The sequence below is a fragment of the Acidovorax sp. Q11 genome (assembly GCF_054950075.1).
In genome coordinates this window covers 56,383-113,310 of sequence record NZ_JBUDZG010000012.1, presented here as the reverse complement: position 1 = coordinate 113,310, position 56,928 = coordinate 56,383, and the positions used below count along the sequence as shown (strand labels likewise).

Genomic DNA, 56,928 nt, shown 5'->3' with positions numbered 1-56,928 from the left:
GAAGCGGCTGGCCACTGAGGCCACGGGCGCCACAGGCGCGGCGCCCGGCACCGACGGCTGGGCGCCCAGCAAACGCGCCAGGGCCTGGGCATCGGGCACCACGGGGACTGGCGCCACCGCCGGGCCCACCGCCACTGCCGAGGGCGCCGACAGGCGCAGCCCCCAGAACACCACACTGGCACCGGCCGCGGCCCAGAGCACCAGCGTGCCCAGACGGACGCCCCATTTGCTGTACGAATTGGTCACCATGCGGCGATTATGATTCACGCGATTCGACCCACCGAGAGAACGCCTGCAGTGAACACATCCCTTCCCCTCCTCGTGCGCTCCGCCCCCCGCCGCCTGGCCCGTACCGTGGCCCGGGGCTTCACCCTCATCGAGCTGATGGTGGTGCTCGTCATCATCGGCGTGCTGGCCGCCCTCATCGTGCCCAACGTGCTGGAACGTGCCGACGACGCCCGCGTCACGGCTGCCCGCACCGACATCACCAACATCATGCAGGCGCTCAAGCTCTACCGCCTGGACAACCAGCGCTACCCCACGGCCGAGCAGGGCCTGCAGTCGCTGGTCATCAAGCCCAGCGCCGCCCCGGTGCCCGGCAACTGGAAGCTGTACCTGGAGAAGCTGCCCAACGACCCCTGGGGCCGCCCCTACCAGTACCTGAACCCCGGCATCAAGGGCGAGATCGACGTGATGTCGTTCGGTGCCGACGGCCAATCGGGCGGCGAAGGCAAGGACGCCGACATCGGCAGCTGGCAGTGATGCCCCATTCTTTGCCACGCCCTACAACCCTATGAAACTGGCACGCCCCAGGCGAGGGATGCCGTGGAGCTGGCTTGGCCAGGCCACCGGCATCGTCCCCCCGGGGGGAAGCCGCGCAGCGGCTCAGGGGGGGTTCACACTCTTAGAGCTGCTGGTGGTCCTCAGCATCGTCGCGCTGGCCACCGCCGGTGCGGGCCTGGCCATGCGCGACAGCGGGCAGACGCAGCTGGAGCGCGAGGCCGCGCGGCTGGCGGCGCTGCTCGAATCCGCGCGTGCGCAGTCGCGGGCCGGTGGCCTGCCCGTGCGCTGGCGCGCCGTGCCCGAGGGGTTCCGGTTTGAAGGCCTGCCGCCCAGCGCACAGGCGGCGCTGCCCAACCAGTGGCTGGACAACGGCACCACCGTGCGCGGCCCGGCCGTGCTGCAGCTGGGCCCCGAGCCCCTCATCGGCCCGCAGCAGGTGCTGATCACCCACCAGGCGCACCCCGAGCGGGTCTTGCGCATCGCCACCGATGGCGTGCGCCCGTTTTCTGTGGACGCGGTGCAGTGAGAAAAAACCTCGCCGCGCCAGCACCCCAACAGCACGGCTTCACGCTGGTGGAAGTGCTGGTGGCACTGGCCATCGTGGCCATTGCGCTCATGGCGGGCCTGCAGGCCACCTCGGCGCTCACGCGCAATGCGCTGCGGCAGTCCGACATCGTGCTGGCCCAGCTCTGTGCCGAAAACGAGCTGGTGCGCGCCCGGCTCTCGCGCCAGATGCCCAGCGTGGGCGACAGCACCCAGCCCTGCGAGCAGGCCGGGCGCCAGCTGCAGGTGCTGACCGTCGTGCGCCCCACGCCCAACCCGAGCTTTAGGCGCATCGACGCGCAGGTGCTGGATGGTGAGAACTCCATCCTGCGCATCTCCACCATCATCGGCAGGTATTGATGTCGGAGAAGCATTCACACAAGGCCCCGCGCGGCTTCACCCTGGTCGAGCTGCTGCTGGCGATTGCCGTGATGAGCCTGCTGGCCATCCTGAGCTGGCGCGGGCTGGATGGCATGGTGCGGGCGCAGGAGATCACGCGCCAGCGGGCCGATGAGATGCTGGTGCTGCAGGCCGCGCTGGGCCAGTGGGGCACCGACCTGGATGCGCTGATGCCGATTGCCAACACCACGCCGCTGGACTGGGACGGCCAGGTGCTGCGCCTCACGCGCCGCAGCAGTGCCGTGCCCGACGAGGGCGCGCTGGTGGTGGCCTGGACGCGCCGCAACACCAACACGGGCGGCCAGTGGCTGCGCTGGCAGTCGCCCCCGGTGCGCACCCGCGCAGACTGGCAGCAGGCCTGGCAGCAGGCGGCCCAATGGGCGCGCACGCCGGGTGATGCCGAGCGGCGCAACGAAGTGGCACTGCTACCACTCGAAAGCTGGCAAATCTTCTATTACCGGGGCGGCGCCTGGTCCAACCCGCTGTCCAGCACCGGCACCACGCCGGGCGACAGCTCGGCCGCCGTCCCCGATGGCGTGCGCCTGCAGATCACGCTGCCGCCCGGCCAGGCGCTGGCGGGCCAGCTTACGCGCGACTGGGTCAACCCGGTGCTGGGTGGAGGCAGATCGTGAGTACCCCCCTGATCGGCTGCGCCGCATCCCCCCAGGGGGACGCCACCCGTGGCCTGGCAAAGCCAGCTCCACGGTGGCACCCGCTGTTGCAGCGCCCATTGCACAGGCACAGGGCGCGCGGTGCCGCCCTGCTCGCCGCCATGCTCACCGTCACCCTGGTGGCCACGTTCGCCGCTGCCGCCATGTGGCAGCAGTGGCGCGCGGTGGAGGTCGAGACGGCCGAGCGGGGCCGGGTGCAGTCCACCTGGATCCTGATCGGCGCACTCGACTGGTCGCGCCTGATCCTGCGCGAAGACGGGCGCTCGGGCGGCGCAGACCACCTGGCCGAGCCCTGGGCCGTGCCGCTGGAGGAAGCCCGGCTGTCCACCTTTCTGGCCGCCGAAAACAACGTGAGCCAGGTCGATGACGCCAGCACCGACACCACCGAGGCGTTTCTGTCAGGCCAGATCACCGACATGCAGGGCCGCCTGAACATCACCAACCTGGCCGAAGGCGGGCAGGTGCAGGCCGTGGCGCTGCGGCAGTTCACCCGCCTGTTCGAACGCCTGGGCCTGCCCCCGCAGCAGCTCACGCGGCTGCTGGATGGGCTGCGCCGGGCGCAGGCGGGCGTGGGCAGCGACGGCAATACCGCGCCGCTGCTGCCCCCCACCATCAGCCAGCTGACATGGCTGGGCCTGAGCCCGGCCACCGTGGCCACCCTGGCCCCCCAAGTCACGCTGCTACCGGTGCGTACGCCGGTCAACCTGAACACCGCCGGCATCGACGTGCTGATGGCCGCCATCGACGGGATGGACAGCGCCACTGCGCAGAAGATGGTGCAGGCGCGCGAGGCCCGGCATTTCCGCACCCTCAGCGAGGTGCGCGACCTGGTGGGCGCGAGCATCGACATCAACGAAAGCGCCCACGCTGTGGCCTCGTCCTACTTTGAAGTGCGGGGCCGCCTGCGCCTGGGCGATGCGATGGTGGACGAACGCTCGCTGGTGCGCAAACAGGGCATCGACGTGACCACGCTGTGGCGCGAGCGGGGCGCGTTTGACCGCGAAAACGCCCTGGCCACAGCGCCACTCCCGCGATGAGCTGCAGCACATTGGCGACACCCGCGCAGCGACTGGCTGCCAGTGTCAAGTCCGCCCCCTAAAATGGTCCGCAAAACCTGCCCATGAGCACCCTCATCCTTTTCCTGCCGCCGGTCCGTCCGGGCCCCACCACCGAGTACAGCTACACGCTGACGGCAGACGGCCACACCGCCCTTCGCCACGCCACTGCGCCCGCCGCCCTGCTGCCCGAGCCCACCCGCCCCGGGGGCGAGGTGGTGGCCGTGGTGCCCGCCCGCTCGCTGTCGTGGCAGCGGGTGCAGATGCCCGCCGGTGTGCCCCTGGGCGCAGGCCAGCAGACACCCCGGCTGCGCTCGGTGCTCGAAGGCCTGCTCGAAGACCGCCTGCTGGACGACGCCACCCAGCTGCACTTTGCATTGCAGCCTGGCGCCCACGGCGTGGCCCAGGGCGGCGAGCCTGTGTGGGTGGCCGTGTGCGACCGCACCTGGCTGCGCGAGAACCTGCAGGCGCTGGAAACCGCTGGCCGCCGCGTGTCCCGCGTGGTGCCTGAATTTGCCCCCGGCCCCACAGCCAGCGGCGGCCCTGAACTCTGCGCGCTGGGCACACCGGAAGAAGCCTTTGTCGTGCTCACCGGCCAGGGCGCCGAGCAGGGCGTGGCCGTGTTGCCCCTGACGCCCATGGCCCTGGCGCTGGCCCGTGCAGGCGCTCCCGTGGGCGATGCAGTGGCCGCACAAGACAACAGCAACGCCCTGCCGGTGCGTGCTGAGCCCGCCGTGGCCGCTTTGGCCGAACGCACGCTGGGCCAGCAAGGCCAACGCATTGCGCTGCACACCGCCAGTCAGCGCGCCCTGGATGCTGCCCGGGGCGACTGGGACCTGGCCCAGTTCGACCTGGCCAGCACCGGCCGCACCCGGGCCCTGCGCAAGGTGGGCAGTGCACTGAGCGCGCTGCTGAACGCGCCCCAATGGCGCGCCGCGCGCTGGGGCGTAGGGCTGCTGGTGGTGGCCCACCTGGTGGGCCTCAACGCCTGGGCCTGGCAAGAGCGCCAGGCGCTGGCCGCCAAGCAGGTTGCCGTGCGCACTGCGCTCACCCAGACCTTCCCCAAGGTGCAGGTGGTGGTTGATGCCCCCGTGCAGATGGAGCGCGAACTGGCCCAGCTGCGGCAGGCTGCGGGCAGCGCGTCGGCCCGCGACCTGGAGCCCCTGCTTGCCGCCGCCGGGGCGGCACTGCCCAGCCTGGAGCAACAGGGCCGCCAGCCCACCAGCATCGAATACACCCCCGGCGAGCTGCGCCTGCGCGGCGTGACGCTGGCCCCTGACGAAGAAGCCGCGCTCTCGGCCCGCCTGCAGGCTGCGGGCTACCGGGCCCGGCTGGACGATGGCAGCCTGCTGCTGCGCACCGAGGTGAGCCCATGACCCCCCCCATCCCTGAGTCGGCACTGAAAGCCCGCTGGCACGCGCTGGCCCCCCGTGAACAGAACCTTGTGCTGGCCGCCGCCGCCCTGGTGGGCCTGGCCTTACTGTGGTGGGTGGCCGTGGCCCCGGCGCTGGCCACCCTGCGTGCCGCCCCCGCGCGCCATGCGGCGCTAGACGCCCAGTTGCAGCGCATGCTCAGCCTGCAGGCCGAAGCCCAGCAGCTTCAGGCCGCACCCGCCACCAGCCCCGGCGATGCCGTCGGCGCCTTGCGCGCCGCCCTCACGCAGCGCCTGGGCACCACGGCCCAGCTCAATGTGGTGGGTGACCGCGCCACCATCACCCTCAAAGGTGCATCGGCCGATGCGCTGGCGCAGTGGCTGGCCCAGGCACGCAGCAATGCCCGCGCCACCCCCGTCGAGGCCCGCCTGACCCGCAGTGCCACCGCCGCCGCACCCGCAGGCCCCACCCCGGTCACACTGGGCCGCCCCGTGGTGGCCATGCCCCGCTGGGACGGCACCCTGGTGCTGGCCCTGCCCACGGCACCCAACCGGTGAACCCGGTGAGCCCCTTGAATCGCCCCGCCACTGTGAACCGATCCCCACGCACGCACCGCAACCCCCGAGGCCGCACGGCCACGGCCGCCGCCCCCCGCCCCGCCTGGGGCTGGGCCCTGGTGGGCGCCGTGGCCGGTGTGCTGCCCGCCGTGGTCACGTTTGCGCCCGCGCACTGGCTTGCCAGCGGCGTGGCACGCGCCACCCAGGGACAGGTGCAGCTGCTGCAGGCACGGGGCACGGTCTGGACCGGCTCGGCCCAGCTGGTGCTGACCGGCGGCGCCGCCAGCCGCGACAGCGCCGCCCTGCCCGGCCGCGTGGACTGGCAGCTGCGCCCCAACTTCGATGGCCTGCGCGTGCAGCTGCACGCCGCCTGTTGCACCCCCGCCCCCTTGCAGGCCCGGGTGCAGGCAAGCTGGGCGGGCATGACCCTGAAGGTGGCCGACGGCCAGAGCCAGTGGCCGGCCGCGCTGCTGGCGGGCCTGGGCACCCCCTGGAACACGCTGCAGCCCCAGGGCCAGCTGGCCCTACAGACCCAGGCGCTTGCCATGCGCTGGGCAGCGGGCCGCATGGTGCTGTCCGGCCAGGCGCAGCTGGATGCACGCGCCATGTCGTCGCGCCTGTCCACCCTGCGGCCCATGGGCAGCTACCGGCTGGCCCTGCAAGGCGGCGAAACGCCGACCCTCACACTCAGCACCCTGGACGGCGCGCTGCAGCTCAGCGGCACCGGCCAGTGGGTGGGCCAACGCCTTCGGTTTGCGGGCGAGGCCAGCGCCGCCCCCGAGCGCGAAGCCGCCCTGTCGAATCTCCTGAACATCATCGGACGGCGCAACGGCGCGCGCTCCATCATTACCGTGGGTTGAATCTATGACCTCCTTGTTGTCTCCACGCCTGCGTTTTGCTCTCAAAACAATAGCTGCAAGTGCTTTACTAGCAGGCGGTAGCGGCCAAATTTTTGCCCAAACCGCGATCGACACCCGCACCGGCAGCGTGCGCCCGAGCGAACCCGTCACACTGAACTTCGCCAACGCCGAGATCGAGGCCGTGGCGCGCACCATGGCCACCATCACCGGCCGCAACGTGGTGGTGGACCCGCGCGTGAAAGGCCAGCTCAACCTGGTGACCGAACGCGCCGTCACCCCCGCCGCCGCGTTCCAGCAGTTTCTGGCCGCGCTGCGCTTGCAGGGCTTCACGGTGGTCGAGGCCGCAGGCCTGTACAAGGTGGTGCCCGAGGCCGACGCCAAGCTGCAAGGCGGCAACGTGAGCGTGGTGCAGGGGAGCAGCGGCAACGCACCCAGCGGCGGGCAGATCGTCACGCAGATCTTCAAGCTCAACTTCGAGAACGCGGCCAACCTGGTGCCGGTGCTGCGCCCACTCATCAGCCCCAACAACACCATCAACGTGAACCCCGGCAACAACTCGCTGGTGATCACCGACTACGCCGACAACCTGCAGCGCCTGGCGCGCATCGTGGCGGCCATGGATGTCTCCAACGCGAGCGACGTGGAAGTGATCCCGCTGCGCAACGCCATCGCTGCCGACATGGCACCTCTGGTGGCCCGCCTGATCGATGGCGGCAGTGCGCCCGCGGCCACGCCCGGCCAGGCCGACACCTCGTTCAAGACCACGCTGATTGCCGAGCCGCGCAGCAACTCGCTCATCCTGCGCGCGGCCAACCCGGCCCGCGTGGCCCAGGTGCGCGCCCTGGTGGACCGGCTGGACCAGCCGCCCGCCCCCGGCAGCAGCGCCGCCAGCGGCAACATCCACGTGGTCTACCTCAAGAACGCCGACGCCACCAAGCTGGCCACCACCTTGCGCGCGGCCATGGCGGCCATGGGCACAGGCAGCCCCACCGGGGCCGGTGGTGGCGCCAGCCCGGCAGCAGCCCCCAGCACAGGGCTGAGCGGCGGTGGCAGCAGCGGCAACATGCTGTCCACCGGCAGCGGCCTGTCGGGCACCGGCAGCAGCAGCGGGCTCGGGTCGGGCAACAACGCCATGGGCACCAGCGCCACCAACAACAACCAGCCCTCCACCGGTGGGCAGATCCAGGCCGACCCCACCACCAACTCGCTCATCATCACCGCGCCCGAGCCGCTGTACCGCCAGCTGCGCGCCGTGATCGACAAGCTCGACGGCCGCCGCGCACAGGTGCTGGTGGAGAGCCTGATCGTCGAGGTCGCGGCCAACAAGGTGGCACAGTTCGGCATCCAGTGGCAGGGCATCCTGGGCAAGCAGGGCGATGGCACCGTGGGCGTGATCGGCACCAACTCTGGTGTGGCGGGCTCCAACATCATTGGGCTGACAGCCGCACTGGCGTCGGGCAGCACCACCAGCATCGCCACCGCTGCGACAGGCCTGGGCGCGGGCATGAACCTGGCGCTGGCGCCGCGCATCAACGGCCAGTACTACCTGGGCGCGCTGGCCAACTTCCTGCAGAACAGCGGCGATGCCAACGTGCTGTCCACCCCCAACCTGATGACGCTGGACAACGAGGAAGCGCGCATCCTCATCGGCGACAACGTGCCCTTCGTCACGGGCTCGTATGCGAACACCGGCAACAACGGCACCGTCAACCCGTTCAACACCGTGGAGCGCAAGGACGTGGGCCTGATGCTCAAGGTGCGCCCGCAGATCGGCGAGAACGGTACGGTGAAAATGGCGATCTACCAGGAGATCTCCAAGATCGACCGCTCCACCCTGTCCAACGCCACCGGCCCCACCACCAGCAAACGTGCGGTCGAATCCAACGTGGTGGTGGACGACGGCAGCATCATCGTGATTGGCGGCCTGCTGGAGGACACCTACTCGCAGGGCGAGGACAAAGTGCCCCTGATGGGTGATTTGCCTGTGGTGGGCAATCTGTTCAAGAGCGAGAACCGCTCGCGCCGCAAGACCAACCTGATGATCTTTCTGCGCCCCATTGTGGTGCGCGACAACGCTACCAACGACGCATTGGTGGTGGACCGCTACGACGCCATCCGCGCGCTGCAGCAGAACACCCAGCCCGCACCCAGCCTGATGATGGGCACCGTGTCGGGCGCCCCCGTGTTGCCTCCGCTGCCCGCACCTGCCGCCAAGCCCGCCACCCCGGCGGCGCTCCAGCCGCAGCAATAAGCAGGCAGGCTGACGACCATGCGCCACCCCCTGCCCTACGCCTTTGCCCGCACGGCCCAGCTGCTGCTGGAGGATGACGGCCACCAGCTCGTGCTGTGGCATGGCCCCAGCCCCGACGCGGGTGCGCTGTCCGAGGTGCTGCGCAAGCACCCCGTGCAGCAGCTGCTGCCACTCGATGCGCCTGGCCTGGCCCAGCGCATCAGCGCGGCCTATTCGCACAGCGAATCGAGCGCCGCCACGGTGGTCAGCGAGGTCGAAAGCGACGCCGACCTCTCGCGCATGATGCAGGAGCTGCCCGCCGTAGAGGACTTGCTGGAATCGGCGGGCGATGCGCCCATCATCCGCATGCTCAACGCCCTGCTCACGCAGGCCGCGCGCGACGGCGCGAGCGATATCCACATCGAGCCCTACGAGCGGCATTCGAGCGTGCGCTTTCGGGTAGACGGCACGCTGCGCGAAGTGGTGCAGCCCAACCGAGCGCTGCACGCGGCCCTGATCTCGCGCCTGAAGATCATGGCCGACCTGGACATCTCCGAGAAGCGCCTGCCGCAGGACGGCCGCATCAGCCTGCGCCTGGGCACCCGCGCCATCGACGTGCGCGTGTCCACCCTGCCCAGCGCCCATGGCGAACGCGCGGTGCTGCGCCTGCTGGACAAGAGCGAAAGCAAGCTCAGCCTGGAATCCGTGGGCATGCAGGGCGACACGCTGCGACGTTTTGAGGGCCTGATCAGCCAGCCACACGGCATCATCCTGGTGACCGGGCCCACGGGTTCGGGCAAGACGACCACGCTGTATGCGGGCCTGGGGCGCCTGGACGCTACGCGCAACAACATCATGACGGTGGAAGACCCCATCGAATACGAGCTGCCGGGCGTGGGCCAGACCCAGGTCAACAGCAAGATCGACCTGACCTTCGCCAAGGCCCTGCGCGCCATCCTGCGCCAGGACCCGGACATCATCATGATCGGCGAAATCCGCGACTTCGAGACCGCGCAGATCGCCATCCAGGCCTCGCTCACGGGCCACTTGGTGCTGGCCACGCTGCACACCAACGACGCGGCCAGCGCCGTCACGCGCCTGACCGACATGGGCGTGGAGCCCTTCCTGCTGTCGTCTTCATTGCTCGGCGTGCTGGCCCAGCGGCTGGTGCGCAAATACTGCAGCCACTGCCACGGTGCGGGCTGCGATGCCTGCGGCCACACGGGCTACGCGGGCCGCACGGGCGTGTTCGAGCTGCTGGTGACCACGGACGCGATCCGCGCGCAGATCCACAACCAGGCGTCCGAAGCCGACATTCGCACTGCGGCCATGGCCGACGGCATGGCGCTGATGCGCGAGGATGGCGAGCGCCTGATTGCAGCAGACATCACCAGCCGCGAAGAAGTGCTGCGGGTGACGCGGGATTGAAGTGAAACACCCCCTGAGTCGCTTCGCGCCTTCCCCCTCTCTCGCCTTGCTGCGCAAGTCGGGAGGGGGACGCCCCCCGTGCGGCGGGGCGGCCCTTGCACGGGGGCGCTGGCCTGGGCCGCGCCGGTTTCACCAGCCATGCGCCCTTCGCTATCGCTTTGATAGCTGCTAGCGCTTGATGGATAAGCGCTAGTGGCTTGAATACCTCAAACCCAAAAACTACCGGATCTGCAGCGCAGGCCGGTGCCCCACCGGAGCCGCTGGGGCTGCGGCCATTTCGAACGCCACAGAGGCGCCATCCTGCAGCTTGAACTGGCTGACCGCATTGGTCAGGTGGTGCGCCTGCTCCCTGAGGGATTCGGACGCCGCTGTGGACTCTTCCACCAATGCGGCGTTCTGCTGCGTCATCTGGTCAAGCTGGGTGACCGACTGGCTGATCTGGCCGATGTTGTCGCTCTGCTCGGCCGACGAGGCGGTGATCTCCGCAATGATGTCGGACACGCGGCGCACGCTGCTCACGATCTCGGTCATGGTCTGGCCGGCCTGGCTCACCAGGCGCGAGCCGTCTTCCACCCGCTCCACCGACGAACCGATCAGGCCCTTGATCTCCTTGGCCGCCTCGGCGCTGCGCTGCGCGAGGTTGCGCACCTCGCTGGCCACCACCGCAAAACCCCGACCCTGCTCGCCGGCACGCGCGGCCTCCACGGCTGCATTGAGCGCGAGGATGTTGGTCTGGAACGCGATGGAGTCGATCACGCCGGTGATGTCGGCGATCTTGCGCGAGCTGGTGGTGATCTGGTCCATGGTGGTCACCACCTGCGACACCACGGCACCGCCGCGTGCGGCCACTTCGGCGGCCGACGAGGCAAAGTCGCTGGCCTGGCGCGATGACTGGGCGCTTTGCTGCACCGTACTGGTCAGCACTTCCATCGACGAAGCGGTTTCTTCGAGGTTGGCCGCCGTCTGCTCGGTGCGGTGGCTCAGGTCATGGTTGCCGCTGGCAATCTCGGAGCTGGCGGTGGAGATGTTGCCCGCCGCGTCCTGCACCTGGCGCACCAGGCCGCGCAGCGCGTCCTGCATGCGGCCCATGGCCGACACCAGCTGGCCCACTTCGTCCTGGTTCATGGCTGCCACATCGCGCGAAAGATCTCCGCTGGCGATGCGTTCGGCCAGCTCTTGCGCCTGGCCCAGCGACTTGGTGATGGAGCGCACGCTGAAGAAAGTGAGAGGGATCAGCACCGCCAGCCCCAGCACGAGCCCGATGCCAATCAGCGCCGACATGGTGGAGGTGCGCGACTCGACGCCCGCGCGGGCTTCGTCCATCTGCGTGCGGGCCGAGCTGGCCAGACTGGAGAACAGCTTGTCGGTGGCCTCCATGTGCACCTTGAGGCGATCGGCGTAGGCACCACCGCCCGCGCCGTCCAGCTGCGCACCCTCGATCTTCTCGAAGATGGGGGAAATGCCGGTTTCGTACTGCTTGATCTCGTCCAGGGACTTGTCGATGGATGCGATGAACGCAGCATCACCCGACTGCACCTGGCGCACCTCGGCCAGGTTCTTGCGCAGCGAAGCCAGGGTCTTGGCCCAGGACTCGCGCAGGGCAGACACCTCGACCGAGTTATTGAAATTGATGATGATGTCTTTTTCGGTCCGGCGCAGGTCACCCAGGGTGGTGCGCAGCTCGGACATGTCGGTCAGCGTCTGCACCCGCTCGGAGAACAGCACTTGCAGCGTGCCACGCGTGCGGTCGAGGGCCACATAACCCATCGCGCCAATGACGACTAGAAGAATCAGGGAAAAGACGGTTCCGAAATAGAGACGCGTGCGGATGGAGAAGCGGCCGAGAGCATTCATGGCTCTTCCTTACAATTTTTAACAGACTACCCAGCACAGCAAATTTGGTGCCACACCCACCAACCGGCCTTCTGGGCCGGACGTTGGGGGAAATATAGGCCCAGCCGCTGCCCCTGCCGCACAGGGTAAGCACGGCCCCATGGCCCTTTTGTAGGGAAACCACGGGGCCAGTAGCCGTTCTTATCCAGCTGCTCAGACGGGCTTGAGGGGGATGTAGAGTTCGCCGCCGCCGCGCTGGAACTCCGCCGCCTTGGACTCCATGCCCTGGGCCAGGGCGTCGGCCTCGGCCACGCCCTTCTGCTTGGCGAAGTCGCGCACTTCCTGCGTGATCTTCATGGAGCAGAACTTGGGGCCACACATCGAGCAGAAATGCGCCACCTTGGCCGAGTCCTTGGGCAGGGTTTCGTCGTGGTATTCCTTGGCCGTCTCGGGGTCCAGGCCCAGGTTGAACTGGTCCTGCCAGCGGAAGTCGAAGCGCGCCTGGCTGAGCGCATCGTCGCGCGAGCGAGCGCCGGGGTGGCCCTTGGCCACGTCGGCCGCGTGGGCGGCAATCTTGTAGGCAATGATCCCCTGCTTCACGTCGTCGCGGTCAGGCAGGCCCAGGTGTTCCTTGGGCGTCACGTAGCACAGCATGGCCGTGCCCATCCAGCCGATCATGGCCGCGCCGATGGCGGACGCAATGTGGTCGTAGCCCGGGGCGATGTCGATGGTCAGCGGGCCCAGGGTGTAGAACGGCGCTTCGTGGCAGGTCTTGAGCTGCTCGGTCATGTTGGCCTGGATCATGTGCATGGGCACATGGCCGGGGCCTTCGATCATGGTCTGCACGTCGTGCTTCCAGGCCACTTGCGTGAGTTCGCCCAGCGTGTGCAGCTCGGCGAATTGCGCTTCGTCATTGGCGTCGGACGCGCAGCCGGGACGCAGGCCATCGCCCAGGCTGAACGACACGTCGTACGCCTTCATGATGTCGCAGATGTCCTCGAAGTGCTCGTACAGGAAGCTCTCGCGGTGGTGTGCCATGCACCACTTGGCCATGATGGAGCCGCCGCGCGAGACGATGCCCGTGCGCCGCTGCGCCGTGAGGTGGATGTAGGCTAGGCGCACACCGGCGTGGATGGTGAAGTAGTCCACGCCCTGCTCGGCCTGCTCGATCAGCGTGTCGCGGAAGATCTCCCAGGTCAGGTCTTCAGCCACGCCGCCCACCTTTTCCAGCGCCTGGTAGATCGGCACCGTGCCAATCGGCACGGGCGAGCTGCGCACGATCCAGTCGCGCGTGGTGTGGATGTTCTTGCCGGTGGACAGGTCCATCACGTTGTCGGCACCCCAGCGGATCGCCCACACGAGCTTTTCCACTTCTTCTTCGATGCTCGACGTGACAGCCGAGTTGCCAATGTTGGCGTTGATCTTGACCAGGAAGTTGCGGCCAATCGCCATCGGCTCCACCTCGGGGTGGTTGATGTTGGCGGGGATGATGGCGCGGCCCCGGGCCACTTCGTCGCGCACGAATTCGGGGGTGATGATGCGCGGGATGCTCGCACCCAGGGGGTTGCCCATCAGGCGCTTCTCGCGGCCTGCGTCGGCCATGTATTGCTCCATCCATTCGCGCTTGCCGTTTTCGCGGATGGCCACGTATTCCATCTCGGGCGTGATGATGCCCTTCTTGGCGTAGTGCATCTGCGTGACGTTGGCACCGGCCTTGGCGCGCAGGGGCTTGCGTTGCAGGGCTGCGGCCTCGGCACGCAGCTGGGCCAGGCGCGTGGCGTCTTCGCTCTTTTGGCCATCGTCCAGCGCCACGGGAGCACGGCCTTCGTAGTGCTCCACATCACCACGGCCAGTGATCCAGCCGCCGCGCACGCTGGCCAGGCCTTGGCGCACGTCGATCACGGCTTCAGGGTCGGTGTAAGGGCCGGAGGTGTCGTACACGCTGACCAGCTCGCCGTTGGTGAGCGCGATGTCGCGCACCGGCACGCGCAGGTCGGCGTGCAGCTGGCCGGGGATACAGGCCTTGCGGGATGCGGGGAAGGGTTCGCGTGTGCGTGCCAGCAGCTCGGCAAACTTTTCAGGGGCGGCGAGCTTGGCGTGGGGATCGGGGGCGTTCATGGGCAGGTCTCCTGGTTCCGGTGGCGGTGGGGTCTGCTCCGGAATGGACCTGTGCGCCCCCCCAGGTACGGCAGCGCCTGGGGCATGGCGTGCCAGCAAAAACTGCGGGCACGGGGACAAGGAGGTCGGCTCTTCTTCCGCCGGTATGAACCGGATCAAGTTCGTCGGGTTCGCAAGCTCGCCTGAATTCCTTCAGGACCCTTGCATCTCAGCGCATCAGCACACCCCGGAGCAGGCGCGAGTATAGGGCAGAGGAAAAACGGGGCGGCAGAGCACCCGCATCAGGGCGTCAAGCCAGGCGACCAATAAAGATCACCGCAAAGAAGAAGACGGTCGCAATCACCGTCCATTTGAGGATGACCAAACCGAGGCGCTTGTAGCGCGCCTGCCCGGTACCGGCATAAAACGCAAACGACACGGCCGCCGCCAGAAGCAGCAGCATGGCCAGCCAGCGGAAGATCAGCATCGCAGCACTACCAGGCGCGCACGGGCTGCGCAAAACCGGTGGGCGCCTGGCGCTCGTCCTCGAAGGTGACCACCTCCCAGGCATCGCGCTGGGCCAGCAGCTCGCGCAGCAACAGGTTGTTCATGGCGTGACCGGAACGGAACGCGCTGTAGGCCGCCAGCAGGGGCTTGCCGATCAGGTAGAGGTCGCCCATGGCGTCCAGGATCTTGTGCTTCACGAACTCGTCGTCGTAGCGCAGGCCGTCGCTGTTGAGCACCTTGTAGTCGTCCATCACGATGGCGTTGTCCAGCCCCCCGCCCAACGCCAGGCCGTTGGAGCGCATCATTTCCACATCGCGCGTGAAGCCAAAGGTGCGGGCGCGGGCGATGTCGCGGCTGTAGTTGCCTTGCCCCAGGTCAAACTCGACGCGCTGGCCGGTGGAGTCCACGGCGGGGTGGTCAAAGTCGATTTCGAAACTGAGCTTGTAGCCGTGGTAAGGCGTGAGGCGCGCCCACTTGACGTTGGCGCCTTCGCCCTCGCGCACCTCCACGGGCCGCGTGACGCGGATGAAACGCTTGGGCGCGTTCTGCAGTTCCACCCCGGCGCTTTGCAGCAGGAACACAAACGAAGCCGAAGACCCGTCGAGGATAGGGACCTCTTCGGCTGTGATGTCCACATAGAGATTGTCGATGCCCAGCCCCGCACAGGCCGACATCAGGTGCTCCACCGTGTGCACCTTGGCGTTGCCCACCGCGATGGTGGAGGCCAGCCGCGTGTCCGTCACGGCCTCGGCCCGGATCGGAATATCCACGGGCTGGGGCAGGTCCACCCGGCGGAAGACGATGCCGGTGTCGGGCTGGGCGGGCCGGAGCGTCAGTTCGACCCTCTGGCCGCTGTGCAGTCCAACGCCAACGGCGCGGGTCAAAGTCTTGAGGGTGCGTTGCTGAAGCATCTGAGCATTTTAGTTTCTGGGCCCCTGCCCCGCACACCCTGAGGTTTTGCGCGCCCGCGCATGCCGTGCTGGAAGAGCGAACGCCGCGTTTTCACCTACTGCGCCCCGCCCGGCCTTCGCCGCACAATCCTCAGGCGGCAGCGCCCCGGCGCACCCTGCAAATACAAAGTGACAGCCTACAGAGACCGACAGACGCCGCCCCACCGGAGAAAGCACCATGAGCAAGCTCAGCTTCAAAATGAAAATCATGCTCATGATCGGCACCGCACTTGCTGCGCTGTTGATCATGGCCATCATGTCCCTGCTGCAGGAGCGTCGGCTCATCAGTGAATCGCGCAAAGACCTGCTGACCACGGCCGTCCAGTCCGCCCACAGCATCGTGGCGGCCTACCAGGCCAAGGCGGCCAGCGGCGCCATGTCGCAGGAAGAAGCACAGAAAGCCGCCAAGGACGCCCTGCGCCTGGCGCGCTACGGCGGCCCCGAGGGCAAGACCGAATACTTCTACATCTGGACCACCGAAGGCGTGGGGGTGATGCACCCCTTCAAGCCCGAATGGGATGGGCAGGACATGCAGGGCAAGGTCAAGGACGGCTCGGGCGTGGACATCATCGGCCTGCTCGTGAACGGCCTGCGCAGCAGCAAGGATGGCAAGGCGTTTGTGCCCACCATGTTTCCCCGCCCCGGCCAGACCACCGCAGTGCCCAAACTGCAGTACATCGTGCGGGTGGATGGCTGGAACTGGATGGTGGGCTCAGGCCTGTATACCGATGACGTGGGTGCGCTGCTGCAAAAGGCCCTGTGGTCCAGCCTAGCGCTGGTGGTGGTGGTGTTCCTTGTGGTGGGGGCCATCGGCATGATCGTGTCGCGCTCTGTGCTGCGCCAGATCGGCGGCGAGCCCACCGAAGCCATCGCCATCATGCAGGAAGTGGCCGATGGCAACCTCGACGCGCAGATCCCGAACGCCCATCCGGGCTCGATGCTGGACGGCCTCGCCCACATGGTCACCTCGCTGCGCAAGCTGGTCACCGAGGTGCGCTCGGCCACCGACAGCATTGCCACGGCATCGGGCGAAATTGCCCAGGGCAACAACGACCTGGCCCACCGCACCGAAGACACGGCCAGCAACCTGCAGACCACGGCCAGCAGCATGGAGGAGCTAACCAGCACCGTCAAGCAGACCTCGGACTCGGCGCAGACCGCCAACCAGATGGCGACATCCGCTGCGGCTGTGGCGGCGCGCGGGGGCGAGGTGGTGTCCCGCGTGGTGTCCACCATGCAGGACATCAACGCCAGCAGCAACAAGATCAGCGACATCATCGGCGTGATCGACGGTATTGCGTTCCAGACCAACATCCTGGCGCTCAACGCCGCCGTCGAAGCCGCCCGCGCGGGCGAACAGGGGCGCGGTTTTGCGGTGGTCGCCAGCGAGGTGCGCAGCCTGGCCCAGCGCAGTGCCGCAGCCGCCAAGGAGATCAAGACGCTGATCGATGCCTCCGTGGAAAAAGTGGCATCGGGCACGCAACTGGTGGGCAATGCGGGCGCCACCATGACCGAGATCGTGGACAGCGTTCAGCGCGTGACGGACATCATCGGAGAGATCCGCTCGGCCACCTCGGAGCAGAGCCAGGGCATTGCCCAGGTCAACACGGCCGTGAACCAGCTCGACCAGATGACCCAGCAGAACTCGGCGCTGGTGGAACAGTCTGCCGCTGCCGCCGACAGCCTGCGCGAGCAGGCCATGAAGCTCACCCAGGTGGTTGCACTGTTCCGCGTGAATGGCAGCCACACGGCACCCTCCGTGCCCGCCAGCCGCCCCGCCCCCCGGCCCCCAGCAGCAGCCCCCGCCGTGCGTGCCGCCGCGCCCCGCCCGGCCCTGGCCAAAACCCCGGCAGCGCGCCCCGCAGCTTCGGCGACCAAACCCGCAGCGGCCCTGCCGCCCAAGGCCAGCAGCCTCAAGCCTGCGGCAGGCAACAACGACGACTGGGAATCCTTTTGAAGGCCTGAAGCAGTGACTTCACCGCGCAGGTGCCCCGCACCTGCGAAGCCAGCCACCGCATCCACCCCGGCGCCCCCAAAAGAAAACCCCTGCCAGCTCCCGCTGGCAGGGGTTTTTTGATGGCGGCTTGCTCAGCCCCGGGAACACCGGGGCCCCAGCCCACCAATCAGTCGGCTTGCTTGCGCAGGAAGGCCGGGATTTCCAGGTCGTCCATGCCACCCGACGACAGGGCGTCCACGCGGGCCGCTGCCTGCGTGCGGTTGGTGCGCCAGACGCTGGGCACCGACATGCTGCCGTAATCGGCCTGCGAGCTGCCAGCATGGCCGCCCTGCACACCCACGGCACCACCCATCGTGCCCACGCCCGCCACGGGCATCTGGTAGGCCATGTTGTCCGTGCCCGTGCGCAGGCCGCCCTGCACCACCGAGATCGGCTGGCGGCGTGCGTTGGCGCGCGACAGGCCCGTGGCCACCACGGTCACGCGGATCTCGTCGCCCAGGGTTTCGTCGTAGGCCGCACCGAAGATCACATGCGCGTCGGTCGATGCGTAGGCGTTGATGGTGTTCATGGCCTGGCGCGACTCGGACAGCTTGAGGCTGCCCTTGCTCGCCGTGACCAGCACCAGCACGCCCTTGGCGCCCGACAGGTCGATGCCTTCGAGCAGCGGGCAGGCGATGGCCTGCTCGGCGGCGATGCGCGCGCGGTCCGGGCCGCTGGCCGTGGCCGTGCCCATCATGGCCTTACCGGGCTCGCCCATCACGGTGCGCACGTCTTCAAAGTCCACGTTCACCTGGCCGTACTCGTTGATGATTTCGGCAATGCCGCCCACGGCGTTCTTGAGCACGTCGTTGGCATGGGCAAAGGCCTCGTCCTGGGTGATGTCGTCGCCCAGCACATCGAGCAGCTTCTCGTTGAGCACCACGATCAGCGAGTCCACATTGGCTTCGAGTTCGGCCAGGCCGTCGTCGGCATTCTTCATGCGGCGGCCACCTTCCCAATCGAAAGGCTTGGTCACCACACCCACGGTCAGGATGCCCATCTCCTTGGCAATGCGCGCGATCACGGGGGCCGCCCCCGTGCCCGTGCCACCGCCCATGCCGGCGGTGATGAACAGCATGTGCGCGCCATGGATGGCGTCGCGGATGTCGTCCACGGCGGCTTCGGCGGCGTCGCGGGCCTTTTCAGGTTTGCCGCCTGCGCCCAGGCCGCTGCCACCCAGCTGGATGACACGGTGGGCAGAGCTGCGCGTCAGCGCCTGTGCATCGGTGTTGGCGCTGACAAACTCCACGCCCTGCACACTGCGAGCAATCATGTGCTCGACGGCATTGCTGCCGCCGCCGCCCACACCGATCACCTTGATCTGGGTGCCCTGGTTGAATTCTTCGGCTTCGATCATTTCGATGGTCATCTTGGAGCTCCTGTTTCTAAATTCGTATGCAATTGCCAAATGGGGGTTGGGGTACCGGGTACGGGAGAGCGTGGCGGTCCTGTACATCGCCATCGCTCACGCGGCGTTTGATGGGGACTCCCTCGCGCCAGCCAGAGTGGGTATTTCATGGTCAGAAATTCCCCACGATGAAATCTTTGAAGCGCCCGAATGCGGTCTTCATGGACCCGCTCTTCTGCGCGACCTTGAAGCCGCGCAGGCGGGCCAGCCGGGCCTCTTCCAGGAGACCCATGACCGTGGCCGCACGGGGCTGGGCCACCATGTCTGCCAGCGCGCTGGAATACTTGGGAATGCCACGCCGCACGGGCTTGAGGAAGATGTCCTCGCCCAGCTCGATCATCCCGGGCATCACCGAGCTGCCGCCCGTGAGCACGATGCCCGACGACAGCACTTCTTCATAGCCCGACTCGCGCACCACCTGCTGCACGAGCGAGAAGATTTCTTCCACGCGCGGCTCGATCACACCGGCCAGCGCCTGCTTGCTCAGCATGCGGGGGCTGCGGTCGCCCAGGCCGGGCACTTCGACCTGCGCCTCGGGGTCGGCCAGCAGCTGCTTGGCGTAGCCACTTTCGACCTTGATGTCTTCAGCGTCCTTGGTGGGGGTGCGCAGCGCCATGGCGATGTCGCTGGTGATGAGGTCGCCCGCAATTGGGATCACGGCCGTGTGGCGGATGGCACCGCCAGTGAAGATGGCCACGTCGGTCGTGCCCGCACCGATGTCCACCACCACCACGCCCAGCTCGCGCTCGTCATCCGTCAGCACCGCCTGGCTGCTGGCCAGCGGGTTGAGCATGAGCTGCTCGACCTCCAGGCCGCAGCGGCGCACGCACTTGATGATGTTCTCGGCCGCGCTCTGCGCGCCGGTCACGATGTGGATCTTGGCCTCCAGGCGGATGCCGCTCATGCCGATGGGCTCCTTCACGTCCTGCCCATCGATCACAAATTCCTGCGGCTCCACCAGCAAAAGGCGCTGGTCGCTGCTGATGTTGATGGCCTTGGCCGTCTCCACCACACGCGCCACATCGGCCGAGGTGACCTCCTTGTCTTTCACAGCCACCATGCCGCTGGAGTTGAGGCCGCGGATGTGGCTGCCGGTGATGCCGGTGTACACGCGCTGGATCTTGCAGTCGGCCATCAGCTCGGCCTCTTTCAGTGCCTGCTGGATGCTCTGCACGGTGGCGTCGATGTTCACCACCACGCCACGCTTGAGGCCGTTGCTGGGCGCCACGCCCAGGCCGGCCAGTTTCAGCTCGCCGCCGGGCAGCACCTCGGCCACCACGGCCATGACCTTGGCCGTGCCGATGTCGAGCCCCACCACCACGTCTTTGTACTCTCTTGCCATATCAGCCTCTGCCCTTTTCTGTTCTGTCCCGCCGACCATCCCACCGCTTGCTCAGCCGCCCGATGGCGATGGCCTGCCCCGCACCTTGTGTTGCCTTGCCACCCTGCATCGCGTCACCTCCTGCGCACGCCGCCGGTGGCACCGGCCACCGCACCTGCCGCATCGGGGATCACCGTGGTGACCCCCCGCAGCCGCAGCGCATAGCCCCCGGCATGACGCAAGTCGGCCGACTCCAGCGCATCTACACGCCGCCCGTACTGCGCCGCCACCTGGGTCAGCGTGCGCGCAAACCGCTGCGTGCGCTGCACCACCTCTTCGGGGGTGCCGCCGCCCAGCTCGACCACGGCATCGCTGTCCAGCCGCGCGCGCCAGCCACCCCGGCCGGTCAGCTCCAGCTCTTCCACCTCCAGCCCCAGCGGCCGGAACACGGGCTGCAACAGCCCCACCATCTGCAGTGCCTCGGCCGACGAGCCCTGGGGGCCCAGCAGGCGCGGCAGACCCTCCTGTTCCACATCGCCCACGTTGGCCTCGAACACCTCGCCGTGGCTGTTGACCATGGCCGAGCCGGATTCCGGCCCCCAGAACGCCACCGCGTCATGCTCCTGCAGCTCCACCCGCAGGCTGGCCGGGTACACACGGCGCACCTCGGCGCTGCGCACCCAGGGCACCTGCTCGAAGGCCTCGCGGGCGGCTCGAAGGTCCACCGTGAAGAAGTTGCCCACCAGGTGCGGCCCCACATTGGCCCGCAGCGTCACGGCGTTGTTGTGCACCAGCTCGCCCTGCACCACGATGCGCGCAATCGCAAAGCCCGGGTAGCGCAGCACCCACCCGACCCCCGCTGCCAGCACGGCCAGGGCGCAGCCCACGAACAGGACCGACGCGGTCAGGTTCATGAGCTTGACGTCCAGGGGTGCGGGCAGGGTGTTGGTCATCAGACAGCCTTTGGCCTTGCGGGCGTGTCCAATGCCGCGCTCGCCAGGATGCGCAAGCACAGTTCCTCGTAGCTGATGCCCGAGGCCCGCGCCGACATGGGCACCAGCGAATGGCCCGTCATGCCCGGCGAGGTATTCATCTCCAGCAGGAAGGGCTTGCGGTCGCTCGCGCGGATCATCAGATCGGCCCGGCCCCAGCCCCGGCAGCCCAGCGTGCGGTAGGCCTCCAGCACGATGCGCTGGATCTCGCGCTCCTCGGCTTCGGGCAGGCCGCTCGGGCACTGGTACTTCACGTCGTCGGTGAAGTATTTGTTCTGGTAGTCGTAGGCACCATCAGGCGCCACGATGCGGATCACGGGCAGTGCGCGGGCATCAGCGCCCTGGCCCAGCACGGGGCAGGTCACTTCTTCGCCGTCAATGAACTCTTCGCACAGCACGTCGGGGTCGTACTGGGCCGACAGCTGCACAGCTTCCTGCATGTCAGAGTAGCCCCGCACCTTGGTCACGCCAATCGACGAGCCCTCGCGCGGGGGCTTCACGATGAGCGGCAGGCCCAGTTCGTCCGGCACGGTGCGCACCACTTCGCGCTGCTGGCGGTCGGGGGCCAGCCACACATAGCGCGGCGTGGGCAACCCCTCGGCCAGCCACACCCGCTTGGTCATGACCTTGTCCATGGCGATGCTGGACGCCATCACGCCCGGGCCGGTATACGGGATGCCCAGCAGCTCCAGTGCGCCCTGCACCGTGCCGTCTTCGCCATGGCGGCCATGCAGTGCGATGAAGCAGCGCGCATAACCGTCGCGCTTCAGGTCGCCCAGCGCGTTCTGCGCAGGGTCGAAGGCATGGGCATCCACCCCACGCGAGCGCAGCGCCTGCAGCACGCCGCTGCCCGACATGAGCGAGACCTCGCGCTCGGCCGAGTCACCGCCCATGAGCACGGCCACCTTGCCCAGGGATTTCACATCAATATTGGAATCAAAAGAGGTCATACCGCGCTCCCCTTCAGCGCTTTAAGCTCACTATTTTGTAGCAAATCCACCACCTTACCCGGCACCGCGCCGATGGAGCCCGCGCCCATGCACATCACCACGTCGCCATCCTTGGCGTTGTCGGCAATGGCCTGGGGCAGGTCGGCCACGTTGTCGATGAACACGGGCTCCACCCGGCCCGCCACGCGCAGCGCGCGCGCCAGTGAACGGCCGTCGGCCGCGACCACCGGCGCCTCGCCCGCCGCATACACCTCGGTCAGCAGCACGGCGTCGGCGTTGCCGATGACCTTCACGAAATCTTCGAAGCAGTCGCGCGTGCGGCTGTAACGGTGCGGCTGGAAGGCCAGCACCAGGCGGCGGCCCGGAAACGCACCGCGCGCAGCCGCCAGCGTGGCGGCCATCTCCACCGGGTGGTGGCCATAGTCGTCGATCACGGTGAACGTGCCGCCGTCCTTCGCGGGCAGTTCGCCATAGCTCTGGAAGCGCCGCCCCACGCCCTTGAAGCCTGCCAGCGCGCGCTGCACGGCTTCGTCGGGGATGTTCAGCTCCACCGCCACGGCAATCGCCGACAGCGCATTGAGCACGTTGTGCTCGCCCGCGAGGTTGAGCACGATCTCCATGTCGGGCAGCGTCACGCCGTTGCGCCGCTGCACGGTGAAGCGCATCTGCCCCGCCTCCGCGCGCACGTTGATGGCGCGCACCTGAGCGTCTTCCGAGAAGCCGTAGCTGGTGATCGGGCAGGTCACGCTTTGCAGGATGTCGCGCACGGCCGGACTGTCCACGCACAGGATGGCCGTGCCATAGAACGGCATGCGGTGCAGGAAATCGACAAACGCGCCCTTGAGTCGGCCGAAGTCGTGGCCGTAGGTTTCCATGTGGTCGGCGTCGATGTTGGTGACCACGGCCATCACAGGCAGCAGGTTCAGAAACGACGCATCGGACTCATCGGCCTCGACCACGATGTAGTCACCGCTGCCCAGCTTGGCATTGGCGCCCGCGCTATTGAGCTTGCCGCCGATCACGAAGGTCGGGTCCAGCCCCGCCTCGGCCAGCACACTGGTCACCAGGCTGGTGGTGGTGGTCTTGCCGTGGGTGCCCGCGATGGCGATGCCCTGCTTGAGACGCATCAGTTCGGCCAGCATGAGGGCGCGGGGCACCACGGGAATCTTCTTCTCGCGCGCGGCCAGCACCTCGGGGTTGTCGGGCGTCACCGCCGTGGACGTGACCACGGCGTCCGCGCCGTCGATGTGCGCCGCCGCGTGGCCCAGGCAGGTCTGGATGCCCAGGCCCTGCAGGCGGCGCAGCGTGGCGCTGTCGGCCAGGTCCGAGCCCGAGATGCGGTAGCCCAGGTTGAACAGCACCTCGGCGATGCCGCTCATGCCCGCGCCGCCCAGGCCTACAAAATGGATGTGGCGAATGGCGTGTTTCATGGTTGGGCCAACTCCTCGCAGGCAGTCACCACTTCACGGGTGGCGTTGATTTTTTGCATGTTTTTGGCCTTCTGCGCGCTATCCATCAGCGTGGAACGCTCTAAATTCAATAGCATTTGCGACAGCCCTTCGGGCGTGAGGTCGCGCTGCTGCACCAGCCAGCCGCCCCCCGCCTGCACCAGGAACTGGGCGTTGGTGGTCTGGTGGTCGTCCACGGCCGAGGGGAAAGGCACAAAAATGGACGCGGCCCCCACGGCGGCAATTTCGGTCACGGTGCTGGCACCGGCACGGCAGACGATGATGTCGGCGGCGGCAAACGCGCTGGCCGTGTCGTCGATGAAAGGCGTGCATTCGGCCTCGACCCCGGCCGCCGCATAGTTGGCGCGCAAGGCGTCGATCTGCGTGGCGCCGCTCTGGTGAACCACGGTGGGCCGTTGTTCGGCAGGCATCAACGCCACAGCCTGCGGCACGATCTCGTTGAGCGCGCGCGCGCCCAGGCTGCCGCCCACCACCAGCAGGCGCAGCGGGCCGCTGCGGCCCGCAAACCGCTCGGCCGGGCCGGGCTGCTGCGTGAAGGCGGTGCGCAGCGGGTTGCCCACCCACTGGCCCTGCTTGAACACGTTGGGGAAGGCGGTAAACACGCGGTCGGCCACACCGGCCAGCACCTTGTTGGCCATGCCCGCCACCGAGTTCTGCTCGTGCAGCACCAGGGGCTTGCCCGCCAGCACGCCCATCATCCCGCCCGGAAAGGTGATGTAGCCACCCAGGCCCACCACCACATCGGGCTTGACGCGGCGCACCACCTGCAAAGCTTGCCAGAACGCGCGCAGCAGGCGCAGCGGCAGCAGGGCCAGCGTAACAATGCCCTTGCCGCGCACACCCGAAAAATCAATGAGTTCCAGCGCAAAACCGTGCTGCGGCACGATGCGCGACTCCATGCTGCCAGGCGCACCCAGCCAGTGCACGCGCCAGCCACGTGCGCGCAGCTCTTCGGCCACGGCCAGGCCGGGGAAGATATGGCCGCCGGTGCCACCTGCCATGATGAGGGCGGTCTTTTGCTTGCTCATACGCGGCCTCCGCGCATGAGGCACTGCGTGCCTGGCATTGCTTGCGCAATGCACCGCTTGTTTTTGTGAAACAAACTTCTCATACGCGGCCTCCGCGCATGAGAAGCTTGTTTTCGTAGTCCACGCGCAGGACAACAGCCAAAGCCACCAGATTCATCAGGATCGCCGACCCGCCAAAACTCATCAGCGGCAGCGTGAGCCCCTTGGTCGGCAAGGCGCCCAGGTTCACGCCCATGTTGATAAAGGCCTGAAAGCCGATCCAGATCGCCACGCCCTGCGCGACGAGGCCGGAGAACACGCGGTCCAGCGCAATCGCCTGGCGGCCGATGTGCATGATGCGGCGGATCATCCAGAAGAACAGCACGATGAGGGCCAGCACGCCCACCAGGCCAAACTCCTCGCCGATCACGGCCAGCAGGAAGTCGGTGTGGGCCTCGGGCAGCCAGTGCAGCTTTTCCACGCTGCCACCCAGGCCCACGCCAAAAATCTCGCCCCGCCCAATGGCGATCAGCGAGTGCGACAACTGGTAGCCCTTGCCCAGCGCGTGCTGTTCGCTGAAAGGGTCGAGGTAGGCAAACACCCGCTCGCGCCGCCAGGGCGAGCTGGCGATCATGAGCGCAAAGGCCCCCACCAGCACACCCGCAATCAGGAAGAACATGCGCGCGTTGACGCCGCCCAGGAACAGGATGCCCATGGCAATCACGGCCACCACCATGAAGGCGCCCATGTCCGGCTCGGCCAGCAGTAGCACACCCACGATGGCCACGGCCGCGCCCATGGGTAGCACGGCGCGGAAGAAGCGTTCCTTCACTTCCATCTTGCGCACCATGTAGTCGGCCGCGTAGATCAGCACGGCAAACTTGGCCACCTCGGAGGGCTGGAAACCAATGGGCCCGATGGACAGCCAGCGCCGCGCCCCATTGACCACCTTGCCCACGCCGGGGATCAGCACCGCCACCAGCAGGAGCAGTGCCACCACAAACAGCCAGGGCGCCACCCGCTCCCACAGCAGCATGGGCACCTGAAACGCGAGCAGGGCCGCCACGAACCCCACCACCAGGTACATCATGTGCCGGGTGAGGAAATGGGTGGGCGAGTAGTTGGCAAACCGGGGGTTGTCCGGCATGGCAATCGACGCCGAATACACCATCACCAGCCCCCAAGCGAGCAGCGCCACCACCACCCACAAAAGGGTCTGGTCAAAGCCCAGCACACTTGCGGGTGTGCTGGAAGACTGGCGGTATTCGGTGCCGCCCACGCGCACGGGCAGCACATCGGCCGCCTTGCCGGGCAGGCCACCGAACCAGCCAGTCAGGCGTTGCAGCAAGGTGCTGGCGGGTGCCGTCATGCCATGCCCTCCGCCGATTGGCCTGCGTCGTCGGCCATGGCACGCACGGTGTCGCAGAAAACCTGCGCACGGTGTTCGTAGTCCTTGAACATGTCAAAACTGGCGCAGGCGGGTGACATCAGCACCGCGTCGCCCGCGTGGGCGCGCTGGGCGGCCAGTGCCACGGCCTCGGGCAGCGTGGGGGCGTCCAGCAGCGCCACACCGGTGTCCTGCAGCGCGGCGCGGATCAGTGGCGCGTCGCGGCCGATCAGCACCACGGCGCGTGCAAAGCGCGCCACGGGCGCGGCCAGGGGCGCAAAGTCTTGCCCCTTGCCCTCGCCGCCCAGGATGACCACCAGACGGCGCTCGGCGCCCAGCCCGACAAGCGCGGCCGCCGTGGCGCCCACGTTGGTGCCTTTGCTGTCGTCGAAGTACTCCACGCCCTGGATGATGGCCACGGGCTCCACGCGGTGCGGCTCGCCCCGGTATTCGCGCAGGCCGTACAGCATGGGCGCCAGCGGGCAACCCGTGGCCGAGGCCAGGGCCAGCGCGGCCAGTGCGTTGGTGGCGTTGTGGCGCCCCCGGATGCGCAGCGCGTCGGCGGGCATGAGCCGCTGGATGTGCAGCTCTTCCTCCACCTCATTGCGGCCGCGCTTGCGGGTTTCGTCGGCGTCATTGGCGCGCACCAGCCAGGGCATGCCACTCACGACCTCGATGCCGAAGTCGCCCGGGCGCCGGGGCATGTCGGCACCAAAGGTGATGTGGGCACGCACCTGGGGCTTTTGTAGCTTGACCTTGACGGGCGGCGGCAGCATCGCCATCACGGCCGGGTCTTCGCGGTTCAGGATCATCAGGCCGGCCTGGCCAAAGATGCGGGCCTTGGCGGCGGCATAGGCCTCGATGCTGCCGTGCCAGTCGAGGTGGTCCTGGGTGATGTTGAGTACCGTGGCGGCCGTGGGCTCGAAGCCCGTAACGCCATCGAGCTGGAAGCTCGACAGCTCCAGCACCCACACCTCGGGCAGCGTGTCGGCGTCCAGGTGCGTGGCCAGCGTGTCCAGCAGCGTGGGGCCGATGTTGCCCGCCACCGCCACGCTTTTGCCGGCGCGCTCCACCAGCTGGCCGGTGAGCGAGGTCACGGTGGTCTTGCCGTTGGTGCCGGTGATGGCCAGCACCGCAGGCGCATATGCATGCGAGGCGCGCAGTGCCGCCAGCGCATCGGCATACAAGCTTAATTCGCCCCCTGCGCGCACCCCATTTGCCTCAGAAGCTCCCAAAACAGGAGCAACCTGTTGTGGACTCAGCCCGGGCGAGCGGTAGACGGCCTGCAGGTTCTGCCCCACCACCAGGCTGGCATCGAAGGCGCCCGCCACGAAGCGGACCTGGGGCGTCTCCTGCTGCAGCGCGGGCAGCTGGGGCGGGGTCGCGCGGGTGTCGGCCACGGTGACCTGTGCCCCGCAGCGCACACACCAGCGCGCCATGGCCATGCCCGAGGCGCCCAGGCCCAGGATGAGGATATTCTGGCCCTGCAGCAGCTGGGCCATGGCCTCGACAGCACTGACAAGGGGCGCTGCGGGCAAGGCTTCTTCCTGCGCGTCCGCGTCTTGCATGGCGTCGGGCTCAGCAGCAGCGGGCCCTTCGGGGGCAGCCACCTCGGCAAAAATCTGGGCCACAAAATCGGCGGCGGCCTTGGCGGCCGAGATGGCAGGCACGGCCTCGGGGTTCCAGGCGGTGCTGGGGTTGCCCGAAGCTGGCGCTGCGGGGGAGTCGGCAGCGGGCGGTGGAACCTCGGCGTCGGCCGACGCTGTCAGCTCGGGCGCGGCTTCGTCCTGCAGGCCCATACCCGTATCCACACCAACATCCGCATCAGCGACTGGCTCGGCGCTCACAACACCTGGCACGCCCACGCCCAGCCCCGCCTCGGTCGGCGTGGCCTCATGCACACCCGGGGTGCCAGGGACGGTGGAGGGATCGTACGGGTTCATCGCAGTTTCAGGGTGGACAGGCCTATCAGGCACAGCAGCATGGTGATGATCCAGAAGCGCACAACCACCTGCGTTTCCTTCCAGCCGCTCTTTTCAAAGTGGTGGTGCAGCGGCGCCATCTTCAGCAGCCGACGGCCTTCGCCGTAGCGCTTCTTGGTGTACTTGAACCAGGTCACCTGCAGCATCACCGACAGGGCCTCGACCACAAAGATGCCACCCATGATGGCCAGCACGATCTCTTGCCGCACGATCACGGCGATGGTGCCCAGCGCGCCGCCGAGGGCCAGCGCGCCCACGTCGCCCATGAACACCTGGGCGGGGTGGGCGTTGAACCACAGGAAGGCCAGCCCCGCACCGGCCATGGCGGCGCAGAAGATCAGCAACTCGCCCGAGCCTGGAATGTGAGGGAAGAACAGGTACTTGGAATACACCGAGCTGCCGGTGACATAGGCAAACACACCAAGGGCCGAGCCCACCATCACCACGGGCATGATGGCCAGGCCGTCCAGGCCGTCGGTCAGGTTGACGGCATTGCTCGAACCCACGATGACGAGGTAGGTCAGGACCACGAAGCCCAGCACGCCCAGCGGGTAGCTGATCTCCTTGAAGAACGGCAGCTGCAACCCGGCCTTGGGGGGCAGGTCGAGAGAAAAGCCCGACTGCACCCAGGCCACGAACAGCTCCCACACCTTGGCGTTGGAGCTTTCAGAAATGCTGAATGCGAGGTACAGCGCAGCGATCAGGCCGATCACCGATTGCCAGAAATACTTCTCGCGCGAGCGCATACCCTCGGGGTCCTTGTTGACCACCTTGCGCCAGTCATCCACCCATCCGATGGCACCGAAGCCCAACGTGACGATGAGCACGATCCACACGAAGCGGTTGGACAGGTCGAACCACAGCAGTGTGGAAATGGCGATCGAAAGCAGAATCAGCACGCCGCCCATGGTGGGCGTACCGCTCTTGGACAGATGCGACTGCATCGCGTAGCCCCGGATGGGCTGGCCGATCTTGAGCGAAGTGAGGATGCGGATCACCTTGGGGCCTGCCACCAGACCGATGAGCAGCGCCGTCATGGCCGCCATCACCGCACGGAAGGTGAGGTACTGGAACACGCGGAAAAAGCCGAACTCGGGCGACAGCCCTTGCAGCCATTGCGACAGCATCAGCAGCATGGGGCACCTCCGGCCAAGGCTGGCACCACGCGGGCAATGTCAATGTGTTGCGCCATGGGGTCCCTCCAGTGATTCCATCGACTTTTGTTGTTGTTCTTGGGGTGGTGCAGCGGCTGCAATGGCCCCCACCACCTGTTCCATCTTCATGAATCGCGATCCCTTGACCAGCACGCTGCCCACCGTGGGCAGGGCCTGGCGCACTGCATCCAGCAGTGCACCCATATCGTTGAAATGCCGGGCGCCGCTGCCATAGGCCGAAGCCGCGTGCACCGACTGCGCACCCAGCGCAAACAGCAGAGGAATACCCGCCGAGTGGGCGAGTGCCCCGGCCTCGGCGTGGAACTCCGGCCCCTGATCGCCCACCTCGCCCATGTCGCCCATCACCAGCAACTGCGGGCCGGGCAGTTCGACCAGCACCTCGATGGCGGCGCGCATGGAGTCGGGGTTGGCGTTGTAGGTGTCGTCCACCACCGTGACCTCGCGGCCCGCCACTGCCACGCTGAACGCGCGAGAGCGGCCCTTGACCGGCGTGAAGTCGCGCAGCCCCTGCGCAATGGCGGCCAGCGGTGCGCCTGCGGCCAGCGCGCAGGCGGTGGCGGCCAGGGCATTGGTCACGTTGTGGCGGCCAGCAATGTGCAGGCGCGTGGCGACCTCGCCCCGGGGCGTGGCAATGGCCACCGCCCAGGCGCCGCGCTCCCAGGCGGCGCGCGCACAGCGGACATCGCCGCCCTCGCCAAACATGAGCGTGCGGCGGCCCGGCTGCGCCAGTGCCAGCGACTGCCACAGGCCCGTGTAGGCATCGCCCGCCGGAAACACCGCCACGCCATCGGCGGGCAGGCTGGCAAACACCGAGCCGTTCTCGCGCGCCACGGCCTCGACGGTGTGCATGAACTCCAGGTGCTCGCGCTGCGCGTTGTTGACCAGCGCCACCGTGGGCCGGGCCATGGCAGCGAGCTGGGAGATTTCGCCCGGGTGGTTCATGCCCATCTCGATCACGGCGGCGCGGTGTGCGGGCGTAAGGCGCAGCAGCATCAGCGGCACACCGATGTCGTTGTTGAAATTGCCCTGCGTGGCAAACGCTGCCTCGCCCTGCCAGGCGCGCAGGATGGACGCAATCATCTGCGTCACCGTGGTTTTGCCGTTGCTGCCGGTCACGCCGATCAGCGGCAGGCTGAACTGCGCTCGCCAGCCCGTGGCCAGCGCCCCCAGGGCGGTCAGGCTGTCGGGCACCTCGATGCCCGGCAGGCCCGCAGCGGCGAGGCCGCCATGGGCGATGGCCGCAGCGGCGCCCCCGGCGCGTGCGTCGGCCAGGAAGGCATTGGCGTCAAAGCGCTCGCCCTTGAGCGCCACGAACAAATCGCCGGGCTGCAAGGTGCGCGTGTCGGTGTGCACGCGGGCCAGGGCCGTGACGCCCTCGCCCACCAGGCGCGCGGCGGGGATCTGCGGCTGCAGCAGCGCCAACGCCTGTTGCAGGGTGAGCATGGTGCCGGGGGTGGCGCTCATGGACGGGCTCCTCGGGCCTGCAGCGCACCGAGCGCATGGGCCATGTCGGAGAACGGCTGGTGCACACCCGCCGTCTCCTGGGTGTTTTCATGGCCCTTGCCGGCAATCAGCACCACATCGGCGGGCGCGGCGGCAGCCACGGCAAGTGCGATGGCGGCGGCGCGGTCGGGCTCGGCCTGCACGGCGGTGCTGGCGATGGTGCCTTGCAGGATCTGGTGCAGGATGGCGGCAGGGTCTTCGCTGCGCGGGTTGTCGCTGGTCACGACCACCTGATCGGCCTGTTGCTGGGCGACGGCGCCCATCAGCGGGCGCTTGCCTGCGTCGCGGTCGCCTCCGCAGCCAAACACGCACCACAGCTGCCCGCCGCGCTCGGCAGCGATGGGGCGCAGGGCCAGCAGGGCTTTTTCCAGCGCATCGGGCGTGTGGGCGTAGTCCACGGCCACCAGGGGCTGGCCGCTCTGGTGGATCTGCTCCATGCGGCCCGGCACGGGCGAGAGTTGGGCGCAGGCGTACAGCGCGTGCTCCAGCGGCACGCCCAGCGCGCGCAGCCCGGCCAGCACGCCCAGCAAGTTGGAGACGTTGTACAGCCCAATCACGCGCGTCTGCAGCACATGCGCCTGCACGCCTTCGGCCACGGTGAAGCGCAGGCCACCGTCGCCCATGCCGATGTCGCGCGCGGCCAGCCGGGCGGGGCCGGTGACGGAGACGCTCCACAGATCCAGGTGGCGCCCGGCGAGCGTGGTGTGCAGCTCAGCCCCGCGCGCATCGTCGATGTTGACCACGGCGGCCTGCAGGCCCGGCCAGTCAAAGAGCATGCTCTTGGCCTGCCAGTAGGCAGCCATGCCCGCGTGGTAGTCCAGGTGGTCCTGCGTGAAGTTGGTGAACAGCGCCACCCGGATGCGGGTGCCCACCATGCGGTGCTCGGCCAAGCCGATGGAGGAGGCCTCAATGGCGCAGGCGCCACGGCCCGCATCGGCAAACTGCCGGAAAGCGCGCTGCAGGCGCACGGGGTCGGGCGTGGTCATGCCTGTGCTGGTGAGCACAGGGGGCGTTCCAATGCCCAAAGTACCTACTACCGCGCACCCATCATGCCCATACAGCTCATTTTTTGATAGCACATTGAGTGCTTCGGCCAGCCACCAGCTGGTGCTGGTCTTGCCGTTGGTGCCCGTCACGGCGAGCACGTCCAGGCCCTGCGTGGGGTGTTCGAACCAGTCGGCGGCAATCAGGCCCGTGGCGGCCTTCAGGCCGTGCAGTGCGGCGACGGGCAAGCCCGCCAACACAAACGCCTCGGCGCCTTCGTGCTCCACCAGGCAGGCCACGGCCCCGCGTGCGAGCGCATCGCCAATGTGCGCGCGGCCGTCGGTGGCGGCGCCGGGCCAGGCGATGAAACCATCGCCCGGACGGATCTGGCGGCTGTCGGTCTGCAGCGTGCCCGTGACACGCTCGCGCAGCCAGGCCACGGCGTCGTGCACCGAGGTGAGCAGGGGCAGTGGTGTGGCCGTCACAGCGACTCCTCCACCGCGTTGGCCACGATCTGCGGCTTGACGGCCATGTCGGGCTGCACGCCCATCATGCGCAGCGTCTGCTGCACCACTTCACTGAACACCGGCGCGGCCACGGCACCGCCGTAGTACACGCCGTTGCTGGGCTCGTCGATCATCACGGCCACGACGATGCGGGGCTTGTCGATGGGCGCCATGCCGGTGAACCAGGCGCGGTATTTGCCGATGGCGTAGTTCTTGCCGACCTGCTTGCGTGCCGTGCCGGACTTGCCGCCCACCGAGTAGCCCACGGTCTGCGCCTTCTGGCCCGTGCCGCCGGGACCTGCGGCCATCTGCAGCATCTTGCGCACCTGGTCAGCCGTGCGCTCGGAAAACACCGGCACCCCGACGGCGGGCTGGTCGGACTTGAGCATCGTCGCGGGGATCACGCGCCCGCTGTTGGCAAACACGGTGTACGAACGCGCCATCTGGAACAGGCTGGCCGACAGGCCGTAGCCATAGGACATGGTGGCCTGCTCCACGGGGCGCCAGGTCTTGTACGGGCGCAGCCGCCCGCTGACCGCACCGGGGAAGTCGATCTGCGGCTTCTGGCCAAAACCTGCGGCCGAGAAGGTCTCCCACATCTCGCGCGCGGGCATCTGCATGGCGAGCTTGGTGGTGCCCACGTTGCTGGATTTCTGGATCACGCCTTCCACCGTGAGCACGCCGTAGTTGTGCGTGTCCGAAATGGTGGAACCCGTGATGTTGATGCGGCCCGGGGTGGTGTCCACCACGGTTTCGGGTCGCACCCGGCCGCTTTCAAGCGCCAGGCCGATGGTGATGGGCTTCATGGTCGAGCCCGGCTCGAAGGTGTCGGTGAGCGCGCGGTTGCGCAGCTGCTCGCCCGTGAGGTTGTGGCGCTTGTCGGGCACGTAGCTGGGGTAGTTGGCCAACGCCAGCACCTCGCCCGTGTGGGCATCCAGCACCACCACGCTGCCCGCCTTGGCCTTGTGGGCCGTGACCTGGTCGCGCAGCTTCTGGTAGGCAAAGAACTGCACCTTGCTATCGATGGACAGCTGCATGTCCTTGCCATCCACCGGCGGCACGGTCTCGCCCACGCCCTCGACCACCCGGCCCAGGCGGTCCTTGATCACCCGGCGCGAGCCCGGCTTGCCCGCCAAATCCTTGTTGAAGGCCAGCTCCATGCCTTCCTGGCCATGGTCTTCCACGTTGGTGAAACCCACCACGTGGGCAGCCGCCTCGCCCTCGGGGTACTGGCGCTTGTATTCCTTGCGCTGGTAGATGCCCTTGATGTCGAGCTTGGCGATCTGCTGGCCCACGTCCCAGTCCAGCTGGCGTTTGACCCAGACGAAGGTCTTGTCCTCGTCGGCCAGCTTTTTCATCAGCTCGGCCTGGGGCATGTCGAGCAGCTTGGCCAGCTGCTTGAGCTTGGCGCGCACCTCGGGCTTGTCCTGGTCCACATCCTCGGGGATGGCCCAGATGCTGGCCGCTGGCACGCTGGACGCCAGGATCAGGCCGTTGCGGTCCAGGATCTTGCCGCGATTGGCGGGCAGCTCCAGCGTGCGGGCAAAGCGCACCTCGCCCTGGCGCTGGAAGAAATCGTTGCCAAACACCTGCACATAGGCCGCGCGCGCGCCCAGGCCCACGAAGCCCAGCGCGATCATCGCCACGATGAACTTGCTGCGCCAAACCGGCGTCTTGCTGGCCAGCAGGGGGCTTGCGGTGTAGACCACGCTGCGGCTCATGGCTGTGCGCTCCCGGGCTGCGCCGCGGTGCTGGCCGCTGCGACCGCCGCACCCTGCGGGTCGGACACGTACTGCGTGATGGCCGGCGTGGCCGTGCGCATTTTCAGCTGGTCGCGGGCGATCTTCTCCACACGCAGCGGCGTGGCCTGCGCACGTTTTTCCACCTGCAGACGCTGGTGCTCGGTTTCCAGGCGGCGCGCCTCGGCAATCGCGCGGTCCAGCTCGGTGAACAGGCGGCGTGACTCGTACTGGGTGTGCACCAGATAGATGGCACTGGCCAGCACGGCCACCAGCAGGACGAGGTTGAGCCTGGTCATATCAGACGGTGGCCGTGCGTTCGGCCACGCGCATGATCGCGCTGCGAGCGCGGGGGTTTGCCTCGACCTCGGCGGCAGAGGGCTTGATGCGGTCCAGCGCCACAAGCTTCATCGCCTGCGGCTTGGCAAAAGGCGCACGGCGGTCGTACACCTCCTTGGAGTGCTTGGCGATGAACTGCTTGACGATGCGATCTTCGAGCGAGTGGAAGCTGATCACCACCAGGCGCCCACCCGGCTGCAGCACCGAGAGGCTGGCCTCTAGCGCCTGTTGCAGCTCTTCAAGCTCGGCGTTGATGAAAATCCGAAGAGCTTGAAATGTGCGCGTTGCAGGGTTCTGGCCCGGCTCGCGGGTTTTGACCGCGCCAGCCACGAGATCGGCCAGTTCGGCGGTGGTTGCAAGAGGGCCCCGCTCTTCGCGCCGAGCAACAATCGCCTTTGCAATGGGGCCAGCAAACCGTTCTTCACCGTAGTCACGTATCACCTCCGCAATCTGACCGACTTCGGCCGTGGCCAACCAATCGGCCACGCTTTCGCCGCGCGTGGTGTCCATGCGCATGTCCAGCGGGCCGTCAAAACGGAAACTGAAACCCCTCTCGGGGCTGTCGATCTGGGGCGAACTCACGCCCAGGTCCATCAGCACGCCAGCGGCGCTGGCGGGCGGCAAATCGGCCAGATGGCGAAAACCCTCGTGCCGAATGGAAAAACGCGCATCGGTGATGCGCGTTGCTTCGGCGATGGCTTCGGGGTCCTTGTCAAACGCGACAAGACGCCCTTGGGGGCCCAGCCGCAGCAGGATGCGCCGCGAGTGCCCCCCCCGCCCGAAGGTGCCGTCCACCCAAGTGCCCGCAGGCTCAGGGCCCGCGCCGCCCAGCAAGGCGTCCACGGCTTCTTCGAGCAGGACGGTGGTGTGTTGCAAAGGAGTGGATGTCATGGTCAGAAGGAGAAGTCCTTGAAGACATCCGGCATCTCGCCCTGCATGGCCTTGGCCTCCTGCTCGTCGTAAGTGGCCTTGTCCCAGAGTTCGAAGTGGTTGCCCATGCCCAGCAGCATGGTGTCCTTGGAAATACCGGCCGCCTCGCGCAGCTCGGGGGAAATCAGCACGCGGCCCGTGGCGTCCATCTCCACGTCCATCGCATTGCCCAGAAAGATGCGCTTCCACCACTGGGCGGACATGGGCAATTGGGCAATGCGCTCGCGGAACTTCTCCCACTCAGGGCGGGGGAACACCATCAGGCAGCCATGCGGGTGTTTGGTGATCGTGAGCTGGCCCGCTGCGGTGGCCGCGAGCACGTCACGATGCCGGGTCGGCACGGACAGCCGACCCTTCGCATCGAGACTTAGCGACGAGGCACCTTGAAACACGGACAGATTCCCAGTTTGGTTTTGCGCCTCGCAGGCCCGGGAACGGACTTTGAGGGCACTTTTCACCACTTAATTGCACTTTTTTGCACTGTAGCAGGAAAAGCACACCGAACAAGAGGGTGTCCACCAAACTTTGGTAATGAAATCAACAACTTAGGCGCGACTTTGCAGCCCACAAAGGGCCAAAAGTTGTTGAAAAAGAAGAGCTTACAGAAGCCTATGAAAGTGACCTCTCAAGACCGGGACGTATCGTCACAGGATGTAGCGCGACAGGTCTTCGTCCTGGCTCAGGGTCTGCAGACGGGTATCCACGTAAGCCGCATCCACGGTCACCGTCTGCCCCGACAGGCGCGCCGCATCAAAACTGACCTCATCGAGCAAGCGCTCCATGACGGTGGACAGCCGGCGTGCGCCGATGTTTTCGGTGCGCTCGTTCACGTCAAAGGCGATGTGCGCAAGGCGCGTGATGCCCTCGGGCGCAAACTCCAGCGTGACGCCCTCGGTGGCCAGCAGCGCCTGGTACTGCTTGACCAGCGAGGCATGCGTCTGCGTGAGGATGGCCTCGAAGTCCTGGACCGACAGCGACTCCAGCTCCACACGGATCGGGAACCGCCCCTGCAGTTCCGGGATCAGGTCGCTGGGCTTGGACAGGTGGAACGCGCCCGAGGCGATGAACAGGATGTGGTCCGTCTTGATCATGCCGTACTTGGTGGAAACCGTCGTGCCCTCCACCAGCGGCAGCAGGTCGCGCTGCACGCCCTGGCGTGACACGTCCGCCCCGCTGCTTTCCTGCCGCGCAGCCACCTTGTCGATTTCGTCGATGAAGACAATTCCGTTCTGCTCGGCGTTCTGCACCGCCCTTGTCTTGATCTCTTCCTCATTCACGAGCTTGGCCGCCTCTTCGTCGGTGAGCAGCTTCAGTGCTTCCGCGATCTTGAGCTTGCGCGCGCGGCGCCGGTCCTGGCCCATCTGGCTGAACATGCCGCGCAGTTGCTCGGTCATTTCCTCCATGCCCTGCGGGCCCATGATCTCCAGCGGCGCGCGGGCCTCGGCCACATCGATCTCGATCTCCTTGTCGTCCAGGGCACCTTCGCGCAGCTTCTTGCGGAACACCTGCCTGGCAGTGCTGTCGGCCGCAGGCTCGGAGCCCGTGGCGGCACGGGCGGGCGGGATCAACACGTCCAGGATGCGCTCCTCGGCGGCGTCTTCGGCGCGCATGCGCACCTTTTTCATCTCGGCCTCGCGCGTTTGCTTGACGGCCATCTCGGCCAGGTCGCGGATGATGGAATCCACGTCCTTGCCCACATAGCCCACCTCGGTGAACTTGGTGGCCTCGACCTTGATGAAGGGAGCGTCCGCCAGCCGCGCCAGGCGTCGCGCGATCTCGGTCTTGCCCACGCCGGTGGGGCCGATCATGAGGATGTTCTTGGGCGTGATCTCGTGGCGCAGACTGCCTTCGACCTGCTGGCGGCGCCAGCGGTTGCGCAGCGCAATGGCCACAGCGCGCTTGGCGCTGGCCTGGCCCACGATGTGGTGGTCGAGTTCGGAGACGATTTCCTGGGGGGTCATGGAGGACATGCGGGGCCTGCCTTCAAATTCAAAGCAAAAACAGCCGCCTGCGCTCAATGGATAAGCGCAAACAGCTATCAAAATGTGAGTAAACGCACCTCGCCGCCTTACAGCGTTTCGATGGTGTGGTTCATGTTGGTGTAGATGCAGAGCTCGCCCGCAATTTCGAGCGACTTCTTCACGATCTCCTGTGCGGACAGATCGGTGTTGACCAGCAGCGCCTTGGCGGCCGAGTGCGCGTAGGCGCCACCCGAGCCGATCGCCACGATGCCCTGCTCGGGCTCCAGCACATCGCCATTGCCCGTGATGATGAGCGAGGCGCTTGCATCGGCCACGGCCAGCATGGCTTCGAGGCGGCGCAGCACGCGGTCGGTGCGCCAGTCCTTGGTGAGTTCGATGGCCGCGCGCGTCAGGTGGCCCTGGTGCTTTTCCAGCTTGGCCTCAAACCGCTCGAACAGCGTGAAGGCATCGGCCGTGGCGCCCGCAAAACCCGCCAGCACCTTGCCGTGGTAGAGCTTGCGCACCTTGCGCGCCGTGCCTTTGACCACGATGTTGCCCAACGTGACCTGGCCGTCGCCGCCAATGGCGACCTGGATGCCTGTGGGCGTCTGGCGGCGCACACTGAGGATGGTGGTGCCGTGGAACACCGGGGTGGTTTGAGATGAGTCCATAGCTGGCGCAGGTGGGGGCGCGGACGCCACTTTCAAGCCAAGATGGCGCCACACGCTACAAGCCAACCCACGCCACTGTACGCAGCCGCCAAACTGGCACTGCCGAGGTCAGTGCCCCCCGTGCAAGGGCCGCCAAGCCGCGGATGCGGCGCTTCGCTTGCGTGCACTGGGGGCGTCCCCCTCAGGGGGAAGGCGCGAAGCGACTCAGGGGGAGTCAATTCTTCCGCGGAACCACCCAGGCGTGTTCGTTGATGCCGATCACGTTGAAGAAAATCGCCACCAGCCGCTGCAGGTTGTGGAACTGCACCACATGGCCATGCCCTTGTTGCTCGGCCGCCCAGTTGAGCACCGAGCCCGCCGCCGCAAAATCCACGCGGATGAGCTTGTCGCAGGCAATGGTCAGGGGCACGCCGGGCCGCAGGAAGGCCTCGAAAGGCTGCAGCAGCGGCGTGGCATCGCCGTCGATGTGGCCACTGAGCTGGGCCACGGGCCCGGACTCCAGCGGCGCGGGCGCGGACAGCTCGCCCAGGTCGGAGGCCATGAAATCGCTGTCGGCCGCCAGGGGCGCTGCGCCGGAGGACACGCCTTCGTTGTCGGAATACCCGCAGCGTGGCGACACCCAGGACGGGGGCGAGACCTCGTAGGTGACGCAGTAGTCCAGCGCCACCAGCTCGAACTCATCGGGCTTGCCCATGAGCCGCATCATGGCCATGCGCAGACGCCACCATTCGGGGCTGTTGGACCGGTCGCCCGACTGGGTCTTGGCGTCGAGCAGGGCGTTGAGTTTTTCCACCCCCGAAAACACCAGCTGGCCTTCGCGGTCGGACCACTGCGAGACCAGGTCGGCCAGCAGGGGCACCGCCGCCTCGTCGATGCCGGTGAGGCGCGACCAGGACAGCGTCCAAGGGGACGCTGCGCGTGCCAGCGAGGCCTGCAGGGCGGCCACCGAAGACACCGCGAGCGTGGGGGGCGCATTCCAGCTGAAATCGCGGCGCATGCTGGCTGCAGGCGCGGCCTCTGCCGCACCTGCGGCGGGGGCGGCCGCAGCCACCATCCCGAGCAGCTCCGGCATCGAGAACCACAGGGGGGCCGAGCGGCTGTACTGGGCCGCAAAGTCGATGGCCAGCGCATCAAAACGGTCGTGTTGCCCGGTGGCGCGGTACAGGTCAAACAGCGTCATCCAGATTTCAAGCTGCTGCTCGGGCTCGTCCTGCTGGTGCTGGGCCAGCACATCCAGCAGGCCGGACTCTGCACCCGCGTGGTCACCGTTGGCAAACCGGATGGCGGCTTCTTCTAGGTCGGGTTCGTGCACGAATTCCTCCGGTTCGAATGCGGTCGCGGGCGCTGCCGCAGGGGCCGCAGGGCTGAAGGACGCCTCGACAGACTGGTGGTTGCCCGCGAGCATCTGCGCATCGGTGCCACCAAACTTGCCAATGGCCATGCTGTCATCGGCAAACAGCGGCTGGACAGCGGCCTTGTTGTCCAGCGGCGCAGGCAGGCTGCCAGGGGCTGTGGGGGCATAGGCTCTGGCGTGCGCGGAGTCGGAGGGCTCCGCGCTGGATCCGGGCATCACACCGGGCTGGGTGGGGGCATCGGCTCCCTGCTTGCTCTTCCACCACTGCTGCGACATCTGCGCCTCGATCTCGTCGATCTTCTTGAGCGTGACGGCGCGCTCATCGGGCGAGGCCATACTGCTTTGAAAGAACGAGGGGCGGCCGGCAGCATCTTCCACGCGCTGGCCTTGCAGCACTTCGCGCTGGCGCAGCTTGCGCAGCTGATCGAACTCGCGGCGCCGCACGAAGTCGTTGCGGCGCTTGCGCTCGATCATCTCCTTGAGCATCTGCTTGCTGTACTGACTCTCCCGGTCGTCCTGGATGGAGTCCAGCTCCGTCCAGTTCACGGTGGGATTCTTCACGAACCGAACCACCTTCGATAGTAGGCCGCCGGGGGTGGTTTCTTCCTTGCTCATGGCTCAGGGTACAGGGGAGAGTGCGCAGCGATGATCGTCATCAGGCCGTGGGGCCCGATCAGTCTCCGAACATCTTCTGCTTGAGTTCGCGGCGCTGCTGCGCTTCCAGCGACAGGGTGGCCGTGGGGCGGGCGATCAGTCGGCCCGTGCCGATGGGCTCGCCGGTCTCGTCGCAGTAACCGTAGTCACCAGCGTCGATGCGAGCGATGGACTGCTCAATCTTCTTGAGCAGCTTGCGCTCGCGATCACGGGTGCGCAGCTCCAGGGCATGCTCTTCCTCGATCGTGGCGCGGTCGGCCGGGTCGGGCACCACCACGGTGTCTTCCCGCAGGTGTTCGGTGGTTTCGCCAGCGCTGTTGTGGATGTCCTGCTTGAGCTGAACGAGCTTGAGGCGGAAAAACGCCATCTGCTTGTCGTTCATGTACTCGCTGTCAGGCATGGCCATGACTTCAGCGTCGGTCAGCTCGGCGGCAGACTTGGTTTTCCAGTTGTTCGCCAGCTTGGGGTCTTTTTTGGCAGCCGTGAAAGTGGGCTGCGCTTGCGCGGTCGTGGGCATGGTATGTAGATAACTGGCTTTGGCAGCGGTGGACGCCACTGCCTGTGCCATGGATGGTACGGTCAATTGGGCCAATCGGGAAGAAGGCCGGGTTGTGCGCACGGGTACCTGCAAGTCGGCCGGTGCGGCAGGGCTGGGCGCCGAGGCTGCCACAGCGGGGCTGGCCGCCTTGGCCACAACAGCTTTGGGGGCCGCCGCTGCTTTGGGTGCGGCCGCTGCCACTTTGGCCGCAGCGGCTTTGGCGGCTGGCTTGGGTGCCGTTGCAGGGGCTGCAGCGGCGGGCTTGGTTGCCTTCGTGGCCGCCTTGGGTTTGCTGGTGTCGGCTTTCACTTCCTGGTCTCCTCGCTGTACGGGCGGGCCCTTGGCCGCTCTCACGGCCCGGGACTGGTGGCAAGCCTTGGGTGGTTTTACCGGGGCGCGATTGTATCGACCTGGGCTGACGCAAACAGAAACGTTGCGGATACAACACAGATCGGGCCGAATCGATGCCCCGACACCGGCGAAGGGGGGTCAGATCAGGCTCTGCTCCAGCCCCTGCAGGAAGATGTCCTTGGGCAGGTCGATGCCAATAAAGACCATCTTGCTCACCCGGGGCTCGCCCTCGGCCCACTGGGGGCCCAGGTCGCTGCCCATGAGCTGGTGCACACCCTGGAAGATCACCTTGCGCTCGGTGCCCTTCATATTAAGCACGCCTTTGTAGCGCAGCATGCGCGGGCCATAAATGTTGACAATCGCCCCGAGAAAGTCTTCGAGCTTGGCCGGGTCGAAGGGGCGATCCGAGCGGTACACAAAACTCTTCACATCGTCGTCATGGTGATGGTGGTGGCCATGCCCATGGTCGTGCTGGTGCGAGGGGTGGTTGCAGTGCTCGCCATGCTCGTGGTCGTGATCATGGTGGTCATGCCCGTGCTCTTCTTCCTTGAGGAAGTCCGGGTCGATGTCCAGCTTGGCGTTGAGGTTGAAGCCGCGCAGGTCCAGCACCTCCTTGAGCGGCACCTCGCCAAAATGCACTGCCTTGATGGGTGCACGCGGGTTCATGTGCTTCAGGCGGTGGATCAGTGCATCGGTTTCCTCGGCGCTGACCAGGTCGGTCTTCGACAGGAAGATCTGGTCCGCAAACCCCACCTGGCGGCGCGCTTCCTGGCGGTCGTTGAGCTGCTGGGGCGCATGCTTGGCGTCCACCAGCGTGATGATCGAGTCGATGAGGTAGGTCTCGGCGATTTCTTCGTCCATGAAGAAGGTCTGCGCCACCGGGCCGGGGTCGGCCACGCCGGTGGTCTCGATCACGATGCGGTCGAACTCCAGCAGGTTCTTGCGCTTCTTGGCGGCCAGCAGTTGCAGGGTTTCGCGCAAGTCTTCGCGGATGGTGCAGCAGATGCAGCCATTGCTCATCTGCACGATCTGCTCCTTGGACTCGGTCACGAGGATGTCGTTGTCGATGTTTTCTTCACCGAACTCGTTCTCGATCACGGCAATCTTCTGGCCGTGGGCTTCGGAGAGCAGGCGCTTGAGCAGCGTCGTTTTGCCCGAGCCCAGGAAGCCGGTGAGGATGGTGACGGGGATCAGTGCCATAAATCTGTCTTTCAAGGGGTCAAATACTTGCCCTGCAGCCCAATGCAGCAGGCTGCAGGGCCCCGCACAGGGGGCGTTTTTTCAGTGTACCGAGGCTGTCAAGCCCCTGCCGGGAGCCGCCGGGTTCACCCTTTGCGCATCACGACCAGGCCCTTGAGGTACTCCCCTTCCGGAAACTCCAGCGTCATCGGATGGTCGGGCGCGCCGCCCAGGCGCTCCAGAATGAAGCCATCCACGCCCGCATCGGCCCCGGCCGAGGCCACGATCTTGTGGAACAGGTCGGCGCTGATGCCGCCCGAACACGAGAAGGTGAACAGCACGCCGCCGGGCGTGAGCAGCTGCAGTGCCAGGCGGTTGATGTCCTTGTACGCCCGGGCCGCACGGTCGGCGTGGGCCGCAGTGGGCGCAAACTTCGGTGGGTCCAGAATGATGGCGTCGAACCGCTGGCCTTCCTTGAGGAACTGGCGCAGTGAGGCGTTCACATCGGCATCGAGGAAGGTGGCCCGGTTCGGATCGAAACCGTTGAGCGCCACATGGGCGCGGGCGCGCTCCAGGGCCGGGCCCGAAGAATCGATGGAGGTCACATGCCCGTCGGCCACGGTGCCTGCCGCACGCATGCCCGCCAGCGCCGCCACGCTGAAGCCGCCGGTGTAGCAGAAGCAGTTGAGCACATGCTTGAAGCCCAGGCGCTGCGCGTAGTCGGCAAACTGCTTGCGGCTGTCACGCTGGTCCAGGTAGAAGCCGGTCTTGTGGCCCTCGGCGATGTTGAGGGTCAGGCGCCACTGGTGTTCGCGGATGGTGAGTTCAAGCGGCGGCCCTTCGCCATCGCCCACCGCGCCCGTGGGCCCGCCGCGCAGCCAGCCTGTGGCGGGCTGGAGGCCTTCCAGTGCACGCACGCTGGCGTCCGAGCGCTCGTACAACTTGGTCAGGCCCGTCTCGCGCAGCAACGCATCGGCAATCACGCCTTTCCAGCGCTCAGTGCCTGCGCTGGTGAACTGCGCCACCAGCGTATCGCCATAACGGTCCACGATAAGCCCGGGAAGGCCGTCGGATTCGCCGTGCACCAGGCGCACGCCATCACTTTGCACATCAAAACGGGCTCTGGCAATGATGGAACGTGCGCAAGCAGCTATGAAAAACGGGGCATCAATGCGCTGCGCCTCGTCAAAGCTCCACACCCGCGCGCGGATGCGCGAGCTGGGGCTGTAAGCGGCCCAGGCCAGGAACTGACCTTCGTGCGACTCCACGCGCACGGTCTCGCCGCTGTCGCCGCCGCCTTTGGCGATGGCCGATTCAAAGATCCAGGGGTGGCGGCGCAAGAGCGAGCGCTCTTTGCCAGGGCGAAGGCGAAGGGTTTTCATGCCCGGATTGTGCGGGTTGCCGGGCAACCACACGCCCCAGCAGCGCAAAAAACAGCGCCTGCAGGTCACCCGCTCAGGGGGTCTGCGCAAAACCGCTCTTTGATTGGCAGCAAAAATTCCTTGCCAATTCCGTGGCGAGTGATACACCTGCCACCTGTCTCAGAGCCTGTTCAAAGCGCGGCAGTACAACCCATCAGGAGCGGTACCCCATGAACTTCAGCCACCTGAAAATCTCCACCCGCCTGTCGCTGCTGCTCGCAGCGCTGTGCCTGCTCACCACCGTGATCGGCAGCGTGGGCCTGGCGGGCATGCAGCGCGCCAACGCGGGCTTGAACACGGTGTACCAGGACCGGGTAGTGCCCCTCAAGCAGATCAAGCTGGTGTCCGACGCTTACGCCGTGAATGTGGTGGACACGGCGCACAAGGTGCGGGACGGCGCCTTCACCCCCCAGCAGGGGCTGGACTCCATCGCCAAGGCCAAAAAGGAGATCAGCGACAACTGGAGCGCCTACCTGGCCACGGAGCTGGTGGCCGACGAGGTGCGGCTGACTGCGCAGTTCAAGACGCTGCAGCCCCAGGCCGATGGCGCTGTGCGCACCCTGGAGGAGCTGATAGGCCGCAAGGACCTGCCCGCCCTCACAGCCTATGCCGCCAAGGAGATGTACCCCGCGCTCGACCCCTTGCAGGACGTGCTGGGCGCACTGGTACAGGTGCAGCTCGACACTGCCCGCAAGGAATACGAGCAGGCGGTGGTGTCCTATGCCAACACCCGGCTGTTTGTGGTCCTGGCCATTGCGGGTGGTGTGCTGTTTGCACTGGGTTTTGGCACCTTGGTGGCACGCAGCATCGTGGGCGAGCTGGGCACCGAGCCCGGCACCGCTGCCGCGCTGCCGCGCTGCCGCGCTGGCGCGCTGGCGCGCTGGCGCGCAGCGTGGCCCATGGCGACCTCACGGTGGCGATCCACCTCAAGCCCGGTGACACCACCAGCCTGATGGCGCAACTCAAGCGCATGCAGGACAGCCTCGTGGCCATGGTCGCCATGGTCCACCAGAGTTCGGTCAACGTGGCCAGCGCGTCCGAGCAGATTGCCCAGGGCAACAACAGCCTGTCGTCTCGCACCGAAGAGCAGGCCAGTGCGCTGGAGGAAACTGCCGCGTCGATGGAACAGCTCAATGCCACCGTGCGGCAGAACGCCGACAGCTCTCGCCAGGCCAACCAGCTCGCACACAGTGCCACCACCATTGCCATGCAGGGTGGCGCCGTGGTGGCTGACGTGGTGCGCACCATGAAAGACATCAACGACAGCAGCAGCAAGATCACCGAGATCATCGGGGTGATCGACTCCATCGCCTTCCAGACCAACATCCTGGCGCTCAACGCGGCTGTGGAAGCCGCCCGCGCCGGTGAACAGGGCCGTGGCTTCGCCGTGGTGGCCACCGAGGTGCGTGTGCTCGCCAGCCGCTCGGCCGAGGCCTCGCGCGAAATCAAGGGCCTGATCGGCAACAGTGTGGAACGCGTGGAAGCAGGCACCGCCCTGGTGGACCGCGCCGGGCAGACCATGAGCGAAGTGGTCGCCTCCATCCGCCGCGTGACCGACATCATGGGCGAGATCAGCGCCGCCAGCACCGAGCAGAGCGAGGGCATGGACCAGATCAGCGAGGCGGTCACCCAGATGGACCAGGCCACCCAGCAGAACGCCGCCCTGGTCGAGGAGATGGCCGCTGCCGCCGCCAGCCTGAACCACCAGGCCGGAGAGCTGGTGGACACCGTGGCCACGTTCAAGCTGCCCGAGGTGTATGAACACCGCGCCGCCCTGCCCCACCAGCCTTCGCGCCGCAACCTGCTGGGCCACGGCCCGGCGGGCATCGCTGCGGCCTGACGGCGCCCCGGCGGGTCAGGCAGCAGCGGCCTTTAGCCGCCTGGCTTTTTCCTGCGTGCGCGGGGGTGGGCCGCGTCGTACACCTTGGCCAGGTGCTGAAAGTCGAGCCGCGTATAGACCTGCGTGGTCGTGATGTTGGCGTGGCCTAGCAGCTCCTGCACCGCGCGCAGGTCGCCGCTGCTTTGCAGCAGGTGGCTGGCAAACGAGTGGCGCAGCATGTGCGGGTGCACGGGCGTGGTCAGCCCGGCCTGCTGGCTGCGCTGGCGCAGGCGCAGCCAGATGGACTGCGCCGAGAGCCGCGCCCCCCGCTGGCCCACAAACAGCGCGGCATCGAGCCGCGCAGCGCCCTCACCGCCAAACGGCGTGGCGCGGATGGACAGCCAGGCCTGCAGCGCGGCCGTGGCGGCAGCGCCCACCGGCACGCTGCGGCGCTTGCTGCCTTTGCCAAACACATGGGCCTCGCCCGCCTGCAGATCCACCCAGCCACGCCCCAGGCGATGGGTGTCGGCGTTGGCAACAGCATCCAGCCCGGCCAGCTCACCCACCCGCAGGCCGCAGCCATACAGCAGCTCGACCATGGCCGCGTCCCGCGCTTCGAGCCACGGGTCGGCACCGGTGTTGTCAAACTCGGCCAGCCGCACGGCGTCGTCCACGCCCAGGGCCTTGGGCAAGGGCTTGGGCGCCTTGGGGGCACGCACGTCCTGCACCGGGTTGTGCGGAATCAGCCCCTGCCGCCCGGCCCAGGTGAAGAACCCCCGCCAGCCCGAGAGGATGAGCGCAATGCCGCGCCCACTGCGCCCTGCGCTGTGCATCTGCGCCACAAAGCGGCGGATGTGGGCGCTGGTGAGCTGCAACAGCGGCACATTCACCGCCGCCGCCAGCTGGGCCAGCCTTTCCAGGTCCAGGGTGTAGAGCGTGAGCGTGCGCGCGGCCAGCCGCTTTTCAACGCGCACATGCTCCAGGTAGCGCAGGACGTGCGGGTCTGCGGGGATCTGCGTGGGCAGCGCGTCGGGCATGGAGCACTACCCCAGCAACTGGCGCACCCCAAGGCCTGCGCCACCGTGGAACCGGCTTCGCCGGACCAGGGGTGGCGTCCCCCCGCAGGGGGGAAGCGGCGCAGCCGCACAGGGGGGCATCATTTCAGGCGCAGCAGCGCAGCGCTGGCCAGCTCGGCCATGCGCGACAGGAAGTCGGTGCCCATGGTGGCATCAAACCGCTGCGGGTCGTGCGAGCCCAGCACCAGCAGGCCAAACGCAGGCGTGGCGCTGTCGATGGCGCCCGCGCGCAGTGGCAGCAGGGCCAGCGACTGGGCGGGCTCGCCCGCCTCAGCTGCCAGCCAGCCCGCAGGCTCAAAGCCCAGGTTGGGGCCGCAGAACGGCATGGTCAGCGACGAGGCAAACGCGCGCGCGTCTTCGCTGGCGCCTTGGGTGAAATCGGCGTCGATGTACGGTGCTGCCACTTCCCACACCCGCACGGCCGCCTGGGGCACATCGAACAGGGTGCGCACACCATCGACCACCGCCTGCGGCAGGTCGAACGGGTCGCGCACCTGCAGCAGGCTGCCCGTCCACTGGTGCACCTTGTGGGCGATGGCCGCGTTTTCGGTGCTGTTGCGTACCATTTCCATGATGCGCTGCTCCAGGCCCTTGATCTTCTCGCGCAGCATTTCGGCCTGGCGCTCCTGCAGGCTCACGGCACGCGCGCCGTGGGGGCTGGTGATCTGCACGCTGGCCAGCACCTCGGCATGCCGCTCGAAGAAGCCGGGGGTGTTCGTCAAAAACTGGGCGATGTCGTCTTCGGTGATCGGTGGGATGTGGGAGGTCGTCATACGAGGGTGTCAGGAATGTCGATCTGGCCTTCGAACACCATGGTGGCGGGGCCGGTCATGAAAACGGAATCGGCCTCCTGGCCGCTCCAGGCAATGGTGAGGCGGCCGCCGCGCGTGTCCACCTGCACCTCGGGGTCGAGCAGGCCCAGGCGGATGCCCGCCGACACCGCCGCGCAGGCGCCGGTGCCACAGGCCAGGGTCTCGCCCACGCCGCGTTCGAACACACGCAGGCGCACATGGGTGCGGTCCACGATCTGCAGGTAGCCCGCATTCACCCGCTGCGGGAAGCGTGGGTGGCTTTCGATGAGGGGGCCGGTTTCCAGCACGGGCGCGGTGTCCACGTTGTCCACCAGCTGCACGGCATGGGGGTTGCCCATGGACACAATTGCTACCAAAACGATAGCTGAAAGCGCTTTACCATCAGGCGGTAACGGCCATTTTTGCCCCAAACCTTGCGCCACGGGCACCAGGCCGGACGCATCAAAGGGCACCTTGGCAGGGTCAAACTCGGGGCGGCCCATGTCCACGGTGACGCGGCCATCGGCGGTGAGGCGCGGGGCGATCACGCCGCTTTGGGTCTGCACCCGGATCTGGTCCTTGCCAGTGAGGCCCTTGTCGTGCACAAAGCGCGCAAAGCAGCGCGCGCCGTTGCCACACTGCTCCACCTCGCCGCCATCGGCGTTGTGGATCACGTATTCGAAATCAATGCCCTCACCCGGCGAAGGACGCACGGTGAGGATCTGGTCAGCCCCCACGCCAAAGTGGCGGTCGGCCAGGAAGCGGTACTGCGCCGCAGACAGCCCCAGGCGGCCCTGGGTTTCGTCGAGCACCACGAAATCGTTGCCCGCGCCTTGCATTTTGGTGAAGCGAATCTGCATGGGAGGGGATTATGGCCCCGGCCCTGCGCCAAACCGCGAGGGGGCGTAGGCTTCGCCACTCCATTCGTCCCCCGGCTTTTCAGGAACCGCGCATGACCGATCTTTCCGCTTTTGCCATCACCCGCAAGTGGCCTGTCCAGCACCCCGACCGCCTGCAGCTATATTCGCTGCCCACGCCCAACGGCGTGAAGGTGTCGATTGCGCTCGAAGAACTGGGCCTGCCCTACGAGCCCCACCTGGTGAGCTTCGAGACCAACGACCAGACCTCGCCTGAATTCCTCTCGCTCAACCCCAACAACAAGATCCCGGCCATCCTGGACCCGAACGGGCCAGATGGAAAGCCGCTGGCGCTGTTCGAGTCCGGCGCCATCCTGCTGTACCTGGCCGACAAGACCGGCCAGCTGATTCCCCAGGACGCCGCCGCGCGCTACAAAACCATCCAGTGGGTGATGTGGCAGATGGGCGGCGTGGGCCCCATGTTTGGCCAGCTCGGCTTCTTCCACAAGTTTGCAGGCAAGGACTTTGAAGACAAGCGCCCGCGCGACCGCTATGTGGCCGAGTCCAAGCGCCTGCTGGGCGTGCTGGACCAGCGCCTGGCAGGCCGACAATGGGTGATGGGCGACCAGTACACCATCGCCGACATCGCCATCCTGCCCTGGGTGCGCAACCTGATCGGCTTTTACGGTGCTGGCGAGCTGGTGGAGTTTGGCCAGTTCACTCAAGTGCAGCGTGTGCTCGCGGCCTTTGTGGCGCGTCCGGCGGTGGCCCGAGGCCTCGCGATCCCGGCCCGGGCTTGACCTGGGGCAATTTCTCGCCCGCCTTTGATGTCGATCAGGTCCGCAGGCCAGCCACCCAGCCGCCGCGCACCTACCATGGGCCTCTTCAAAAAAACAGGGAGTGCCCCATGGGATTGACCGTTGACGTTCTTCAGGATCTGGACATACACGACCTCCAGGCTGCCGCCCGGGCAGCGCTGCAGGAAACGAACGCCATCGCGCTGATCGAGTTGCTGGAAATGCTGTGGAGCTGCAACGTCGAGGGCGCCAACGCCGTCATCGACGCTGTGCTGCAGCGTCTGCAGCAGCTGCGCGCGCTGCGTTGACGCAGCGCCGTGCAGCATGGGCAGGGCCTTCGGCAGAAGGGTGGGCCCGCCTCACCCCCCTGACACCATCCGCACGAATTCCGGCACCACACCGATGGCATCGTCGCGCCGCTGCACAGCATGCACGTCGGCGCGCGGCGCCTTGGCGCCCAGGGGCTTGAACACCACGCGCGGAGCGAACAGCGCGCCGAGCGAAGACGGCACCAGGGCCACGCCCAGCCCCGCAGCCACCAGGCTGAGCACGGCGGCCAGCTCCACCGTGGTCTGCGCCACCCGGGGCGCAAAGCCGGCCTGCACGCAGCACTGCACCATGTGCTCGGCATGGGCCGACGAATCGCGGCGCAGCATCACGAAGGGCTCGCTGCGCAGGTCTCCCAAGGCCAGCGCCTTGCGCCCCGCCAGCCGGTGGCCCGGCGACAGGGCCACCACCACGGGGTCGGGCCACAGCAGGGTGCTCGCGAGCCTGTCGTCGTTGACCGCCGTGCGCGCAATGCCCACGTCGATGCGCTTGTCGCGCAGCGCCTCCTGCTGCAGCGCGGGCTGCATCTCGTGCAGCACCACGTCCACCCCCGGGTGGCTCAGCCGGTAACGCGCAAGTGCCGCGGGAAACGGCCCCAGGAAATGCGAGCCCGACAGCCCCACCTCGATGCGCCCCGCCTGCCCCTGGCCGATAGCCGCCACGCGCTGGCGCGCCGCGTCCAGCCGCTCCAGAACCGCGCGCGCCTCCGCCAGAAAAGCCTGGCCCGCCAGCGTCAGCCCCACGCGCCGGCTGGTGCGCACAAACAGCTGGGCACCCAGCTCCTGCTCCAGCAGGGCAATCTGCAGGCTCAGCGGCGGCTGCGAGACATGCAGGCGCTGGGCTGCGCGCGTGAAGCTCAGTTCTTCGGCCAGGGCGACAAAGTAACGCAGGTGCCGCAGCTCCATGGTGACAACCCCTTGGGCAATTGATACTTTTTAAGTCTAAATCAAGACAAACAATATATTGGACTTTTGCTTCTTCCGTTTCGACAATCGCTCCTGAACACCCCCCGATGGAGACAAACATGAAGATCCAACACCACCTGCCGGCCACCTTGCTCGCCCTCTCCGTGCTGGTGCCAGCACAGGCACCAGCGCAAGACAGCTACCCCAGCAAGGCCATCACGCTCACCGTGCCCAACCCGCCCGGCGGCGTGGTTGACACCTCGGCCCGGCTGCTCAACGAACCCTTGGCGCGCGTGCTCGGCCAGCCTGTGGTGGTCGACAACAAGGCCGGCGGCAGCGGCAACGTGGCCTATGGCGCCGTGGCCCGCGCCAAGGCCGACGGCTACAACCTGCTGATCTCCTACTCGGCCTACCACGTGGGCAACCCGGCGCTCTCGCCCGGCCTGCCCTGGGAGGCCAAGGACTTCGCCCCCGTTGCCCTGCTCACCACGGCCGCCAACGTGATCGCCGCCCACCCTTCGGTGCCGGCCAATACGCTCAAGGAGTTCATCGCCTACCTCAAGGCCAACCCGGGCAAGGTGAACTACGCATCGCAGGGCAATGGCTCGCTCTCGCACATCGGCACCGAGATCTTCAAGCAGCAGAGCGGCACCTTCATGACCCACATCCCCTACCGCGGCTCGGGCCCGGCCGTGGCCGATGTGCTGGCCGGCCAGGTGCAGGTGTTCATCACCACGCCGCCCTCCGTCATGCAGCATGTGGTCAGCGGCAGGCTCAAGGCCTTTGCGGTAACCGGCGCCAAGCGCCACCCCGGCCTGCCCAACGTGCCCACGGTGGCCGAGGCCGGCATGCCGGACTTCAAGCTCGAAGCCTGGGTGGGGCTGTTCGCCCCCGCCGCCACACCACCCGCCGTGGTCACCAAGCTCACAGCCGATGTGAAGAAAGCCCTGGAGCAGCCCGAAACCCGCCAGCGCGCCGATGCCGCCGGCGTCGAACTGCGCTACCAGCCGCCCGAGGCGCTGGGCCAGTTGGTCAAGACCGAGACGGCCTACTGGGCCAGAACCATCAAAGCTGCCGGCATCAAGGCGGACTGACCCGCCAAGGACTCCCCTGCGTGACCCCGTCCCCGGCGCCTCCAGCGCCGGGCAGGCAGCGCTTTGCCTTTTTTTCCTGAAAGACCACCATGCAACACACCTACCGCATCGGGCAGATCGTGCCCAGCTCCAACACCACCATGGAGACCGAAATCCCGGCAATGCTGCGCGCCCGCGAGCAGATCCTGCCCGAGCGCTTCAGCTTCCACGGCAGCCGCATGCGCATGCAAAAGGTCACCAAGGAAGAGCTGGCCGCGATGGACCGCGATTCCGACCGCTGCGCGCTGGAGCTGTCGGACGGCAAGATGGACGTGATGGGCTACGCCTGCCTGGTTGCCATCATGAGCATGGGACTGGGCTACCACCGCACGTCCGAGAAGCGGCTGCACGAGGTCACCGTGGCCAACGGCAAGCCCGCGCCGGTGGTGTCGAGCGCGGGTGCACTGGTCGAAGGCCTCAAGGCCATGGGCGCCAAGAAGGTCTCGGTGCTCACGCCCTATATGAAGCCGCTCACGCAACTGGTGGTGGACTACATCGAGCACGAGGGCATTGCCGTGCACGACAGCCTGTCGCTGGAAATTGCCGACAACCTGCAGGTGGGCGCACAGGACCCGGCCGCCCCCGCCCAGCTGGTGCAACGCCTGGACACGCGTGGCGTGGACGTGGTGGTGATCTCGGCCTGCGTGCAGATGCCCTCGCTGGCGTCCGTGCAGGTGGCACAAGACCGGCTGGGCATTCCTGTCGTGTCCGCTGCAGCCTGCACCACCTGGGCCATGCTCAAGCGCCTGGGGCTGGAAACGCGGGTACCCAACGCAGGGGCCCTGCTCTCTGGCGCCTACTGACCTCCCCGAGGGCAACCGGCCTGTCCGTTGACGAAAGCAGCTGGCGGGCAGGCTGCAGGGCAACGCCGGATAATGACCCGATGCCCCGATCCAGCCAACAACTCCACCCCCACCGAGAACCGGTAGCCACCCGCCCCGCTGCCACCGTGCTGCTGCTGCGCGATGCGCCTGGCGGCGGCGGGCTCGAAGTCCTCATGACCCGGCGCTCGGCCACGGCCAGTTTTGCGCCTGGCGCCAATGTGTTCCCCGGCGGTGGCATTGATGCGCTGGATGCAGCACCCGCGACGCACGCCGCCGCCGACCGCCGCCCCCCCCAAAGCGACCAGCACCTCACCCAGGCGATTGCCGCCATCCGCGAGAGTTTTGAAGAGCTGGGCGTATTGCTGGCGCGCCATGCAGAAGGCCCCCGCCAAGGGCAGATGGCCGATGCGCAGGACATTGCCGCCATCGACCGCCACCAGCCGTTTGCCGCACAGTGCGCCGCACGCGGACTGCGCCTGGCGGCAGATGGGGTGTACCTGCTGGCCCACTGGACGGCCGACCGTGACCTAGCGCGCCGCTTTGAAGTGCCCTTTCTGGTGGCCCGCATGCCCGAGGGCCAGGAGCCCGTGGCCGACGAGGCAGAGCAGTTCGAGCCCGTGTGGGTACGTCCTGCCGACGCGCTGGCGCGGCACGAGGCGGGGCAGTTCTTCATGATCTTCCCGACCATCCGCACGCTGCAGCGCCTGGCCCAGTTTGCCAGCACCCAGGCGGTGCTGGACGCCGTGGCGCACGAGCAGCCCCTGTGGGTCAGCTGCCCGCGCGCCGGCCTGCTGGCAGGCAAGGAAGCCCGCTACATGGAAAGCGACATGCCCTACGGCGAGCTGGCCCTGGTCTGCCCCGACGGCCAGATCGTGCACCCGCTGGACTGGCAGACCGAGCGCCCCGTGCCGCTGCTGCGCAATGTGATGCGCCTCACCGCCCCCAACCCTGGCGTGATGACCGGCCCCGGCACCAACAGCTACCTGGTGGGCGACCCGGCCACGGGTTTCATCGCCATCGACCCCGGCCCGGCGGACCCCGGGCACCTGGACAAGCTCTGGCGCGCAGCGGGTGGCGACATCCGCATGATCGTCTGCACCCACTCGCATCCCGACCATTCGCCGGGCGCCGCGCCGCTGCAGGCACTGTGTGTGCAGGCGAGCAAGGCCCGACCGCCCATCCTGGGCCTGCCATCGGCGCCCACGGCACGCGCAGCCAGCCAGTTCACGCCCGACCGTGCGCTACAAAATGATGAGCTACTCAGGCTTGATGGTAGCGCGGGAGAGGCCAAAATCACCCATACCCTGCAGGCCATCCACACCCCCGGCCATGCCGCCAACCACCTGTGCCTGCTGCTGGTGGAAGATGGCCTGCTCTTCAGCGGCGACCACATCCTGAACGGCAGCACCACCGTGGTGGACCCACCGGACGGCAACATGGCCGACTACCTCGATTCGCTGGACCGGCTGGATGCCGTGTGCGCCGAGCATGGCGTGGAGTTCATCCTGCCCGCGCACGGCTATGTGCTGGGAGGCCCTGTGAACGGGGCGCGCGGCGCGATTGTCAAGCTCAAGGCCCACCGCCTGGCGCGCGAGGCCAAGGTGCTCGCCGCCATGCAGGCCCAGCCGCAGGGCAGCATGGAAGACTGGGTGCGCCACGCCTACGACGACGTGCCGCCGCGCATGTGGCCGGTGGCGCAGCGATCGCTGCTGGCGCATGTCGAGCGCATCCGCTCCCAGCGCCCCGGCAACAACTGAACCGAAGAACACCCAACCGCAATCCCCCCGATTCAATGACCGACAAGCACCCCGACCCCACCCACATCCGCCTGGCCAAACGCGTGGCCGAACAACTGAACTGCTCGCGCAGCGCGGCCGAGCAATTCATCGAGGGCGGCTTTGTGAGCGTGGACGGCCAGATCGAGGAAGCACCCGGCGCGCGCGTGCGCCCCGACCAGGCGGTAACGGTCGCACCCGATGCCAGCCTGCTGGAGCTGACCCCCGTCACCTTGCTGCTACACAAGCCCGCAGGGTTTGAAGCCGGCCTGGGCCTGCCAGGCGCACCCACAGGGCAGGCGGCCCACGCCAGCCGAAGCCAGGGCGCGCAGCAGGCGCTCACGCTGCTCAGCGCCGCGTCCCACCTGCCCGAAGACGCCTCGGGCATCCGCGTGCTGCAGCGCCACTTCAAGCAGCTCGAATGTTTCACGCCGCTGCCCACCGAGGCCAGCGGCCTGGTGGTCTACACGCAGGACAAGCGCATCGCGCGCAAGCTGGCCGAAGACATCGAGGTGCTGGAGCAGGAATGCATCGTCGAGGTGAAGGGCGAGATCGCCCACAATGGCCTGCAGCGCCTGTGCCATGGGCTCAGCTTCAACGGCCGCCCGCTGCCCCCCGTCAAGGTGAGCTGGCAGAACGAGACCAAGCTACGCTTTGCGCTCAAGGGCGTCCGGCCCGGGCAGATCCCGACCATGTGCGAGGCCGTGGGCCTCACTGTGGTGGGCGTCAAGCGCATCCGCATCGGCCGCGTGCCGCTGGCCAAGGTGCCCGAGGGGCAGTGGCGCTACTTGCAGCCGTGGGAGAAGTTCTGAGGCCCGCACCAGACGGTGCACCACCTTTTCAAACGCTCCTAAAAACATAGCTTTAAAGTCATGATGGCCGCGCGCTGACGGCCATTTTTTCATGATTCCCTTGCGCTGGGGCCACTGTTACACTGCGCAGCACTCAGGAGGGAGTTCATGAACCAAGAAAGATCCGGTGGCGCGGCGGGGCCGGTGTCCACCTTCATGCCACAGGCCATCGATGCCCACCCCGTCGAATTCACCGGCAGCGGGGGCGAGTATTTCCGGGTGTGGATCGTCAACGTGCTGCTGTCCATCGTCACGCTGGGCATCTACACCCCCTGGGCTCGGCGCCGCACCGCCCAGTATTTCTACAGCCACACCCTGGTGGCGGGCAGCCCCCTCGAATTCACCGCGCAGCAGCGCAAGATGGTGATGGGTTTTGTGATGCTGATGCTGCTCACCATCGCCTACAACATTGCCGAACGAACCGGGCAGGACACGGCCGTCGGCCTGTTCCTGCTGACGGGCGCGGCGCTGGCCCCCTTCATCTGGGCCAGTGCCATGCGCTTTCGCCTTGCGGCCACACGCTGGCGCGGCCTGCGGCTGCAGTTCACCGCCAGCTGGAAAGAGGTCTACATCGCCAGCTGGCCCGTGTTTGCGCTCGCCCTGGTGTGGTTTGGCGTGTTCTTTGGCATGCAGATGCTGTCGCCCGACCTGGCGCAGGCGCTGGAAGCGGTCGAGGAAGAAAGCACCAAGGCCCCCATGCCCAGCTTCACCCCGGCCATGGGCGGCTTGCTGCTGCTGGGCCTGGTGCTGTCGATCCTGTGCTTCATCCGGCTGGAGTACAACTTCAAGAGCCTGCTGGTGCTCAAGGCCCAGCTGGGCGTTGAAAGGTGCCGCTGGAAGCCGGTGTACATGGACTTCGTGAAGATCTGGCTGGCCACCGTGGCCGTGTTCATCCTGTGTGTGGTGGGTATCGCCGTGCTGGTCGGCGTGCTCGCGGGCAGCTCCATCGCCTTGATGGCGAGCCAAAGCGAGCGCATGGGACTGTGGATGATTGTGGTGGGCATCGTGTCCCTGGTGGTGGGCTTCTTCATGCTGATCCTGGCCTCGGCCCCCGCCCGGGCTTACCGCGAGGCGCGCATGTTCCAGCTCATGTGGGACAACATCGGCGTGAGCCATGTGGCCCGCTTCAAGAGCCGCCTCAAGAGCGGCAGCTATGTGGGGCTGCGCATCAAGAACATGCTGCTCACCCTGCTGACGCTGGGCCTGTACCGCCCGTTTGCGCGAGTGAGTGAGTACCGCATGAAGGTCGAGTCCGTCACCCTGCACGTCAAGGGCGGCGTGGAACAGGTGGCCGGTGCCATGGTGCGCCAGCAGCAAGGTGCGCTGGGCGACGCGCTGGCAGATGCCGCCGGCCTCGACCTCATCGGCTGAGCATGTCGGCACCCGCACACCCAGCCCTGGTCCCCGGGCGCTGGTTTGATGGCCACAGCAGCAAGGCCCGGCATGTGATGGTGAGCCTGCGGCCCACGCCGCAAGGTCCCTCCTTGGTGCTGCACCCGCTCTCGCAGCCCGGGGCCGAGCCTGTGGTCTTTGCCTGGAAACAGGTGGGCTGGCCCGAGGCCTGGAACGAGCGCAAGCCCCAGCCCCGCGTGGTGGTGGATCTGCGCGACCACGGCAGTGTCGAGATCGACGCCGTGGCCGAGTGGCGCGCTGCGCTGGCAGCAGCGGGCGAGCGCCCCGGCATCGCGCAGCGCATGCAGACCCGCTGGCCCATGTTGCTGGGCGTGACGGCCGCCGCCGTCATCGGCCTCACGCTGTTCTACCGCTACGGCACCCCCTGGGCCGCCACGCAGCTCACGCGGTTTGTGCCCCTGGGCTGGGAGACCAGCGTGGCCGAGAACGTGCTCAAACAAATGGACGACGGCACCCTGAAACCCAGCAAGCTGGCCAAAGAGCGGCAAGACCAGCTCAAGGCGCGCTTCGACGCCTTGGTGCAGCAGACGCCGCACACATTGCACCGTTACCCCGACTACCGCCCGCCCCTGACGCTGGAGTTCCGCGCGGGCATGGGCGCCAATGCGTTCGCGTTGCCCGGCGGCAAGATCGTGATGACCGACGGCATCGTGAAAGCCGCAGCCGACAAGGGCCTGCCCGACGACGCCCTGGTGGGCGTGCTGGCCCACGAGATCGGCCATGTGGTGCATCGCCACACCACCCGCATGGTGGTAGAGCAAGGCGTGCTCAACATGGGCCTGGGCCTGGCGCTGGGGGATGTGTCGGGCATTGTCTCCACCGGGGCATCGGTGATGACGGGCCTGGCCTACAGCCGCAGCCACGAGCGCGAAGCCGACTGCTACGCCATCGCCCTCATGCGCCACACCGCGCTGCCAACGGCACCCATGGGCCAGTTGCTGCTAGCGATTGCGCACGATGAGGAAAACGAAGAGAACAAGGACCGCAGCAACAACAAAAAAGAGCCAGGCAAAGACTCCGCCGATGCCCCCACGCCCCAGTCGGCCGCCAGTGCGCCCGATGCCGCGCGCGAGCGCAGGCGCAAGCTGGGCAAGGAAGCCGAATCCCACCCCGTCTGGTCACTGCTCAGCAGCCACCCCGAAACGGTGAAACGCGCCACCGAACTGGAACAGGGGCATGCGCCGCACTGCGCAAAGAGCTGAATGAATAGTTGAAAGCGGCGCCCAGGGCGGGCACCGCACCCGCGTTCCAGCGCGG

Annotated in this window: 49 protein-coding genes, 1 pseudogene and 1 riboswitch (1 of these 51 only partly in view); of the genes and pseudogenes, 20 read left to right on the top strand and 30 right to left on the bottom strand. The window is 67.2% G+C overall.

The annotated features are described in order from the left end of the window. Positions 1-249, bottom strand: partial view of a type II secretion system protein N gene (locus ACYZGB_RS12100; protein ID WP_462388520.1) — the 5' portion only. The gene continues 207 nt to the left of window position 1, outside the view; only the first 249 of its 456 coding nucleotides appear in the window; it begins with the start codon at positions 247-249; its stop codon lies off the left edge, out of view. Positions 250-297: 48 nt separating this feature from the next. Between ACYZGB_RS12100 and gspG the strand changes: the two genes are divergently transcribed. The 10 genes from gspG to ACYZGB_RS12050 all read left to right on the top strand — a co-directional run bounded on the left by gspG (position 298) and on the right by ACYZGB_RS12050 (position 9,899). Beyond that, the gene (gene gspG / locus ACYZGB_RS12095) at positions 298-762 is read left to right on the top strand and encodes a type II secretion system major pseudopilin GspG (RefSeq protein ID WP_063460098.1); all 465 of its coding nucleotides are present in this window, start codon (positions 298-300) and stop codon (positions 760-762) included. Positions 763-910: 148 nt separating this feature from the next. Then, positions 911-1,309, top strand: a complete 399-nt coding sequence (locus tag ACYZGB_RS12090; protein WP_462388550.1) for a type II secretion system protein GspH — start codon at positions 911-913, stop codon at positions 1,307-1,309. Next, a complete protein-coding gene (gspI, locus tag ACYZGB_RS12085) occupies positions 1,306-1,686 on the top strand; it encodes a type II secretion system minor pseudopilin GspI (protein WP_462388518.1) in 381 nt (126 codons plus the stop codon). The genes ACYZGB_RS12090 and gspI overlap by 4 nt, the downstream gene beginning before the upstream one ends. Beyond that, positions 1,686-2,357: a PulJ/GspJ family protein gene (locus ACYZGB_RS12080; RefSeq protein WP_462388516.1), complete on the top strand. Its 672-nt coding sequence runs from the start codon at positions 1,686-1,688 to the stop codon at positions 2,355-2,357. Before gspI ends, ACYZGB_RS12080 begins: the two co-directional genes overlap by 1 nt. Positions 2,358-2,455: 98 nt before the next feature. Beyond that, complete coding sequence (gene gspK / locus ACYZGB_RS12075; RefSeq protein WP_462388548.1) at positions 2,456-3,433, top strand: type II secretion system minor pseudopilin GspK; 978 nt, start codon at positions 2,456-2,458, stop codon at positions 3,431-3,433. A gap of 83 nt (positions 3,434-3,516) precedes the next feature. After that, positions 3,517-4,827, top strand: a complete 1,311-nt coding sequence (gene gspL, locus ACYZGB_RS12070) for a type II secretion system protein GspL (protein WP_462388515.1) — start codon at positions 3,517-3,519, stop codon at positions 4,825-4,827. Continuing rightward, positions 4,824-5,381, top strand: a complete 558-nt coding sequence (gene gspM, locus ACYZGB_RS12065; protein ID WP_462388513.1) for a type II secretion system protein GspM — start codon at positions 4,824-4,826, stop codon at positions 5,379-5,381. The genes gspL and gspM overlap by 4 nt, the downstream gene beginning before the upstream one ends. A 32-nt stretch (positions 5,382-5,413) precedes the next feature. After that, positions 5,414-6,241, top strand: coding sequence for a type II secretion system protein N (gene gspN / locus ACYZGB_RS12060; protein ID WP_462388511.1), 828 nt, complete (start codon positions 5,414-5,416; stop codon positions 6,239-6,241). Between the two features lie 4 nt (positions 6,242-6,245). Beyond that, a complete protein-coding gene (gspD, locus tag ACYZGB_RS12055) occupies positions 6,246-8,492 on the top strand; it encodes a type II secretion system secretin GspD (protein WP_462388509.1) in 2,247 nt (748 codons plus the stop codon). Between the two features lie 18 nt (positions 8,493-8,510). Continuing rightward, positions 8,511-9,899 carry a GspE/PulE family protein gene (locus ACYZGB_RS12050; protein ID WP_462388508.1) on the top strand — a complete coding sequence of 463 codons (1,389 nt, stop codon included), beginning with the start codon at positions 8,511-8,513 and terminating at the stop codon, positions 9,897-9,899. 219 nt (positions 9,900-10,118) lie between these two features. On the opposite strand, the gene ACYZGB_RS12045 is transcribed toward ACYZGB_RS12050, so the two are convergent. From ACYZGB_RS12045 to lpxC, 4 genes are all read right to left on the bottom strand, one after another. Beyond that, positions 10,119-11,753 (bottom strand): methyl-accepting chemotaxis protein, encoded by a 1,635-nt coding sequence (locus ACYZGB_RS12045; RefSeq protein ID WP_462388506.1) that lies wholly within the window; start codon positions 11,751-11,753, stop codon positions 10,119-10,121. A gap of 192 nt (positions 11,754-11,945) precedes the next feature. Further along, positions 11,946-13,850, bottom strand: coding sequence for a phosphomethylpyrimidine synthase ThiC (gene thiC, locus ACYZGB_RS12040; protein ID WP_462388505.1), 1,905 nt, complete (start codon positions 13,848-13,850; stop codon positions 11,946-11,948). A 115-nt stretch (positions 13,851-13,965) separates the two neighbouring features. Then, positions 13,966-14,089: riboswitch (TPP riboswitch) on the bottom strand. A 50-nt stretch (positions 14,090-14,139) separates the two neighbouring features. Beyond that, positions 14,140-14,316: a hypothetical protein gene (locus ACYZGB_RS12035; protein ID WP_165773891.1), complete on the bottom strand. Its 177-nt coding sequence runs from the start codon at positions 14,314-14,316 to the stop codon at positions 14,140-14,142. Between the two features lie 7 nt (positions 14,317-14,323). Continuing rightward, positions 14,324-15,247 carry a UDP-3-O-acyl-N-acetylglucosamine deacetylase gene (gene lpxC / locus ACYZGB_RS12030; protein WP_462388503.1) on the bottom strand — a complete coding sequence of 308 codons (924 nt, stop codon included), beginning with the start codon at positions 15,245-15,247 and terminating at the stop codon, positions 14,324-14,326. A 217-nt stretch (positions 15,248-15,464) separates the two neighbouring features. Here lpxC and ACYZGB_RS12025 point away from each other — a divergent pair, with 217 nt between their 5' ends. Then, positions 15,465-17,243 (top strand): methyl-accepting chemotaxis protein, encoded by a 1,779-nt coding sequence (locus tag ACYZGB_RS12025; protein ID WP_462388501.1) that lies wholly within the window; start codon positions 15,465-15,467, stop codon positions 17,241-17,243. Positions 17,244-17,409: 166 nt separating this feature from the next. Here the strand turns inward: ACYZGB_RS12025 and ftsZ are convergent, their stop codons facing one another. From ftsZ to ACYZGB_RS11920, 21 genes are all read right to left on the bottom strand, one after another. After that, positions 17,410-18,651 carry a cell division protein FtsZ gene (gene ftsZ, locus ACYZGB_RS12020; RefSeq protein ID WP_462388500.1) on the bottom strand — a complete coding sequence of 414 codons (1,242 nt, stop codon included), beginning with the start codon at positions 18,649-18,651 and terminating at the stop codon, positions 17,410-17,412. 151 nt (positions 18,652-18,802) lie between these two features. Next, positions 18,803-20,032 (bottom strand): cell division protein FtsA, encoded by a 1,230-nt coding sequence (gene ftsA / locus ACYZGB_RS12015; protein ID WP_063460085.1) that lies wholly within the window; start codon positions 20,030-20,032, stop codon positions 18,803-18,805. A 113-nt stretch (positions 20,033-20,145) separates the two neighbouring features. Then, positions 20,146-20,964: a cell division protein FtsQ/DivIB gene (locus ACYZGB_RS12010; protein WP_462388498.1), complete on the bottom strand. Its 819-nt coding sequence runs from the start codon at positions 20,962-20,964 to the stop codon at positions 20,146-20,148. Then, positions 20,964-21,953 carry a D-alanine--D-alanine ligase gene (locus ACYZGB_RS12005; RefSeq protein WP_462388497.1) on the bottom strand — a complete coding sequence of 330 codons (990 nt, stop codon included), beginning with the start codon at positions 21,951-21,953 and terminating at the stop codon, positions 20,964-20,966. The genes ACYZGB_RS12010 and ACYZGB_RS12005 overlap by 1 nt, the downstream gene beginning before the upstream one ends. Next, positions 21,950-23,383: a UDP-N-acetylmuramate--L-alanine ligase gene (gene murC, locus ACYZGB_RS12000; RefSeq protein WP_252659203.1), complete on the bottom strand. Its 1,434-nt coding sequence runs from the start codon at positions 23,381-23,383 to the stop codon at positions 21,950-21,952. The genes ACYZGB_RS12005 and murC overlap by 4 nt, the downstream gene beginning before the upstream one ends. Further along, a complete protein-coding gene (gene murG / locus ACYZGB_RS11995) occupies positions 23,380-24,450 on the bottom strand; it encodes an undecaprenyldiphospho-muramoylpentapeptide beta-N-acetylglucosaminyltransferase (protein ID WP_462388495.1) in 1,071 nt (356 codons plus the stop codon). Before murG ends, murC begins: the two co-directional genes overlap by 4 nt. 79 nt (positions 24,451-24,529) lie before the next feature. Next, positions 24,530-25,798, bottom strand: a complete 1,269-nt coding sequence (gene ftsW / locus ACYZGB_RS11990; protein ID WP_063460080.1) for a putative lipid II flippase FtsW — start codon at positions 25,796-25,798, stop codon at positions 24,530-24,532. Beyond that, on the bottom strand, positions 25,795-27,759 hold the full coding sequence (murD, locus tag ACYZGB_RS11985) for a UDP-N-acetylmuramoyl-L-alanine--D-glutamate ligase (RefSeq protein ID WP_462388492.1): 1,965 nt from the start codon (positions 27,757-27,759) through the stop codon (positions 25,795-25,797). The genes ftsW and murD overlap by 4 nt, the downstream gene beginning before the upstream one ends. Further along, complete coding sequence (mraY, locus tag ACYZGB_RS11980) at positions 27,756-28,934, bottom strand: phospho-N-acetylmuramoyl-pentapeptide-transferase (RefSeq protein ID WP_462388490.1); 1,179 nt, start codon at positions 28,932-28,934, stop codon at positions 27,756-27,758. The genes murD and mraY overlap by 4 nt, the downstream gene beginning before the upstream one ends. A 39-nt stretch (positions 28,935-28,973) precedes the next feature. Beyond that, complete coding sequence (locus tag ACYZGB_RS11975; RefSeq protein WP_462388546.1) at positions 28,974-30,416, bottom strand: UDP-N-acetylmuramoyl-tripeptide--D-alanyl-D-alanine ligase; 1,443 nt, start codon at positions 30,414-30,416, stop codon at positions 28,974-28,976. Between the two features lie 17 nt (positions 30,417-30,433). Next, entirely contained in the window at positions 30,434-31,945 is a 1,512-nt protein-coding gene (locus ACYZGB_RS11970) for a UDP-N-acetylmuramoyl-L-alanyl-D-glutamate--2,6-diaminopimelate ligase (RefSeq protein WP_462388488.1), read from the bottom strand. After that, the gene (locus ACYZGB_RS11965; protein ID WP_462388487.1) at positions 31,942-33,687 is read right to left on the bottom strand and encodes a peptidoglycan D,D-transpeptidase FtsI family protein; all 1,746 of its coding nucleotides are present in this window, start codon (positions 33,685-33,687) and stop codon (positions 31,942-31,944) included. The genes ACYZGB_RS11970 and ACYZGB_RS11965 overlap by 4 nt, the downstream gene beginning before the upstream one ends. After that, a complete protein-coding gene (gene ftsL / locus ACYZGB_RS11960; protein ID WP_063460075.1) occupies positions 33,684-34,004 on the bottom strand; it encodes a cell division protein FtsL in 321 nt (106 codons plus the stop codon). The genes ACYZGB_RS11965 and ftsL overlap by 4 nt, the downstream gene beginning before the upstream one ends. A gap of 1 nt (position 34,005) precedes the next feature. Further along, a complete protein-coding gene (gene rsmH, locus ACYZGB_RS11955; RefSeq protein WP_094288663.1) occupies positions 34,006-34,935 on the bottom strand; it encodes a 16S rRNA (cytosine(1402)-N(4))-methyltransferase RsmH in 930 nt (309 codons plus the stop codon). A 2-nt stretch (positions 34,936-34,937) separates the two neighbouring features. Then, positions 34,938-35,366, bottom strand: a complete 429-nt coding sequence (gene mraZ / locus ACYZGB_RS11950; RefSeq protein ID WP_063460073.1) for a division/cell wall cluster transcriptional repressor MraZ — start codon at positions 35,364-35,366, stop codon at positions 34,938-34,940. 252 nt (positions 35,367-35,618) lie between these two features. Further along, complete coding sequence (hslU, locus tag ACYZGB_RS11945; protein ID WP_462388486.1) at positions 35,619-36,944, bottom strand: ATP-dependent protease ATPase subunit HslU; 1,326 nt, start codon at positions 36,942-36,944, stop codon at positions 35,619-35,621. Between the two features lie 98 nt (positions 36,945-37,042). Further along, on the bottom strand, positions 37,043-37,606 hold the full coding sequence (gene hslV, locus ACYZGB_RS11940) for an ATP-dependent protease subunit HslV (RefSeq protein ID WP_462388484.1): 564 nt from the start codon (positions 37,604-37,606) through the stop codon (positions 37,043-37,045). A 214-nt stretch (positions 37,607-37,820) separates the two neighbouring features. Then, positions 37,821-39,575: an STAS domain-containing protein gene (locus tag ACYZGB_RS11935; protein ID WP_462388483.1), complete on the bottom strand. Its 1,755-nt coding sequence runs from the start codon at positions 39,573-39,575 to the stop codon at positions 37,821-37,823. A gap of 58 nt (positions 39,576-39,633) precedes the next feature. Continuing rightward, entirely contained in the window at positions 39,634-40,461 is an 828-nt protein-coding gene (dksA, locus tag ACYZGB_RS11930) for an RNA polymerase-binding protein DksA (protein ID WP_462388481.1), read from the bottom strand. 180 nt (positions 40,462-40,641) lie between these two features. After that, positions 40,642-41,703 carry a CobW family GTP-binding protein gene (locus tag ACYZGB_RS11925; protein ID WP_462388480.1) on the bottom strand — a complete coding sequence of 354 codons (1,062 nt, stop codon included), beginning with the start codon at positions 41,701-41,703 and terminating at the stop codon, positions 40,642-40,644. A 125-nt stretch (positions 41,704-41,828) separates the two neighbouring features. After that, on the bottom strand, positions 41,829-43,064 hold the full coding sequence (locus tag ACYZGB_RS11920) for a class I SAM-dependent rRNA methyltransferase (protein ID WP_462388478.1): 1,236 nt from the start codon (positions 43,062-43,064) through the stop codon (positions 41,829-41,831). A 265-nt stretch (positions 43,065-43,329) separates the two neighbouring features. Here ACYZGB_RS11920 and ACYZGB_RS11915 point away from each other — a divergent pair. After that, positions 43,330-44,943, top strand: a pseudogene (locus ACYZGB_RS11915) (methyl-accepting chemotaxis protein); the annotation flags it as partial. A gap of 32 nt (positions 44,944-44,975) precedes the next feature. Here ACYZGB_RS11915 and ACYZGB_RS11910 read toward each other — a convergent pair. The 3 genes from ACYZGB_RS11910 to dapF form a co-directional block, all read right to left on the bottom strand. Beyond that, positions 44,976-45,959 (bottom strand): tyrosine-type recombinase/integrase, encoded by a 984-nt coding sequence (locus ACYZGB_RS11910; RefSeq protein WP_462388477.1) that lies wholly within the window; start codon positions 45,957-45,959, stop codon positions 44,976-44,978. 119 nt (positions 45,960-46,078) lie between these two features. Then, positions 46,079-46,771: a DUF484 family protein gene (locus ACYZGB_RS11905; RefSeq protein ID WP_462388476.1), complete on the bottom strand. Its 693-nt coding sequence runs from the start codon at positions 46,769-46,771 to the stop codon at positions 46,079-46,081. After that, the gene (gene dapF, locus ACYZGB_RS11900) at positions 46,768-47,649 is read right to left on the bottom strand and encodes a diaminopimelate epimerase (protein WP_462388475.1); all 882 of its coding nucleotides are present in this window, start codon (positions 47,647-47,649) and stop codon (positions 46,768-46,770) included. The genes ACYZGB_RS11905 and dapF overlap by 4 nt, the downstream gene beginning before the upstream one ends. A 92-nt stretch (positions 47,650-47,741) precedes the next feature. On the opposite strand from dapF, the gene ACYZGB_RS11895 reads away from it, so the two are divergent. After that, positions 47,742-48,446: a glutathione S-transferase N-terminal domain-containing protein gene (locus ACYZGB_RS11895; protein WP_462388473.1), complete on the top strand. Its 705-nt coding sequence runs from the start codon at positions 47,742-47,744 to the stop codon at positions 48,444-48,446. Between the two features lie 107 nt (positions 48,447-48,553). Further along, on the top strand, positions 48,554-48,751 hold the full coding sequence (locus tag ACYZGB_RS11890) for a hypothetical protein (RefSeq protein ID WP_462388471.1): 198 nt from the start codon (positions 48,554-48,556) through the stop codon (positions 48,749-48,751). Positions 48,752-48,802: 51 nt separating this feature from the next. Here ACYZGB_RS11890 and ACYZGB_RS11885 read toward each other — a convergent pair whose 3' ends face one another. Next, positions 48,803-49,675, bottom strand: a complete 873-nt coding sequence (locus tag ACYZGB_RS11885; protein WP_462388469.1) for a LysR substrate-binding domain-containing protein — start codon at positions 49,673-49,675, stop codon at positions 48,803-48,805. A gap of 119 nt (positions 49,676-49,794) precedes the next feature. Between ACYZGB_RS11885 and ACYZGB_RS11880 the strand changes: the two genes are divergently transcribed. From ACYZGB_RS11880 to ACYZGB_RS11855, 6 genes are all read left to right on the top strand, one after another. After that, positions 49,795-50,769, top strand: coding sequence for a Bug family tripartite tricarboxylate transporter substrate binding protein (locus ACYZGB_RS11880; RefSeq protein ID WP_462388467.1), 975 nt, complete (start codon positions 49,795-49,797; stop codon positions 50,767-50,769). 89 nt (positions 50,770-50,858) lie between these two features. After that, complete coding sequence (locus ACYZGB_RS11875) at positions 50,859-51,611, top strand: maleate cis-trans isomerase family protein (protein WP_462388465.1); 753 nt, start codon at positions 50,859-50,861, stop codon at positions 51,609-51,611. 80 nt (positions 51,612-51,691) lie between these two features. Beyond that, on the top strand, positions 51,692-53,389 hold the full coding sequence (locus tag ACYZGB_RS11870; RefSeq protein ID WP_462388464.1) for an MBL fold metallo-hydrolase: 1,698 nt from the start codon (positions 51,692-51,694) through the stop codon (positions 53,387-53,389). Between the two features lie 35 nt (positions 53,390-53,424). Further along, a complete protein-coding gene (locus ACYZGB_RS11865) occupies positions 53,425-54,219 on the top strand; it encodes an rRNA pseudouridine synthase (RefSeq protein ID WP_462388462.1) in 795 nt (264 codons plus the stop codon). 147 nt (positions 54,220-54,366) lie between these two features. Beyond that, positions 54,367-55,629, top strand: a complete 1,263-nt coding sequence (locus ACYZGB_RS11860; RefSeq protein ID WP_462388461.1) for a YjgN family protein — start codon at positions 54,367-54,369, stop codon at positions 55,627-55,629. Between the two features lie 2 nt (positions 55,630-55,631). After that, complete coding sequence (locus tag ACYZGB_RS11855; protein WP_462388459.1) at positions 55,632-56,873, top strand: M48 family metallopeptidase; 1,242 nt, start codon at positions 55,632-55,634, stop codon at positions 56,871-56,873. The last annotated feature ends 55 nt before the right edge of the window (positions 56,874-56,928 follow it).

What these genes read in the sequence shown, in the direction of transcription:
- ACYZGB_RS12080 (WP_462388516.1), top strand. Translation starts at nt 1,686, where the DNA reads ATGTCGGAGAAGCATTCACACAAGGCCCCGCGCGGCTTCACCCTGGTC.
- gspL (WP_462388515.1), top strand. Translation starts at nt 3,517, where the DNA reads ATGAGCACCCTCATCCTTTTCCTGCCGCCGGTCCGTCCGGGCCCCACC.
- gspM (WP_462388513.1), top strand. Translation starts at nt 4,824, where the DNA reads ATGACCCCCCCCATCCCTGAGTCGGCACTGAAAGCCCGCTGGCACGCG.
- gspD (WP_462388509.1), top strand. Translation starts at nt 6,246, where the DNA reads ATGACCTCCTTGTTGTCTCCACGCCTGCGTTTTGCTCTCAAAACAATA.
- ACYZGB_RS12050 (WP_462388508.1), top strand. Translation starts at nt 8,511, where the DNA reads ATGCGCCACCCCCTGCCCTACGCCTTTGCCCGCACGGCCCAGCTGCTG.
- ACYZGB_RS12045 (WP_462388506.1), bottom strand. Translation starts at nt 11,753, where the DNA reads ATGAATGCTCTCGGCCGCTTCTCCATCCGCACGCGTCTCTATTTCGGA.
- thiC (WP_462388505.1), bottom strand. Translation starts at nt 13,850, where the DNA reads ATGAACGCCCCCGATCCCCACGCCAAGCTCGCCGCCCCTGAAAAGTTT.
- ACYZGB_RS12035 (WP_165773891.1), bottom strand. Translation starts at nt 14,316, where the DNA reads ATGCTGATCTTCCGCTGGCTGGCCATGCTGCTGCTTCTGGCGGCGGCC.
- lpxC (WP_462388503.1), bottom strand. Translation starts at nt 15,247, where the DNA reads ATGCTTCAGCAACGCACCCTCAAGACTTTGACCCGCGCCGTTGGCGTT.
- ACYZGB_RS12025 (WP_462388501.1), top strand. Translation starts at nt 15,465, where the DNA reads ATGAGCAAGCTCAGCTTCAAAATGAAAATCATGCTCATGATCGGCACC.
- ftsZ (WP_462388500.1), bottom strand. Translation starts at nt 18,651, where the DNA reads ATGACCATCGAAATGATCGAAGCCGAAGAATTCAACCAGGGCACCCAG.
- ftsA (WP_063460085.1), bottom strand. Translation starts at nt 20,032, where the DNA reads ATGGCAAGAGAGTACAAAGACGTGGTGGTGGGGCTCGACATCGGCACG.
- ACYZGB_RS12010 (WP_462388498.1), bottom strand. Translation starts at nt 20,964, where the DNA reads ATGACCAACACCCTGCCCGCACCCCTGGACGTCAAGCTCATGAACCTG.
- ACYZGB_RS12005 (WP_462388497.1), bottom strand. Translation starts at nt 21,953, where the DNA reads ATGACCTCTTTTGATTCCAATATTGATGTGAAATCCCTGGGCAAGGTG.
- murC (WP_252659203.1), bottom strand. Translation starts at nt 23,383, where the DNA reads ATGAAACACGCCATTCGCCACATCCATTTTGTAGGCCTGGGCGGCGCG.
- murG (WP_462388495.1), bottom strand. Translation starts at nt 24,450, where the DNA reads ATGAGCAAGCAAAAGACCGCCCTCATCATGGCAGGTGGCACCGGCGGC.
- ftsW (WP_063460080.1), bottom strand. Translation starts at nt 25,798, where the DNA reads ATGACGGCACCCGCCAGCACCTTGCTGCAACGCCTGACTGGCTGGTTC.
- murD (WP_462388492.1), bottom strand. Translation starts at nt 27,759, where the DNA reads ATGAACCCGTACGATCCCTCCACCGTCCCTGGCACCCCGGGTGTGCAT.
- mraY (WP_462388490.1), bottom strand. Translation starts at nt 28,934, where the DNA reads ATGCTGCTGATGCTGTCGCAATGGCTGCAAGGGCTGTCGCCCGAGTTC.
- ACYZGB_RS11975 (WP_462388546.1), bottom strand. Translation starts at nt 30,416, where the DNA reads ATGCTCACCCTGCAACAGGCGTTGGCGCTGCTGCAGCCGCAGATCCCC.
- ACYZGB_RS11965 (WP_462388487.1), bottom strand. Translation starts at nt 33,687, where the DNA reads ATGAGCCGCAGCGTGGTCTACACCGCAAGCCCCCTGCTGGCCAGCAAG.
- ftsL (WP_063460075.1), bottom strand. Translation starts at nt 34,004, where the DNA reads ATGACCAGGCTCAACCTCGTCCTGCTGGTGGCCGTGCTGGCCAGTGCC.
- rsmH (WP_094288663.1), bottom strand. Translation starts at nt 34,935, where the DNA reads ATGACATCCACTCCTTTGCAACACACCACCGTCCTGCTCGAAGAAGCC.
- hslU (WP_462388486.1), bottom strand. Translation starts at nt 36,944, where the DNA reads ATGTCCTCCATGACCCCCCAGGAAATCGTCTCCGAACTCGACCACCAC.
- hslV (WP_462388484.1), bottom strand. Translation starts at nt 37,606, where the DNA reads ATGGACTCATCTCAAACCACCCCGGTGTTCCACGGCACCACCATCCTC.
- ACYZGB_RS11935 (WP_462388483.1), bottom strand. Translation starts at nt 39,575, where the DNA reads ATGAGCAAGGAAGAAACCACCCCCGGCGGCCTACTATCGAAGGTGGTT.
- ACYZGB_RS11925 (WP_462388480.1), bottom strand. Translation starts at nt 41,703, where the DNA reads ATGGCACTGATCCCCGTCACCATCCTCACCGGCTTCCTGGGCTCGGGC.
- ACYZGB_RS11920 (WP_462388478.1), bottom strand. Translation starts at nt 43,064, where the DNA reads ATGAAAACCCTTCGCCTTCGCCCTGGCAAAGAGCGCTCGCTCTTGCGC.
- ACYZGB_RS11910 (WP_462388477.1), bottom strand. Translation starts at nt 45,959, where the DNA reads ATGCCCGACGCGCTGCCCACGCAGATCCCCGCAGACCCGCACGTCCTG.
- ACYZGB_RS11905 (WP_462388476.1), bottom strand. Translation starts at nt 46,771, where the DNA reads ATGACGACCTCCCACATCCCACCGATCACCGAAGACGACATCGCCCAG.
- dapF (WP_462388475.1), bottom strand. Translation starts at nt 47,649, where the DNA reads ATGCAGATTCGCTTCACCAAAATGCAAGGCGCGGGCAACGATTTCGTG.
- ACYZGB_RS11895 (WP_462388473.1), top strand. Translation starts at nt 47,742, where the DNA reads ATGACCGATCTTTCCGCTTTTGCCATCACCCGCAAGTGGCCTGTCCAG.
- ACYZGB_RS11890 (WP_462388471.1), top strand. Translation starts at nt 48,554, where the DNA reads ATGGGATTGACCGTTGACGTTCTTCAGGATCTGGACATACACGACCTC.
- ACYZGB_RS11885 (WP_462388469.1), bottom strand. Translation starts at nt 49,675, where the DNA reads ATGGAGCTGCGGCACCTGCGTTACTTTGTCGCCCTGGCCGAAGAACTG.
- ACYZGB_RS11880 (WP_462388467.1), top strand. Translation starts at nt 49,795, where the DNA reads ATGAAGATCCAACACCACCTGCCGGCCACCTTGCTCGCCCTCTCCGTG.
- ACYZGB_RS11875 (WP_462388465.1), top strand. Translation starts at nt 50,859, where the DNA reads ATGCAACACACCTACCGCATCGGGCAGATCGTGCCCAGCTCCAACACC.
- ACYZGB_RS11870 (WP_462388464.1), top strand. Translation starts at nt 51,692, where the DNA reads ATGCCCCGATCCAGCCAACAACTCCACCCCCACCGAGAACCGGTAGCC.
- ACYZGB_RS11865 (WP_462388462.1), top strand. Translation starts at nt 53,425, where the DNA reads ATGACCGACAAGCACCCCGACCCCACCCACATCCGCCTGGCCAAACGC.
- ACYZGB_RS11860 (WP_462388461.1), top strand. Translation starts at nt 54,367, where the DNA reads ATGAACCAAGAAAGATCCGGTGGCGCGGCGGGGCCGGTGTCCACCTTC.
- ACYZGB_RS11855 (WP_462388459.1), top strand. Translation starts at nt 55,632, where the DNA reads ATGTCGGCACCCGCACACCCAGCCCTGGTCCCCGGGCGCTGGTTTGAT.